At 35.4% G+C, this 50,094-nt stretch carries 48 protein-coding genes and 1 tRNA gene; 5 read left to right on the top strand and 44 right to left on the bottom strand.

Features of this window, described 5'->3' with window-relative positions; genetic code table 11:
- Positions 1–442: 442 nt before the first annotated feature.
- The 17 genes from lysS to QQS35_RS08565 form a co-directional block, all read right to left on the bottom strand.
- Positions 443–1,927 carry a lysine--tRNA ligase gene (lysS, locus tag QQS35_RS08645; RefSeq protein ID WP_285931573.1) on the bottom strand — a complete coding sequence of 495 codons (1,485 nt, stop codon included), beginning with the start codon at positions 1,925–1,927 and terminating at the stop codon, positions 443–445.
- A gap of 639 nt (positions 1,928–2,566) precedes the next feature.
- Complete coding sequence (locus QQS35_RS08640) at positions 2,567–2,773, bottom strand: helix-turn-helix domain-containing protein (protein ID WP_285931571.1); 207 nt, start codon at positions 2,771–2,773, stop codon at positions 2,567–2,569.
- On the bottom strand, positions 2,743–3,255 hold the full coding sequence (folK, locus tag QQS35_RS08635) for a 2-amino-4-hydroxy-6-hydroxymethyldihydropteridine diphosphokinase (protein ID WP_285931569.1): 513 nt from the start codon (positions 3,253–3,255) through the stop codon (positions 2,743–2,745). Before folK ends, QQS35_RS08640 begins: the two co-directional genes overlap by 31 nt.
- On the bottom strand, positions 3,252–3,617 hold the full coding sequence (gene folB, locus QQS35_RS08630; RefSeq protein WP_285931568.1) for a dihydroneopterin aldolase: 366 nt from the start codon (positions 3,615–3,617) through the stop codon (positions 3,252–3,254). Before folB ends, folK begins: the two co-directional genes overlap by 4 nt.
- Entirely contained in the window at positions 3,610–4,446 is an 837-nt protein-coding gene (gene folP, locus QQS35_RS08625; RefSeq protein ID WP_285931567.1) for a dihydropteroate synthase, read from the bottom strand. Before folP ends, folB begins: the two co-directional genes overlap by 8 nt.
- Positions 4,447–4,881: 435 nt before the next feature.
- On the bottom strand, positions 4,882–5,811 hold the full coding sequence (gene cysK / locus QQS35_RS08620) for a cysteine synthase A (protein ID WP_285931566.1): 930 nt from the start codon (positions 5,809–5,811) through the stop codon (positions 4,882–4,884).
- Between the two features lie 109 nt (positions 5,812–5,920).
- Entirely contained in the window at positions 5,921–6,820 is a 900-nt protein-coding gene (locus QQS35_RS08615) for a peptidylprolyl isomerase (RefSeq protein ID WP_285931565.1), read from the bottom strand.
- A 14-nt stretch (positions 6,821–6,834) separates the two neighbouring features.
- On the bottom strand, positions 6,835–7,707 hold the full coding sequence (hslO, locus tag QQS35_RS08610; RefSeq protein WP_285931564.1) for an Hsp33 family molecular chaperone HslO: 873 nt from the start codon (positions 7,705–7,707) through the stop codon (positions 6,835–6,837).
- A 15-nt stretch (positions 7,708–7,722) separates the two neighbouring features.
- Positions 7,723–8,505 (bottom strand): type III pantothenate kinase, encoded by a 783-nt coding sequence (locus QQS35_RS08605; RefSeq protein WP_285931563.1) that lies wholly within the window; start codon positions 8,503–8,505, stop codon positions 7,723–7,725.
- A gap of 449 nt (positions 8,506–8,954) precedes the next feature.
- On the bottom strand, positions 8,955–10,937 hold the full coding sequence (ftsH, locus tag QQS35_RS08600) for an ATP-dependent zinc metalloprotease FtsH (protein WP_285931562.1): 1,983 nt from the start codon (positions 10,935–10,937) through the stop codon (positions 8,955–8,957).
- 130 nt (positions 10,938–11,067) lie between these two features.
- Positions 11,068–11,610 carry a hypoxanthine phosphoribosyltransferase gene (hpt, locus tag QQS35_RS08595; protein WP_285931560.1) on the bottom strand — a complete coding sequence of 181 codons (543 nt, stop codon included), beginning with the start codon at positions 11,608–11,610 and terminating at the stop codon, positions 11,068–11,070.
- A 12-nt stretch (positions 11,611–11,622) separates the two neighbouring features.
- Positions 11,623–13,011, bottom strand: a complete 1,389-nt coding sequence (gene tilS, locus QQS35_RS08590) for a tRNA lysidine(34) synthetase TilS (RefSeq protein ID WP_285931559.1) — start codon at positions 13,009–13,011, stop codon at positions 11,623–11,625.
- Positions 13,012–13,148: 137 nt separating this feature from the next.
- Positions 13,149–14,132 carry a serine/threonine-protein kinase gene (locus QQS35_RS08585; RefSeq protein WP_285931558.1) on the bottom strand — a complete coding sequence of 328 codons (984 nt, stop codon included), beginning with the start codon at positions 14,130–14,132 and terminating at the stop codon, positions 13,149–13,151.
- On the bottom strand, positions 14,101–14,841 hold the full coding sequence (locus QQS35_RS08580) for a VWA domain-containing protein (RefSeq protein ID WP_285931557.1): 741 nt from the start codon (positions 14,839–14,841) through the stop codon (positions 14,101–14,103). The genes QQS35_RS08585 and QQS35_RS08580 overlap by 32 nt, the downstream gene beginning before the upstream one ends.
- A gap of 125 nt (positions 14,842–14,966) precedes the next feature.
- Positions 14,967–17,417 carry a stage II sporulation protein E gene (gene spoIIE / locus QQS35_RS08575; RefSeq protein ID WP_285931555.1) on the bottom strand — a complete coding sequence of 817 codons (2,451 nt, stop codon included), beginning with the start codon at positions 17,415–17,417 and terminating at the stop codon, positions 14,967–14,969.
- A gap of 436 nt (positions 17,418–17,853) precedes the next feature.
- The gene (locus tag QQS35_RS08570; protein ID WP_285931553.1) at positions 17,854–18,468 is read right to left on the bottom strand and encodes an NUDIX hydrolase; all 615 of its coding nucleotides are present in this window, start codon (positions 18,466–18,468) and stop codon (positions 17,854–17,856) included.
- A gap of 15 nt (positions 18,469–18,483) precedes the next feature.
- Positions 18,484–19,053, bottom strand: coding sequence for a histidine phosphatase family protein (locus QQS35_RS08565; RefSeq protein ID WP_285931552.1), 570 nt, complete (start codon positions 19,051–19,053; stop codon positions 18,484–18,486).
- A 126-nt stretch (positions 19,054–19,179) separates the two neighbouring features.
- Between QQS35_RS08565 and QQS35_RS08560 the strand changes: the two genes are divergently transcribed.
- Positions 19,180–19,253, top strand: a tRNA-Met gene (locus QQS35_RS08560).
- 59 nt (positions 19,254–19,312) lie between these two features.
- On the opposite strand, the gene QQS35_RS08555 is transcribed toward QQS35_RS08560, so the two are convergent.
- From QQS35_RS08555 to QQS35_RS08535, 5 genes are read right to left on the bottom strand one after another with little or no spacing between them, the layout of a single operon-like run.
- Entirely contained in the window at positions 19,313–20,122 is an 810-nt protein-coding gene (locus tag QQS35_RS08555) for an energy-coupling factor transporter transmembrane component T family protein (RefSeq protein ID WP_285931551.1), read from the bottom strand.
- Entirely contained in the window at positions 20,119–20,976 is an 858-nt protein-coding gene (locus QQS35_RS08550; RefSeq protein WP_285931577.1) for an energy-coupling factor transporter ATPase, read from the bottom strand. Before QQS35_RS08550 ends, QQS35_RS08555 begins: the two co-directional genes overlap by 4 nt.
- The gene (locus QQS35_RS08545; RefSeq protein ID WP_285931549.1) at positions 20,952–21,779 is read right to left on the bottom strand and encodes an energy-coupling factor transporter ATPase; all 828 of its coding nucleotides are present in this window, start codon (positions 21,777–21,779) and stop codon (positions 20,952–20,954) included. Before QQS35_RS08545 ends, QQS35_RS08550 begins: the two co-directional genes overlap by 25 nt.
- A gap of 17 nt (positions 21,780–21,796) precedes the next feature.
- On the bottom strand, positions 21,797–22,735 hold the full coding sequence (gene menA, locus QQS35_RS08540; RefSeq protein ID WP_285931548.1) for a 1,4-dihydroxy-2-naphthoate polyprenyltransferase: 939 nt from the start codon (positions 22,733–22,735) through the stop codon (positions 21,797–21,799).
- 25 nt (positions 22,736–22,760) lie between these two features.
- The gene (locus tag QQS35_RS08535) at positions 22,761–23,810 is read right to left on the bottom strand and encodes an FAD:protein FMN transferase (protein ID WP_285931575.1); all 1,050 of its coding nucleotides are present in this window, start codon (positions 23,808–23,810) and stop codon (positions 22,761–22,763) included.
- A gap of 517 nt (positions 23,811–24,327) precedes the next feature.
- Between QQS35_RS08535 and QQS35_RS08530 the strand changes: the two genes are divergently transcribed.
- The 4 genes from QQS35_RS08530 (at position 24,328) to QQS35_RS08515 (ending at position 28,337) form a co-directional block, all read left to right on the top strand.
- Positions 24,328–26,256, top strand: coding sequence for an FAD-dependent oxidoreductase (locus QQS35_RS08530; RefSeq protein ID WP_285931547.1), 1,929 nt, complete (start codon positions 24,328–24,330; stop codon positions 26,254–26,256).
- Positions 26,257–26,346: 90 nt separating this feature from the next.
- Complete coding sequence (locus QQS35_RS08525; RefSeq protein ID WP_285931546.1) at positions 26,347–26,763, top strand: NusG domain II-containing protein; 417 nt, start codon at positions 26,347–26,349, stop codon at positions 26,761–26,763.
- Between the two features lie 37 nt (positions 26,764–26,800).
- Complete coding sequence (locus QQS35_RS08520; RefSeq protein WP_285931545.1) at positions 26,801–27,334, top strand: Gx transporter family protein; 534 nt, start codon at positions 26,801–26,803, stop codon at positions 27,332–27,334.
- Positions 27,335–27,356: 22 nt separating this feature from the next.
- Complete coding sequence (locus QQS35_RS08515) at positions 27,357–28,337, top strand: polyprenyl synthetase family protein (RefSeq protein WP_285931544.1); 981 nt, start codon at positions 27,357–27,359, stop codon at positions 28,335–28,337.
- A 98-nt stretch (positions 28,338–28,435) separates the two neighbouring features.
- Here the strand turns inward: QQS35_RS08515 and QQS35_RS08510 are convergent, their stop codons facing one another.
- The 22 genes from QQS35_RS08510 to QQS35_RS08405 all read right to left on the bottom strand — a co-directional run.
- On the bottom strand, positions 28,436–28,843 hold the full coding sequence (locus QQS35_RS08510) for a S1 domain-containing RNA-binding protein (protein ID WP_285931543.1): 408 nt from the start codon (positions 28,841–28,843) through the stop codon (positions 28,436–28,438).
- Between the two features lie 77 nt (positions 28,844–28,920).
- Positions 28,921–29,301 carry an FtsB family cell division protein gene (locus QQS35_RS08505; RefSeq protein WP_285931542.1) on the bottom strand — a complete coding sequence of 127 codons (381 nt, stop codon included), beginning with the start codon at positions 29,299–29,301 and terminating at the stop codon, positions 28,921–28,923.
- A 17-nt stretch (positions 29,302–29,318) separates the two neighbouring features.
- Positions 29,319–29,909 carry a spore cortex biosynthesis protein YabQ gene (gene yabQ, locus QQS35_RS08500; protein WP_285931540.1) on the bottom strand — a complete coding sequence of 197 codons (591 nt, stop codon included), beginning with the start codon at positions 29,907–29,909 and terminating at the stop codon, positions 29,319–29,321.
- A complete protein-coding gene (gene yabP / locus QQS35_RS08495; RefSeq protein WP_285931539.1) occupies positions 29,906–30,205 on the bottom strand; it encodes a sporulation protein YabP in 300 nt (99 codons plus the stop codon). Before yabP ends, yabQ begins: the two co-directional genes overlap by 4 nt.
- 74 nt (positions 30,206–30,279) lie before the next feature.
- Positions 30,280–30,537: an RNA-binding S4 domain-containing protein gene (locus QQS35_RS08490; RefSeq protein ID WP_285931537.1), complete on the bottom strand. Its 258-nt coding sequence runs from the start codon at positions 30,535–30,537 to the stop codon at positions 30,280–30,282.
- Between the two features lie 22 nt (positions 30,538–30,559).
- Complete coding sequence (gene yabN / locus QQS35_RS08485; RefSeq protein ID WP_285931536.1) at positions 30,560–32,020, bottom strand: bifunctional methyltransferase/pyrophosphohydrolase YabN; 1,461 nt, start codon at positions 32,018–32,020, stop codon at positions 30,560–30,562.
- 4 nt (positions 32,021–32,024) lie between these two features.
- Positions 32,025–33,608, bottom strand: a complete 1,584-nt coding sequence (locus tag QQS35_RS08480) for a putative polysaccharide biosynthesis protein (RefSeq protein ID WP_285931535.1) — start codon at positions 33,606–33,608, stop codon at positions 32,025–32,027.
- Between the two features lie 862 nt (positions 33,609–34,470).
- Positions 34,471–36,411 carry a glucose-specific PTS transporter subunit IIBC gene (ptsG, locus tag QQS35_RS08475; protein WP_285931534.1) on the bottom strand — a complete coding sequence of 647 codons (1,941 nt, stop codon included), beginning with the start codon at positions 36,409–36,411 and terminating at the stop codon, positions 34,471–34,473.
- Positions 36,412–36,582: 171 nt separating this feature from the next.
- A complete protein-coding gene (gene glcT / locus QQS35_RS08470) occupies positions 36,583–37,425 on the bottom strand; it encodes a glucose PTS transporter transcription antiterminator GlcT (protein WP_285931533.1) in 843 nt (280 codons plus the stop codon).
- A 156-nt stretch (positions 37,426–37,581) separates the two neighbouring features.
- The gene (spoVT, locus tag QQS35_RS08465) at positions 37,582–38,118 is read right to left on the bottom strand and encodes a stage V sporulation protein T (protein ID WP_285931532.1); all 537 of its coding nucleotides are present in this window, start codon (positions 38,116–38,118) and stop codon (positions 37,582–37,584) included.
- Positions 38,119–38,266: 148 nt separating this feature from the next.
- A complete protein-coding gene (gene mfd / locus QQS35_RS08460) occupies positions 38,267–41,788 on the bottom strand; it encodes a transcription-repair coupling factor (RefSeq protein ID WP_285931531.1) in 3,522 nt (1,173 codons plus the stop codon).
- Positions 41,789–41,849: 61 nt separating this feature from the next.
- Positions 41,850–42,080 carry an anti-sigma-F factor Fin family protein gene (locus tag QQS35_RS08455; protein WP_285931530.1) on the bottom strand — a complete coding sequence of 77 codons (231 nt, stop codon included), beginning with the start codon at positions 42,078–42,080 and terminating at the stop codon, positions 41,850–41,852.
- 159 nt (positions 42,081–42,239) lie between these two features.
- The gene (pth, locus tag QQS35_RS08450) at positions 42,240–42,800 is read right to left on the bottom strand and encodes an aminoacyl-tRNA hydrolase (protein ID WP_285931529.1); all 561 of its coding nucleotides are present in this window, start codon (positions 42,798–42,800) and stop codon (positions 42,240–42,242) included.
- A 175-nt stretch (positions 42,801–42,975) separates the two neighbouring features.
- The gene (locus QQS35_RS08445) at positions 42,976–43,614 is read right to left on the bottom strand and encodes a 50S ribosomal protein L25/general stress protein Ctc (protein WP_285931527.1); all 639 of its coding nucleotides are present in this window, start codon (positions 43,612–43,614) and stop codon (positions 42,976–42,978) included.
- A 79-nt stretch (positions 43,615–43,693) separates the two neighbouring features.
- Entirely contained in the window at positions 43,694–44,647 is a 954-nt protein-coding gene (locus tag QQS35_RS08440; protein ID WP_285931526.1) for a ribose-phosphate diphosphokinase, read from the bottom strand.
- Positions 44,648–44,662: 15 nt separating this feature from the next.
- A complete protein-coding gene (glmU, locus tag QQS35_RS08435) occupies positions 44,663–46,045 on the bottom strand; it encodes a bifunctional UDP-N-acetylglucosamine diphosphorylase/glucosamine-1-phosphate N-acetyltransferase GlmU (protein WP_285931525.1) in 1,383 nt (460 codons plus the stop codon).
- A 411-nt stretch (positions 46,046–46,456) separates the two neighbouring features.
- A complete protein-coding gene (spoVG, locus tag QQS35_RS08430; RefSeq protein ID WP_285931522.1) occupies positions 46,457–46,747 on the bottom strand; it encodes a septation regulator SpoVG in 291 nt (96 codons plus the stop codon).
- Positions 46,748–46,901: 154 nt separating this feature from the next.
- Positions 46,902–47,726: a pur operon repressor gene (gene purR / locus QQS35_RS08425; protein WP_285931520.1), complete on the bottom strand. Its 825-nt coding sequence runs from the start codon at positions 47,724–47,726 to the stop codon at positions 46,902–46,904.
- A 55-nt stretch (positions 47,727–47,781) separates the two neighbouring features.
- On the bottom strand, positions 47,782–48,651 hold the full coding sequence (gene ispE, locus QQS35_RS08420) for a 4-(cytidine 5'-diphospho)-2-C-methyl-D-erythritol kinase (RefSeq protein WP_285931518.1): 870 nt from the start codon (positions 48,649–48,651) through the stop codon (positions 47,782–47,784).
- 276 nt (positions 48,652–48,927) lie between these two features.
- On the bottom strand, positions 48,928–49,107 hold the full coding sequence (locus QQS35_RS08415; protein ID WP_285931517.1) for a small, acid-soluble spore protein, alpha/beta type: 180 nt from the start codon (positions 49,105–49,107) through the stop codon (positions 48,928–48,930).
- A gap of 204 nt (positions 49,108–49,311) precedes the next feature.
- Complete coding sequence (veg, locus tag QQS35_RS08410) at positions 49,312–49,578, bottom strand: biofilm formation stimulator Veg (RefSeq protein WP_285931516.1); 267 nt, start codon at positions 49,576–49,578, stop codon at positions 49,312–49,314.
- 270 nt (positions 49,579–49,848) lie between these two features.
- Positions 49,849–50,094, bottom strand: a 246-nt coding sequence (locus tag QQS35_RS08405) for a hypothetical protein (protein ID WP_285931515.1), incomplete at its 5' end; no start/stop codon positions are given.

The following is a 50,094-nucleotide window of genomic DNA, read 5'->3' as shown; positions in this document are numbered from 1 at the left end:
TCTCCATAAAATGTGAGCTTGGTTGCTCATTACTTAACTAGCTTTTTTCTTACTTAACATACTGATTGTTTTGTTCAGTTTTCAAAGATCAATGTTGCGGTGTTTTTTTTGCGACAACTTTTATATTGTATCAAGTCACAATGAGTTTGTCAATAACTTTTTAAAATGTTTTAAAAACAATTCATTTATCAATCAAAATTTGCGACCTCATTAATATAACATCTTATTAAAATCTAGTCAACATATTATTAGATTGTGCTTCAGTTGCGTTGTGCAACGTTTAATAATTTACCATGATTATCTCACTAAAGCAATAGTCTAATACATAGTAAAACTTGGAATTTATTAAAAACCGTTCGTTAACAATAGAAATTATTTAAAACATAACCTATTTATTATATAAGAACTCGTGACAACAGTAGACACGAGTTCTTATATAATATTAGTCTCGATTTCTCATTTGTGGAAATAGCAATACATCACGAATTGATGGAGCATTCGTTAAAAGCATTACAAGTCTGTCAATTCCTATACCTAACCCACCGGTCGGTGGCATACCATATTCTAAGGCCTCTAGGAAATCTTCATCCATTTCATGCGCTTCATCATTACCTTCTTCTTTTTCCTTCACTTGAGCTTCAAAACGTTTACGTTGATCAATAGGATCATTTAGCTCAGAGAAAGCATTCGCGTGTTCACGACCAACTATAAATAGTTCAAATCGATCTGTAAACCTATCATCTTCTGCATTTTTCTTAGCAAGTGGCGATATCTCCAAAGGGTGTCCATAAACAAATGTAGGTTGTATAAGCTTTTCCTCTACCCTTTGCTCAAAAAATTCATTTACAATATGTCCAAATGTCATTGTATCTTTGATTTGGATTCCATGTTCTTTAGCTAGTTCTTTAGCTTCGTCATCGCTCATGTGCTTCCAGAAGTCGACTCCTGTATGTTGTTTTACTGCATCCACCATGTGAAGTCTTGTCCATTGTGGTTCAAGATTTACTTCATAATCACCATAAGTAACTATTGTCTGACCTGTTACTTCCTTTGCAATATGAGCAACCATGTTCTCAACTAAGGCCATAACATCATGATAATCTGCGTAGGCCTCGTATAACTCTAACATCGTAAATTCTGGATTATGTCTAGTTGACACTCCTTCATTTCTAAAAACACGACCTATTTCATAGACCTTTTCCATCCCACCAACAATTAGTCGCTTTAAGTGTAACTCAATAGCAATTCTCATATATAATGGTATATCTAATGCGTTATGGTGTGTTGTGAAAGGTCTCGCAGATGCCCCACCTGCAATACCATGCATCATTGGAGTTTCAACTTCCAAAAAACCATCTCCGTCTAAGTATCTACGCATCGCCTGTATTATTTTACTTCTTGTCACAAACGTTTCTTTGCTTTGCGGATTTGTAATAAGATCAAGATAACGTTGACGATAGCGTTGTTCAACATCCTTTAAACCATGGAATTTCTCAGGAAGTGGACGGAGAGACTTTGTTAACAGTTGAAATTTCACTACTTTAACAGATAACTCACCAACATTAGTTTTAAATACTTTACCCGTCACACCAACAATATCTCCTAAATCAACTGTGTTAAATATTCCATACGCTTCATCACCAACCATGTCTTTGCGAACGTATAACTGTATTTGACCACTTAAATCTTGAATATGTGAAAAACCAGCTTTTCCTTTTCCACGTTTCGTCATGACTCGTCCTGCTATAGTTACCTCTATTGCTTTTTCTTCTAATTCTTCTTTAGAATATTGCTCATAAGCATCTTGTAATTGCTCGGCTAGGTGTGTACGTTCGTATTTATCACCAAACGGATCAATTCCTTGTTCTTTATAAGACTGTAATTTTTCTCTGCGAACCTGCATCTGTTCATTAAATTCTTCAGCCATTATCAAATTCACTCCATTTATTAAATTTATACTTATGTATGTATTAGCGTTTTAACTGGCAAAAACCAAGTATAGTAATTAATTTTTTAAATAGAAATATATATACTATTCTAAATAAAAAACTGCCAGTTTGGCACTGGCAGCATTTCTCTTAAGGTTTAGTATAGAAAACGAATAGCAAAGTGTCAACGTTAAACTAAATAGGATACTCTACCAGCTTTTCTAACCAATCTCAAAACTATAAAGAGTATCCTCTAATTTTTCACATCTCTCTAACTTTACTTTACCATTATCTTTTTGTCCTTTAAGATAAACCACGTGCTTTCTCATTTCCATGTAGCTAACTTTACTGGGCAATAATAAATAATATCTGCGTTTGTATTTCAGAAGCATCTATCAAAGTATGCCCAAAAATCTACATGTTTGTTGTTTCTTTCTTCTATTATAAAGCATTCGAATCGATTTTAAACTTCACACTTAAACTAGCAATTGGAACAAAATTAATTCGTTCCTAATAATGACAAGCTCGGGGCGCCTTTGCAACAATAAATAACCTTGTTTCGAAAGGTGATTTTATTTAAAGTAACCTTTAAATACAGAAAGTCACCTTATCTTTAAAACAGTAATTTATTATAACATTTATTCTGGAGGATACAATTCCTCTATTGTAATATCTAGAACGTCCGTTATCCGGTTCAGTAAATTGGAGTTAGGAATCCTGGTCCCTCTTTCAACTTCTCCAATTACTGATACTGATACACCCAGTTTCCTAGCAAATTGAATTTGCGTGTACCCTTTTAATTTACGATAAGCCTTTATTCGTTTTCCCCATTGGATGGATACCATTTATATACTCCCTTTTTCTCTTGTGTTGTAACCTCATCTAGAACAGATGCAACACTTTTGTTTAAAGAGGGGATGTTTAAGCTTGGGTTCACATCTTTTAAAGGTATTAATACAAAAGCTCTTTCGTGCATTCTAGGATGAGGAACGATTAGTTGCTCCGTTCTAATATTCTCTTGATTATATAATAAAATGTCAAGGTCTATTACTCTTGGACCCCACCTAACTCCCCTTTTTCTTCCTATTTTTTTCTCGATACCTTTGCAGTAATTAAGTAAATCCAAGGGTTCTAAACTTGTTTCAATTTCAATTACCATATTCAGAAAATTCTCTTGCTCTAAATACCCAACAGGTTCCGTTTCATAAATTGGTGAGTAACTTATAACAAAAATATGTTCACTTAGCCTTAGGTTATCTATCGCCTGGTTCAGATAGGCTGAACGCGGGTTAATATTAGACCCTAATGCTATATATACTGTATTCATCTTACTCGCTCCCGCCGAATTTCAATAGCAACGGACTCATAATGACCCGGTATAGGAGGATCTGGCTTATAAACCTTAACTGTACACGCAGATAATTTCGCAAACGTAGAAAATAATTTATCCGCAATATCATTTGCCACAGCTTCCACTAAATTACGAGACTTGCCTTCTACAACTTCTTGCGTCACTTGAAAAATAGTTCCATAATTTATGGAATCATTCATGTCATCAGACTCACCAGCTTTTTGTAAATCGACCTCTAAAACCAAATCAACAATAAAACGTTGTCCTAGTTTATTCTCTTCAGGGAATAAACCATGGTAGCCATAAAAACTCATTTTATTAAGATATATTTTATCCAATTAAATTCCCACCTTTTCCCATCAGGACATCCATCATTTTTGTCATTCGAAAACACATTTCCACATTATGAACTCTAACAATATCGGTTCCTTTTGTTATTCCATAACAAACCGTTGCCCCAGTACCTTCATCCCTTTGATTCGCTGGCAAGTTCAACACATTTCCAATCATTGATTTTCGCGATGTACCAAGCAATAACGGATATCCTAAATCTTTCAATTCATCTAGTCTCTTCAGAACGTTCAAGTTATCTTCCACAGTCTTAGCGAAGCCAATACCCGGATCTAAGATAATATTACCTTTCTCAACACCAGCACGGCGTACAATTTCAATACTTTGTCGAAGATCATCTTTTATATCTTCAATAAGCGAATTATAATTCATATTAGTTCTATTATGCATCAATACGATTGGAACATTATACGTAGCAGCTACTTCTGCAATTTCTGGTTGCTTTTTTGCACCCCATACGTCGTTAATGATTGATGCTCCGGCTTCTACAGCTCTTTTAGCTGTTTCTGCCTTATATGTATCTATAGATATCGGAATGTTAATCGCTTTTTTCACGCTTCTTATAATTGGAAGAACACGTTCAAGCTCTTCTTCTTCTGTAACAGGTTGGTGTCCAGGTCTTGTAGATTCCCCACCAATATCAATTATATCTGCACCTGCTTTTTCCATGTCCATCGCTTGCTTCACGGCTGTTTCCTGATTATTAAATTTACCACCATCGGAAAAAGAATCAGGAGTTATATTTAATATACCCATAATCAGCGTTTTTTCATTTAAATTATACTTTTTTTCCTTAGTCATTAGCCATCTTTGCATATATACTTTCATCCTTATTAAAACGATTTACTTCTCATTCTACAACAAATATACAATTTGTTGTAGAATATGAGTATTTTAATACATACTGTAATCCCAGTAGAGTGTTCACCTTAGAGTATTGGTAATCTAGATAGAATAAATGTAGTAATTTATCCAGAGAGGTTGGACTCAAGTTTTAATAAGTTATGAATTGAATTCCCAAAAATTTCCGATTTAAGAATAGCGTGGGACGTCTTCAAAACAAGAAAAAAACCTTGTTTCTGGGATGTCTTTCTATGTAGCATTCCTTTGTGCTCACCAAGGAAAATATCAGTGTGGCGCTCATTACCACAAAGATGTTTGACTCAGGTAGGCGCTGGAGCTAGACATCTTTAATTTCTTATACTTTCTTAGCTTAAAAAAGCGACCTCCTAGGAGATCGCTTCAAAATAGTTACTCTTGTTCTTCAAACTGATAAAGAGGTGTTGATAAATATCTTTCTCCATTACTTGGTATTACAGCTAAAACCTTTTTACCTTTACCAAGTTGTTTAGCAACTTGCTTTGCTGCGTAAATCGCTGCACCGGAGGAAACGCCTCCTAATAAACCGTCTTTACGAGCAGCCTCTCTAGCAGTTTCATATGCTTCATCATTACTTACAGTGATAACCTCATCATAAACTTCGGTGTTCAGTACTCCAGGTACAAATCCTGCCCCGATTCCTTGAATTTTATGAGGTCCTGGTTTGCCACCAGATAAAATTGCCGATCCCTCTGGTTCTACAGCATAAATTTTAATGTCTTTATATTTTTCTTTTAACACTTTACCAGCACCTGTAATAGTTCCACCAGTTCCAATTCCAGATACAAAGGCATCTAACTGATCACCCATTTGTTCAACTATTTCATTACCTGTTGTACGAGCATGAACCTCTGGGTTAGCTTGATTATTAAATTGTTGTGGCATAAAGTAACCATTCTCTTTTTGCAATTCTTCCGCTTTTTTAATTGCACCCTTCATTCCATCGGCACCAGGTGTAAGTACTAATTCTGACCCGTAGGCACGAAGTAAGTTACGACGTTCCAAACTCATAGTATCAGGCATCACAAGGATTGCTTTGTACCCTTTGATAGCAGCTACTAACGCAATACCAATACCAGTATTACCACTTGTCGGTTCAATAATCGTGTCGCCTTCTTTTAAATCTCCTGATTTTTCTGCAGCCTCAATCATTGCTAATGCAATACGATCCTTTACAGAGCTACCAGGGTTCATAAACTCTAGTTTTAGGTAAATTTCTGCTCCTTCTGGGTCTGCTGTGCGGTTAAGTTTTACTATCGGTGTATTACCTATTAATTCTGCTATTGACTGTGCTACTTTCATTTTATCACTCCTAATTCCAAGTATTTTTATTGGATTTAATATCAATGTACGATATCTAGACTATAAAAGTCAACTAATTAGCTGGAAAATTTATAATTTTTTAATTATTTCATTCATAGATCCATTCGATTGATAATTCTTCCCAAAGTGAGCTTGCAGAAATATTAGCTTCTATTTGCTCGAGTGCTAGTTCACGCTTAATTTGGACTTTCAACTCATCATATGTAAATGAAACATCTGGTAACATACGATGGAGATAAATAATTGCAACCTCATTTCCTACTAGGAATGGATCACTATAGGAATGTTCCTTCATTTCCATTGCTTTGTCATAATAACCCGAGGGAAGATAATCACTATCAGCTGTAAAGAAGCCTAAGTATCCACCAGCATTTCTAGAATCTTCATCGACAGAATATTCTCTTGCTAAAGAAGCAAATGTTGCACCATCTTCTAGTTCACTTATGAATCTATCAGCAGTCGCTTTATCATTTACCAAAACGTGGGAAAGTTGAATTGATTCTACAAATTCATATTGGTTTTGGTTGTCTTCATAATAATCATCTATAAGAATTTCGGGGACCTCTACCGCCTCCGTCAATAAAGCTTCTAAATATAATCGATACGTAATCTCCTCGGTCCACTCTGCTTTTCGTTTTTCAATTTCATCTTTACTCATTACTCCGTGCATGGTATATAACAATGATAATTCTCTTTCAATTAACTTGTTACTTATTTCAATATTCTTTTCTTCAGCTAGTTGATAAACTACTTCCTTGTTAATCATTGTTGTTAAGATTTCTTTTCCGTATTCTGACTCTAGAGCATTCGTCCATTCCCTGTATTTAATTTCTTGATTTCCAACTGTTGCAACAGGATTCTTTTTATCAACCTCGATACTAAAATCCTCGTTGGTTCCTCCTGCCCTATCATTAATCCAAACAGCTACTGTAGTTAAATTTGTAACCAATAGAAGAATAACCATCCCCAAGAGTAACTTCCTTGTCATGCCACAATCTCTCCTTAATCCGCTTTTAATGCATGTAAATCATCTGCACTAAAAACATATTGCTCATTACAGAAATGACAAGTAGCCTCTGCTCCATTGTCCTCTTTAATCATTAGGTTTATTTCCTCATCTCCAAGACTTTTGATTCCACGTTCTATTCTTTCTCTAGAACAGTGACAACTATATTTAACTGGAAGGCTTTCATGTATTTTGATATTTTCTTCTCCAAGTAACTTTTTCAAAATATCTTCTGGAGAATTACCGTCCCTTACTAAACTAGATATAGACGGAATAGACTTAATACGATCTTCCATTAAGCCAATCGTATCCTCACTAGCTCCAGGAAGCACCTGTAGTATAAATCCACCTGCAGCTAGTATAGAGTGATCTGGATTAACAAGAACCCCAGCACCTACTGCGGATGGTACTTGTTCTGAGTTTGCAAAATAGTACGTGAAATCTTCACTTATTTCCCCGGATACAATTGGTACTTGACCAGTAAAATGTTCTTTTAACCCTAAATCTTTTACTACGCTAAGGTTTCCTTCTGTTCCCACAGCTCGAGCAACATCTAGTTTTCCATTACTATTCAAGTCAAAATCAACATGTGGATTTGTGATATACCCTCTTACCTCACCTTGGGAATTAGTATCGACAATAATCGGTCCAGTAGGGCCATTTCCCTCTAATTTAATTGTTAATTTGTCTTTACCTTTTAACATAGCACCCATCATTGCTGTAATTGTAATAGTTCGACCTAGGGCCGCAGACGCAGTTGCCCAGCTATCTTGTCTTACTCTTGCTTCTTCCACTGTATCTGTTGATTGTATCGCGTATGCTCTAATTGTGCCTTCAAATGCTGTCGCTTTTATTAAATGGTCTCCCATCTTGTATCATACTCCTTATTCTTGTATTGATTTTTCATTTTTTTTATAAATATAATATAAACCTTTTAGTGTCAATGCTGGGTCCACTAAATCAATTGTACTCGAGTCTGTTTCTATCAACTTCGCTAAGCCACCTGTTGCAATTACTTTCGGTGGTTTATTCGCCTGTTTTTTTATTCGCCTTACAACTTCATCTACTTGACCGACATATCCAAAGTATACCCCAGATTGCATAGCCTCAACAGTAGATGAACCAACAACTTCTCCAGGATTTTTGATTTCAACTTTAGGTAGTTTTGCAGCCTTTGCATACAGAGCTTCTAACGATATATTTATACCTGGAGCAATCGCACCCCCTACATATTCACTATGTTCATTCACATAACAGTAGGTGGTAGCTGTACCAAAATCAATGATTATTAATGGTGATCCGTGCTCTTGTATTGCTCCAACCGCATTTACAATTCTATCCGCACCAATTTCTTTAGGATTTGGATATTTCATTTTTAAATGAGGATTAATTACTTCATCTCCAATCACCATTGGCTTTTTGTGGAAATACTTTTGTGACATACGATCAAGAGCAAACATAATTGGTGGTACAACAGAAGAGATGATAATTCCAGATATATCCGAAAAAGTTAAACCTTCATGTTCTAACAATGTTTTTATTAACATCGCATATTCATCTTCTGTTTTGTATCGATCTGTCTTAATTCGCCATTGATACTTCAATTGCTCATTTTCAAATACACCAAGTACCGTATTGGTATTACCTACATCTAATACAAAAATCATTTTGCTTTTCCACCAATCTATCACTATTTCTTTTATGATTAATCATATCATTTATAATATAGCTTATCTATCTTGCTTATTTTAAACATTTTTCACCTAAAGTACATCTGAAATGCTTAACACTTTAGCGTTTTTCTTTGTTAATAACTAAATAGTCTATAGAACCTCCGTAACTGCTATGTTAATTTCCTTCCGTTCTTTATAAGATGAGTGATAATAAAGGGATCAAATTTCACTTATGTTGTTTGGCAAAACCCTGGTTTTTTGATCAACTACGATAATTAAATAGTGATAAAACTTACTAAAAATTATTTCCTAACCTTTTTATCATTTGCTAACTGTACCGCAGAAAAATGATCTCCCCTTGAAAGAGAATAGAAAATGAAGTATATCGTATATTGATTCTAAAAAAAATAGCCTCCTATAAAAGGAGGCAATTTTTTATTTTACTATTCTTTTTTATTTTCATCATCGTTATTATCATCGTTTTGTTCGGTAACACTATCTGCATCTTCAGACTTAGATTGAATATTTACACGAACATCTTTTTGATCGGATGATTTTTCAGAAGTTACATCTTTCTTATTATCACCATCTTGATCCGATACAACCGGGTCAGGCATCTTACCATCTTCAAATAATGATTTTATTTGTGAAGCATCAAGCGTCTCTACTTCAAGTAGTGATTGTGCAATTAATTCTAACTTATCTTTGTTCTCGGTTAAAATTTGTTTCGCACGTACATAACACTGATTAATAAAGTTTTGCATTTCTTGATCTATTTCATAGGCAATTGCATCACTATAGTTCTGTTCGTTTTGCATGTCTCTACCTAAGAATACTTGACCACCTGAGCTACCAAACTGTAATGGGCCAATTTTATCACTCATACCATATTCAGTAATCATTTTCCGAGCAATACTTGTAGCACGTTGGAAGTCGTTATGTGCACCTGTGCTAACTTCACCGAATATTACTTCTTCAGCTACGCGGCCACCCAACAACCCTGTTATTTTATCAAACAATTCTGGTTTAGTCATGAAATAACGATCTTCTTTTGGAAGCATAACTGCATATCCACCAGCTTGACCCCTCGGTACGATAGTAACCTTATGTACCATATCAGCATCATCTAGTACCATTCCAATAATGGTATGCCCACTCTCGTGATAAGCAACGATGTTCCGTTCTTTCTTAGAAATCACCCTGCTCTTTTTGGCTGGACCTGCAATGACGCGGTCAATCGCTTCATCAACGTCTTCCATTTCGATTTTCGTTTTATCAGTTCTAGCAGCAACAAGAGCTGCTTCATTTAATAAATTTTCTAAATCCGCACCAGAAAATCCTGGTGTTCTAGCTGCAATTGTTTTAAGTTCTACATCGTCTGCTAGAGGTTTATCTCTCGCATGGACTTTAAGAACATCTTCACGTCCTCGTAAGTCTGGACGATCTACTGTAATTTGACGGTCAAAACGACCTGGACGTAACAACGCTGGGTCTAATATGTCAGGACGGTTCGTTGCGGCAATGATAATAATACCTTCATTTTCGCCAAATCCATCCATTTCAACTAGCAGTTGGTTTAAGGTTTGCTCGCGTTCATCGTGCCCACCACCAACACCTGCTCCACGTTGTCTACCAACAGCATCAATCTCATCAATAAAGATAATACAAGGCGCATTTTTCTTTGCATTTTCAAATAAGTCACGTACACGAGAGGCACCAACACCAACAAACATCTCTACGAAGTCTGAACCACTTATAGAGAAAAATGGTGTACCCGCTTCACCCGCTACAGCACGTGCTAGAAGCGTTTTACCTGTACCTGGAGGCCCTACTAATAAAACCCCTTTAGGTATTTTCGCCCCAATTGCAGTAAACTTACGAGGGTCTTTTAAGAAATCAACCACTTCGACAAGTTCTTGTTTCTCCTCATCGGCCCCTGCAACATCTTTAAAACGCACTTTCTTTTTCTCTTCACTATACATCTTCGCCTTACTCTTACCAAAGTTCATAACACGACTTCCGCCGCCCTGAGCTTGGTTAAGTAGGAAAAAGAATAAGATGAATATGATAACAAACGGTATCATGGTAGTTAAAAATGTTACCCACCCGCTTGGTTGTTCTTCTTCTTGAACACTTAATATATTCTGTTCTCTTCCAACTTCTATAATACGTGAGACAATATCTGGATTATCAGGAACATTTGTAACAAATGTTGTTTCATCTGATAACTCTCCAGAAATTTGATAGACACCATTTGATGGACGCATCTCCATGTTTGTGATACCACCATCTTGAAGGGCCTGCATAAACTGATTTACATTATATTCTTCTTGTTGATTGTTTTGTCCATTAAATACTCCAACTACTCCAATTACTACTAGGAATATTAGGAAGTAAAAAATTACGTTCCGAAATATTCGATTCATTGCCTACCTCCTCCCAAGCGAGAAAACTATAGTAAATAGTATCATATAAAAAAGGGCGAATACAACTATTTACAATCACCTTTTTATGATATGTTACATTTCTACGACTCATTCCTGATTATTATTGGTTTTATTCTCCACCATACACTCTAGGTTTTAGTACACCTATATATGGAAGGTTACGAAATTTTTCTTGATAATCAAGACCGTATCCAACCACGAATTCATTTGGCACTTGAAACCCTACTACATCCGCAGTTATATCAGCAGTACGTCCCTCGGGTTTATCTAACAATGTTACGATTTTGATTGAATTTGCTTTTCGATATTTAAATAAATCAACTAAATAGCTTAAAGTCAAACCACTATCAATAATATCTTCAATTATTAGAAGATCTCTTCCCTCTACTTTTGTATCTAAATCCTTAACGATCTTCACTTCCCCAGTTGAGCGCATCTCACCGCCATAACTAGATACGTCCATAAAGTCCATTTCTAAGTGAACTTCAGTATGGCGAAGGACATCTGCCATAAAGGGTAGTGCTCCTTTAAGAACGCCAATAGCTAATGGGAATTTACCTTCATACTCTTGTGTTAATTGTGCTCCGAGTTCTTTACACTTTTCCTCAATTTCTTCCTTAGATATTAATATTTTCTCTATATCATTATGCATTTCATGATCCTCCTACATGTTGCCTTTTGTGTACTGCAATTGAAGAAAGCTTTCAGACTCTTTGTTACCATTCGTAGTTCCTTTTTTCAGTCCTACCAACCACACTAACTTACCATCCTGATCAATTACAATTGGCCACGAATTCCTAAGATGAATGGGAATCTTTTCATCAATAAAGATATCCTTTACCTTTTTAGTTCCGCTTAATCCTTTAATCTTTATTCTATCTCCAGGTCTTCTGTTGCGGATCATTAAAGGTAACCGGAACTCATCTATATTACAAGTCATAATATATTTGGAATTTTGATACGACCTGCTAATTATAGACGCAGTTATCACCGCCCCATCTGAAAGAACGACTCTTCCTGGGACATCTAGATATTCTACATAATCAGTTGAAATTGATTCTTGGAAGCTAAATCCAATTGTCTGATACACTTTACTCATTTTTAAACTCTTAGGTAATTCAATTGTAATATTTGCCTTATTACTATGTAATAAACTGAAAAATTGATCTTCATGAACAAAAGTCAAGCCATCGGGCAAAGTATGGTATAGATAATTCAATATTAGATGAAAGGCACGCCTTTGTAAAGCATATGGATATTGCAAAAAATCATTAAGTTGAAAACTTGCTTCTCTAGGTTCCTTATGAAATTTGATTAGCTTATTTATGAGTTGTTCAGCTTGATCTTTTAAAAATTCTTCATCATTCATAATGGATTCGCTGAGCCTTTGCAAATTCCTATGTAAGTTAGGATTTTGTTTTTGAAGTAAAGGAAGAACATGTATCCTAAAATAATTTCTTGTGTACACATCATCATCATTTGAACTGTCTCTTCTTGGCTTAATCCCATTTTCCCTACAATAAGATTCAATCATTTCCTTTGATAAGCATAAAAAAGGTCGAATAAGATATCCTTTACCTAATTGTCTTTTCATCGGAATCCCAATTAAAGAAGAAGGGTTTGTGCCTCTTACTAAACGCATGATTATTGTCTCGGCTTGGTCATCACCATGGTGTCCCAAAGCTAGATAATCAGCGTTATGGTGTTTCATCTGTTCCTCAAAAAAACGATACCTAAGTTCCCTAGCAGCAAGTTGTGTTCCCTTACCCTCATCTCGCTTATACGATTTAACATCCAGATTAGTTTCATAAAAATCAATATTCCAATTTTCACAAACTTTTTTTACATACTGAACATCTTGTTTAGATTGCTCGCCTCTTAATCCGTGATCGATAGATAAAGCGATAATTCGTAAGCTCCACTCCTCTTTAATAGAGAACATATAATGGAGAAGCGCCATCGAATCAGGTCCCCCTGAGACACCAACAAGTACAGTGGCATTCCTGTGTAACAATCTATTTTTTCTAATAAATTCATTTACTTGCTTCTCCATGCAAAGACCACTCCATTAAGTTGCCATAGCGTTCTTTTAACTTGTCTATCCTATCATTTTCTTAATAAAAATGAAATGAAAGATTATTGATGTGATTGGTGAGTATTGAAGTTCTTGGCCATCTATCAAAAATTCAGTTACCTAAGTAATAGGTAGAACAAGTAAAAAAGGAACACTACTACAATGATACCAAAAGATTCTAGCATTGGGTGATTATTTGTTTCTTTTGATTTATTTGTCGGTGTGGGATTTGGCCTTCTAGTTTGATTTGTCGCTCTAGTTGTTGATTTAGTGTGATTCGCTCTTGTAGATTCTCGCTTCATTAAAAGCTTAGATAAATCTTGTTTCATTTGCTCACTAGAAGTATATTCACCCGTTAATGCCTTATATAAGCAAGGTTCATATAACTTCAATTGACTGGTATGTTGTAATTTCTTAAGCAGTGTTTTCTTTGGGGTATGACCTCGTTCAAAACGGTTAGGATGATAGCTTTGTATCATTATCATTGCTAAAGCGAATAAATCATAACTAGGTTCTGCCTTTCTTGAACCCATATTCCAATAACCTCGATCGAAAAATTCAGTATATTCCTTTATAGATCTTCCTATTTGTGTGGTTCCACCAACGTCTATCCACCGCAATCTCGGTGGGGGGTATGTGACAATTAAATTTTCTGTTTTAAGATCTCCAAACACCCACCCTTCTTTATGTAAACTAGTTAAATCATCTAATAATTGTAACATTAGAATTCCTAACCATTCTTGCCCACTGTTACGAATGAAGGTAGATAATTCGGTACCTCTTAAATACTCCATCACATAAAAAGCATATGGCTTACCATTAGGATTAACCCAATCATCAACATCTAACAAAGAAGGTCCAAGGCGATTCCCCTGGACCTTTTGAAATGTTTTTAGTACATTTACTTCCATTGTAACAGATGAGCCTTTATCGCTAATCTTCAAAGCTACTTTTTTTCCATTGTTATCACATAGATATACCGAACCAATTGCTCCTTGGCCTAACTGCTTTAAAATGACATAACGTTGATGATGCCATTTTCCATTTATAATATCTCCAGATTTAAAACTAATACCCTGCTTCTTCGATGTTTGGTTCATCTTTTCTCATAAAGCTCCTTCGTAAGCTTTTCTTTCCAAATTGGTACATCGCTTCTTTTAGCGCTGGTCCCGTTGGCGTGATTCCACCACTTGTTAATTTAGGAAACACCGAAGAGATTGAATCCAATTTCGGAGACCAATCTAACACTTTATCAATATCTTTCTTTTTACCCGGGAAAGAGTATATCGAAAACCTGTTACGACCAATCCTTGCATTCATACTAACTGATAAATCTATTAATGCCTCTAGGACAGTAGGTAATTTATTATGCATACTTGCACTCGTATCTACTAAAACAAGCACTTCCAAGTCACAAGTCTCACCTAAATCCTCTACAACTTCCATAATCTCCCCACGTTGTTCCGGAGGAAGTTCCTCTAAACTATCATTAGGACCAAGAATTTGTTTTAATTCTTGATTAACAACACCTTGCAAAGTTTGAGTCATTGCTTGTTTAGTCACTGTTTGAACCGTTTGTGATAAAGCTTGTTTATAAACTATTTGACTAACACCACCACCAGACATGGCAATATCCTCTACTTCTTGCAAACCTGTAGGGTCTTCACTTTGATCATCCTCTAACACACCAATTACATTTACTGTTATTCCTTGTTGAGAAGCTAATGCAGCAACTGCGGATGGATCTTCACCCTTATTTGAGCACCCATCTGTTATTAAAAGTATTTGTTTCAGCGTTCCTTTTTTCATTTGTGTAACTCCTCCTCCTTTTAACCAAAAATGAATAAGCTCCAACATGTTAAAGCTTTAATTATCATCATTGTCGCCAATATAGAAGGAAGTTATACCTTTAACATAATTTAATAGATATGCCTCTAATTTGCTTCACTATGATAAGCAGGAAACGCTGCCCATTTAGGATTATTTTTATCGATTCTTGCTACAAGCACCGTCATATCATCTTCAATATGGCCTGACCTAGTTCTTACTACTTCTTCTAAAATTAAATCAGCCATCTCTTGAGGATCATCGGTTTCCATCTCTTTTATTTTTCTTTTTAACCACATATCTACATTTTCAATATCTTTTGGTCCTTCAAATATGCCATCACTCATCATAATGAGTAAATCACCTGCTTTTAACTGATCGCTAACAACTTCTACATCAAATTCTTGTATAATACCAATTGGAAGATTACTAGCTTCTACCTTGTGTATTTTACTCCCTCTTTTAATAAAGCTTGGTGTGGAACCAATTTTCAAAAAACGAATAGCGGCGTTGTGTAAATCAATCATTGCTAAATCCAATGTAGAGAATATCTCATCACTTGTACGCAATGATAGGATAGAATTTATCGATTTAATTGCCACCTGTTCCTGTATACCTGACTGTAAAATTTGTTGAAGCAGTCTTAATGTTTCTGTGCTTTCTTCATGGGCGCGCTCTCCATTACCCATACCATCACTAATTGCCATCGCATATTTACCCGCACCTATTTCTATTGTTGAATAACTATCTCCAGATACTAAACCTCCTCCTTTAGCCGCATGAGAAACCCCCGTCTCTATAACATATTTCTTTGCCGATCCAAAAGAAAAATAACAGTACCCATTTGGAAGAGGTGAAACTTCTTCGTCCTTAACAACGATTGTTTCCTTTAAAATATCAGATAACATTGGCGCTATTAATTTCGGACCCTCCCCATGGTAATGATAAAAAGATAAATTCATTTCAATATCAACATTACCTTTTTCCAAGCTATAAATATCCAGCTTATCTATTTCAATTCCCATGTGTTTTAATGCTGCAACAATTTCTACCTCTTGTTGTTCATGATTCTCTCTTTCTTTTAATATCTCTTTTGCAAAGTTATCCATTACTTCCGATACCCCTAGTAGTTGATCAGCTACAAACCGTCTACTTTCACTCACTTGTTTTTTTAACTTTTGATTTGCTTCATAAAAAGATAACTCTTGTTTCATGGTATCAATTACCTTTTTTGATTTTATACAATGGTTTTCAAAATTAGTTTGTAGCACTTTATTTGGATGATTTCCATCCTCAAGTTCGCCTTTCAAGTCCGTCATTAGTCCATATGTTTTATCAAACTGTTGCGCCCAACACCATTCTTTTTTGAAACAAGTTTGACATGTTTTTTCTGTTACATTACTAAGGAAATAATCCGTTTCTTTTGTATCTTCTTCTTCTAATACCGTTTTTTGCTCCAAAGTGAAGCTCTTAGATAGTGCTTGAAAGACATTTGAAAACTGCTCAACCCGATTGGCTGTTACGTCACGAACTTTTTGTAAGTATTGCTCCTGTTCTTTTGAATGTTCTACTGTACCTGGTATATATCTAGATAACTTTTTAATCCAACTTTCAGGTGTACAGAAAAATAGGATAATAGCAATCCCTGATTCCATAAGTGATGGTAAGAGCGCATTTACTCCTTCGCCGTATATGCCTATTAACATTGTACCAACGAGTAAACCTATCCCAACCCCTACTTTTTTCCCGTCTTTCAGGAGGCCCCCTAGCAAACCAGAAAATGCGAGTAAACTCATTTGATAGAGACTAGCGACATTAGCTAAGCTTAAGATCAATCCTGCTACTACACCAACCGTCGAACCTATTGCCGCTCCTCCCACATAAGATAACCATAAGACAAGATAACGTGATGTGATTTGCTCTATCGATGCTCCTTGAATATCCCAACCAATCGTTCCTGTTAAGACTGACGCTAGTAAAATAATCATACAAACAATTTCTTCATTTTTTAAAGTTGGTTTGTACCTTTTTGGTGATAAAAGTGGAATGCTTTGCATAAAAATAAGTACTAAGACAGAACTTAACACCGCTTCTACACCAGCCAACATCCATTCATACGAAGTAACTTGTTCAAATAATGAATAATGAAAGATACGGGCTAATATACTAGAAAAAAAGACAACGATTGGTATTATTTTTTGTTGATGTTCCATATGTTTAAAAAAAGAAACCAAAAAAATAAAAACTACCATTGTCGTTCCTATATATAGTCCATGTTCCCAACCCAAAGTGATACTTCCTGCTATCGTTGCAAGCATTAATTTAAAGGATTTTTCCTTCCTCATAAACCATACAGAAGCGAGAAAGGCAAGGGCAAAAGGCGACAAGGAAGAGAGCACAATTGCTCGTCCTAATAGGAAACCGACAATAAATAACAGCCAACCTTTTTCAAGGAAAAATAATTTCGTCTTCTCCCCAAACCTTCGCTTCCATAAGTCTATATTTTTATTATGAACAACTATTTGCTTGGATTCGTTACCGGTTGCTGAATCCATCATTATGCACCACTCCTTCTTGTTGTCCATTAAATCACACTACTTTTTATTTTTTTGTCAAAACTTAAGAAATGCCGTACAAAAATGTTCGACTCCTTTCTAGACATCTGAACCCGTTTCAACATAAAAATCAAGACAACCTTCCTCTTTATGTCGATTGCTACTCTTTAAAATAAATTCTTAAACATTGCAATATCGTGTGTATCATAGAGGTATAAGCGGGATAAGCATCCTTACATTGTTTTTATTTTTTGACGAAAGATAGAGGTGAAAATGCAGAAAATATATCATTGACGGTATTTGATTTCCTATTTTTTACAGCATTGCAGGATAATACAAACATGTAGTGGAGCTGAACGTTTACTTCTGCATGTTATCCACTTTAGAAAACTTTATAATTTTCTAGACAATAAAAGGACACGCATTGCGTGTCCTTTTGTTAGCTTATTTCATTCGCAGCTCTACACACCTTATCGTAGTAGGCATCATGGTGAGGTACAAATGCTGCTTTATTTATCTGGAATGTAACTGCATATTTTTCATGATTTACTACCTTAAATCCTTTAGCAAAAATCTGTTTAACATTTCCTTTGATGAGGTTAGAAAAGTCAGCTACGTTTATTTCTACTAAACCAGCTAATTCATCGACTTGTATGACGAAATCATTTAACAACTCATTTCTTAAACCAATAAAAACATGACAATGCTCATAGTCTAAAAAATTTTCACCTATTAACTTTTCTTTAATTATTCCTATTTCAGTTAAATCCTCTAAAAGAACATCAATACCCAGTTCCTCTTTGACCTCTCTTATACCATCTTTTTTTGATTCATCTTTTAAAAGGTGACCAGCTGCTGATATATCTAGTAGATTTGGAAAAGTGTCCTTATCCGCGCTCCTTAATTGAAAGAGGATAAACCTTTCATTATCATGTTCTAAAATTATCCAACAGTGAAAGGTTTGATGCCACAGACCCTTTTTATGAACTTCCCCGCGAGGTGCAGACCCAAAATGATTCATTGATTCATCAAAAATATCCAGCTGCTCTTTCAAATAATCTCCCCCTAATTAAAGGTTTCCTAAGTGTTCTGTTTGATTATAGTTATGTATTTTCCATTTGTTTTCAATAAATTGAACATTACTTATACATGCATTTAAAAGGGTTGTCTTACTCGTTCCAATCTCACCATCTGACATTACCGATAAAATTTCATTAATTACAGCTCCGTGAGCCACAAGCAGTATTTTTTGATTTGGGTAAGTAGCTATAACTTCCTCCATTCCATTCATTACTCGGTCCGTGAGAGATACCTTTGATTCCATACCTGGGTATTCACCATTAGGATATAACTCCTGTCTCACTTGTAACGTTAACCCTTCCGCATCACCAAATGATCTTTCCTGGAATATTTCCATCTCAATTAAAGGTAAGTTAAGTTTTTCATTAATAATTTCTGCAGTTTGTTTTGCTCTTTGCAGTGGGCTTGATATTATTAAATCCCAGTCCGAACCTTCAAGATGATCTCTACATGCTTTTGCTTGCTTCTTTCCTGTTTCATTTAAAGGTATATCCGTTTTACCTTGAATTTTACCCAAATGATTCCATTCCGTTTCTCCATGCCTAATTAAACATATCATCTCATTCACTCCCATCCATTTCATTATCGAGCTAACATGATAAAATTTCAATATTTCTGACATTATTTAAATCAGTTGACACATTATATATGCTATTGTATTATATCAGTTGTGACTCTTATTCATGGCGGCGTAGCTCAGCTGGCGAGAGCGTACGGTTCATACCCGTGAGGTCGTGGGTTCGATCCCCTCCGCCGCTATCTTTCTTTTAAAAACGATTTCTCTTTATTGAGAAATCGTTTTTTTATATCTTTTATTCTTAATGTCCAAATCCATTTGATCGTAATACCAGCAGTGCTACTGTTAACATTGCCATTACCAGCAGACTAATTGTGTCTTTTTGCTGCCAACTTAATTGTCTAAACGTGGACCTCTTGACATCGGATTGATATCCACGCACCTCCATAACATTAGCCATGTCCTCTGCACGATTTAGTGAACTAACAAATAACGGCAAAAAAATTGGAACTAATGTTTTCATTTGTTTAACTAGTGACCCTTCACCAAACTCAGTTCCTCTTGCTCGTTGTGCATCCATGACTTTTTGTGTTTCATCTAATAAATTCGGAATAAAACGTAAAGAAATCGACAGCATTAATGATAACTCATCAACAGGTACTTTCAGTTTCCTTAATGGCCGTAATAAAGCATTCATACCATCTGTTAAATCAATTGGTTTCGTAGTTAAGGTGACAACTGTAGAAATAAATATAATCATGATGAATCGGCAAAATATATAAAAACCATTTATTAATCCAAATTTTGATATCGTAATTGGTCCCAAATCCACATATATTTCTCCTCCAGCAGTAAATAAAACTTGTAAAAAGACTGTAAATAAAATCAACCAAATTAATGGTCTTACACCTCTTAAATACGTTCGAATCGAAATATTTGATAAAAGGATAACGGCTGTAGTAAATAACCATAGAAATACATAGGTTTGCCAATTGTTTGCTAGAAACAACACAAAAATAAAATATATTGCTGCTACCAACTTTGCACGGGGATCCAAACGATGAATCCAAGAATCACCAGGAAAATATCTTCCTAAAATTAGTTTATTCATACAATCCCCACCTCTATTAATGCATCTGCTAATTCCGGCAAAGTCAAACAAACTCCAGGTAACTTTATCCCTGTTTCCTGCTCAATTTGTAATTGTAACGACCTAGCCTGGGGTACATCCACATGCCATTCATTTAATTGATTGACGTCAGTAAAGAAGGATCTAACCTTATCATGTTTAACAACCTGTCCGTGTTCCATCACAACCACATCATCTGCATAGAGTGCAACATCATCCATATCATGTGTTACGATTACTGTAGTTAATTTTTTCTCTTTATGCCAGGCTGTTATCATTTGAAGTATTTCTCTCTTTCCAATTGGATCAAGACCTGCACCTGGTTCATCCAAAACTAATATATCAGGTTGCATCGCTAATATACCTGCAATGGCCACGCGCCTTTTTTGTCCTCCGGATAAAGATAAAGGCGATTTAGAAAGTATACTGGGTTCTAATCCAACTTGTTTTAACACAACACGCGCTATCGACTTTGCCTCTACTAATGAAACACCAAAGTTAAGTGGACCAAAGCAAATATCCTTCTCGACAGTTTCCGCAAATAATTGTGACTCAGGAAATTGAAAAACCATACCTACTTTCTGACGTATAGCTCTTAATGCTTTTTTATTTTTCCCCGCTTTAATTGTAGTTTGACCAATAGTTACTTTTCCATCATAAGGAATAATAAGACCATTCATTGCTTTTAATAAGCTTGATTTACCAGAACCTGTATGTCCAATAACGGCTGTAAAAGATCCAGCCGGCAACAAAAGATCAATGGAATCTAAAACACGCGGACTGCGAATAGGGCCTATTTGATAATCTGCAGTTACACTGTCAAACGAGATTTGCATAGCCAATTCACCATCTCTTCTTCAGTCATATACTCATTTGGAATATTTCGATTTCTTTTTAAAAGTTCACGTCTTAGTAGCTCCGGGAAGGGCGGTTCCAAATCGGGTTCTGCAACGAATAATTGCTCTGACGTACCACAATTTTTAACCTTACCCGACTCTAACAAAATAATTCGATCCGCTAGTGCCGCCTCATTCATATCATGTGTAATCGATAGGATAGAGATATTTTCTTTTCTTTTTAAATTCTGTAATACAGTAAGTAACTCACGCCGACTTTTGGGATCCAGCATTACCAAAGCTTCATCGAGCACGAGTATAGATGGCTTTAATGCTAATATGCCTGCAATTGCCACTCTTTGTTTTTGACCACCGGATAATTGAGATGGGTCATGATGACGTAATGAAGACATACCAACCAAATCTAATGCTTGATCTACCCTAAACTTCATCTCATCGTAAGGCATATTTAAATTTTCCAGTGAAAAAGCAACATCATCTTGAACAGTTGTTCCAATAAATTGATTCTCTGGATTTTGAAATACAATACCAATGTGACGTCTAACCTTCCATTTAGATGTATCATCCATTACAGTGTTTTTAATACGTATCTTTCCAGAGTCAGCTTCTATTAACCCTACAAGTAATTGAGCTAAAGTGGATTTCCCTGATCCGTTAGGTCCAATTACCGCTAGCCATTCACCTTGGTCTACAGTCATAGAAATGTTAGATAATATATTTTCTTTTAACCGTTTATCATACCTAAAGGAAAGGTTTTCTACTTCCACTACTGTTGTCGACATCATGTTGCCCTCCCCACCTATATTAAGAATGAAATTGCCAACGTCAAAACGATTGAACCATTAACCAATACTAAATTTTTGACTGCTACAACGAACGTCTCTGCCTTCACTTGCTTTCTATTAAACTTGCGTACATGTTTATATACAGGAATAGCTACAAATAATGAAAGCAACATAACCATCGGTAATAGCTGCAACCAGATAGCTACAACTATTGCAATGAATGATGCTACATAGAGGCTATCGAATAATATAACAGCATAGCGTCTACCTAAATAAAAGGGCAAGGTATAACGGTGATTAGCGATATCATCATCTAGATCACAAATATTATTTGCTAACATTAAATTAGCAATTGTGAAAACACACGGCAAAGAAATTAATAGAATCTCAAGTAGTAACATAACATCGGCTTGAAAACTTATCATTCTTCCATCCAAGGTGAATTGAGCAATCCCTTGATCGAACCCATTGACATAAACCATTAAGAATATGATACCAAAACCCATTGTTGCCCCAGAAAATACTTCACCGAGAGGCATACGCGATAAAGGGATTGGACCAAAGGTATAAAATATACCAATACCAAAACAAACCATACCAATCAAGAGAACCAGAAGGTCAGTTAAGAATACCAGCCAAATACCCAGCCCTGTTGCAACTACTAGCAAAGATAAAATAGTCACCACAACCAAACGCTCTGGTATCTGTTCTTGACCAATTACATTTCTTTCTTTACGATATTCCTGACTCTTCGCCTTGTTAAAATCCATATAGTTATTTATTGCCGTTGTAGTCAAATCAAATAATAGCATCGAAAAAAAGAATATTAACGTATGAATTGGTTTAAACGTGTCATACCGAAAATAAACAAATAATCCACCAATTAAAAATGGAAACACACTTGCTATCTTCGTCTGAATTTCAACTAATTTTAAAAATGCACGAAAAGACATTGCCCCCTACCTCCTTTAGAAAATATTACTCTCCCATTTCAAATGCTTCATTCGTTAATTCAAAATCTTGTAATCCTGATGTGGTATATACTTTTTTATCTGTACTGATAAAAATAGCTTCCACACCGCTTATATTTTCAAGATATTCTAATCCATCTACAAGCCCTTTCGAAAAAACAGTTGTTGATAGAGCATCTCCATCAATAGATTGTTCACTAATGATAGATACACCAGCAAGATCATTCATAAATGGGTATCCATCACCCGGATTTAAAAGATGATGGTACTTGATACCATCTACTTCTAAAAAACGTTCATAGATTCCAGAAGTGACAACTGATCTATTAGACTGTCTGACCTTACCAACAATTTCTCCTCGTGCAGAGAATGGATCTTGTATACCAACATTCCAGGCTTCTCCAGATGGATTATTTCCCATCACATAAATATTTCCGCCTAAATCAATAATTGCTGTTGTCACGCCATTTTCTTTTAAAACTTCTACAACTTCATCAGCTATAAATCCTTTTGCGATTGCTCCTAAATCTAATCTCATCCCTTTTTCTTTTAAAAATACTGTTTGTTCCTGATCAATTAATTCAACTTTCTCATAATCTATTAGAGGTAGAACGTCATCAATTTCTGATTGCTCTGGCTTACGCGCATCCTCATACCCTATGTGCCATAGTGACGTTAATGGACCAATAGTTATATCAAAAGACCCATTAGATTTTGTACTATGCTGTTTTCCTGCCTTCACAAGATTATATATATCGCTTGATACTTCCACGGGTTCAACCCCTGCTTTTTCGTTCACCTTATCAATCTCAGATTCACTTTCTTCCGCATTTATCTGATTAGCTAAGTCATGTATTCGCTTAAAGACAGGTTTTAAAACAGATTCTTTTTCTTTATCGTAAATCTTTACTGTAACAACTGTCCCCATTAAAAACGCAGTTTCTTTAAAAGGCGTTTTTAACACCTTTTCTTCTTTCCCTTGTAGCGTATTCCCACAACCCGATACCAAGAGGATTCCAACCACGCACCATATCCATATAAGTCTTTTTTTCTTCATTTCATCCATAACCTTTCTCTTAGGAAATTTTTTTATGACTGAGTCATTTTCACAATTACCTTATTAAGTCACCTTCGGCAATATATAGTTTGGAAGTGGTTTTATCCAACATATTGTTGTAGGTGATGACAAAATTGATATTATGAAATTTGATTAGATTAAATTTGTTTCTATATTTATTTATATTGTGAATGTTTTCACATAATTTAATCACCGTCAGTATAACATTGTGCTTATTTTCTGTCTATGCACTTTTCCATCACATTCTCAACTTTTTAAACCTATTGTATTAACAATCCTTCATAAATACTGCGTTCTATAGTTGTCCTATAACTTGTGAATAGTTTTTGAACTTTATAGTCTTATATAGTTTGTTAATATTTCGTGAACACTTTCACTAATTATTTATATATAATCTTTGAAAACTCTAGACACGTTTTTAAACGCACGTTACAATAACATTGTTCAATACTTCACAATTTAAGCAACTTTTGAAACTAAAAAGGAGTGAAAGAAAATGACAAATAAAAATATTGTCATTATAGGTGCTGGATATGCTGGAGTTCACGCAGCTAAAAAACTTGCAAAAAAGTATAAAAAAGATTCATCTGTTTCCATTACCTTAATTGATCGTCATTCTTATCACACAATGATGACAGAGCTACATGAAGTGGCTGCACACCGTGTAGAACCTGATGCAATACAATTTGACTTACGTCGCCTTTTCAATCGCACAAAGGTAAACCTAGTAACCGATAATGTGAAACACGTAGATCATACTAAAAAGTGTGTCACAACAGAACATGGTTCCTTTCCCTATGATTACCTAATTTTAGGTATGGGTGGAGAGCCAAATGACTTCGGAACACCAGGTGTTGGTGAGCACGCCTTTACATTATGGTCATGGGAAGATGCAGTAAAGTTACGTGAACACATTGAGAAAACCGTTCAACTTGCTGCTAACGTTCACGATGAGGCTACACGTCGCGCAATGCTTACATTTACTGTTTGTGGTTCTGGATTTACCGGCATTGAAATGGTCGGTGAACTTATGGAATGGAAAAATCGTTTAGCTAAGGACAATAAGCTAGATAGCGAAGAAATTTCATTATATGTAGTTGAAGCTGCACCAACAATTTTAAACATGCTTGACAGAAAAGATGCGGACAAAGCGGAAGCATATATGGTGAGAAAAGGTATAAAAATTCTTAAAAACGCACCAATTGTTGAAGTGAAATCCGACTCTGTCCTATTAAAATCTGGTGAAGAAATACCAACACATACATTAATTTGGACAGCTGGTGTTAAAGCAAACTCAGATACAAAAGACTATGGAATGTCTGCAGGTCGATCTGGTCGTTTAAACGTTAATGAATATATGGAATCCGCAGACTTTGAAGATGTATATGTCATTGGTGATTTAGCTTATTACGAAGAAGAACCAGGAAAACCAACGCCACAAATTGTCGAGGCTGCAGAACAAACTGGTATGACAGCTGCAAAGAGTATTATAGCGGATATCAGCGGCGGGGAGAAAGAAGCGTATAACGGAAAATACCACGGTGTGATGGTTTCTATTGGTGCTAGGTATGGTGTAGCAAATTTAAGTGGAATTCATTTAAGTGGATGGTTCGCTAACTTTATGAAACACATGGTTAACTTGTATTATTTCTTCGGTATTCGAAGTGGCTATTATATGTTCCAATATGTGATGCATGAATTTTTCCATACAAAAGACAAACGAAATATTTTCCGTAATTTTTCAACACGTTATGGTAACGTACTTTGGAGTTTACCACTTCGCATTTTCGTAGGGGGTTTCTGGTTAGTAGAAGCTGGCACGAAAATTTGGGGTAAATCTACTTGGGATGAAGCAACTTCAAGTTTCTCAAATGTAAAGTTATTATTTAAGGGTCTGGGTGAAGATTCTTGGTTAGTCGGATCGACGGTAAGAATGCCGTTTGAATGGCTACAAGAAACAACAAGTGGAGCTAGTGAGGCAGCGACAGAAGGTGCTTCTGAGTGGGCAACACCCATTCTAAGTAAAATGCCTGGTATATTCCAATGGTTTATGGAGATTGTACTTCCAACGCCTGAAATGGCAGTGTTTATGCAAAAATTTATGGTATTTGTAGAATTAGGAATTGGTTTGGCTATCTTAGGTGGTTTATTTACTTGGCTTGCAAGTGCTGCAAGTGCAGGATTCCTAGCGATGTTTACTCTATCAGCAATGCTTGGATGGGATAAAGTTTGGGCATTACCAGCATCCATAGCACTCATGAATGGTTCTGGAAGATCTATTGGTTTGGATTACTGGGTTGTTCCTTATTTACAACAAAAAGCAGGGGATTTTTGGTACGGCAAAGAACGCGCCATTTACAGAGATAACGAAAAGCTTTCACCAACCATTCGTTCACAAAAATCTCAAACGAAGGATTTCGATTAAGTAATACTTGAGGCATACGCGAGAGGCTTAACACCTTTCGCATATCCTCGAATTACTTATCTACTTAAAGTAGTGAAGGGGAGCAAAGACATGAGAACTTACTTTCGTATAATTAAACGTTGGGATGTAATTCTAATTATCTCACTCATTCTTCTTTCTTTTTTGCCCTTAGCTATTTTCAGCTATCAACACGTTGGTGAAACTTCAACTAATACAAAATCGGTTGCTGTTATTTCCGTTGATAATAAAGAAGTTAAACGAGTAGAACTAACAGGTAATCAACAGCATGATATTTTTGATATTACCCAACCAAATGGTGATACAAACACAATTGAAGTTAGTGGTAATCGAATTCGTATTAAAGCAGCAGATTGCCCAGATCAAGTTTGTGTATTAACTAGTTTTATATCTAAACCTGGTAAAACTATCGTTTGCTTACCACATAAGCTAGTAATTGAAATACAAACTGTTGATGGAAAATCAGATGATTTAATTATTAGTTCTTAAGAGAGAATTCTACTTCGGGGATTGGAAGTTGAAGCGTATGACAAAAAATCAACGTCTTGTATATATTGCATTATTAGCTTCTCAAGCAGTGATTATAAGTTTATTAGAACGTGCCATACCTTTTCCCTTTGCCATTGCACCTGGAGCGAAATTAGGATTGGCAAACATTATGACTATTATGGCACTATATACACTTTCAACAAAAGACACATTGAAAGTAATTGCAATCCGTCTTCTACTAGCAACCTTGTTAGGCGGTACAATATCATCATTTATGTACAGTACTTCTGGTGCAATAGTAAGTTTTTTTGGGATGTGGACCGTGAAGAAATTAGGGCCAAAAAGAGTTAGTTTAATCGGCGTTAGTACAACTGGAGCAATCCTGCACAATGTTGGCCAACTGGCTATAGCAAGTTGGATCGCGCAAACGTGGACGGTGCTTCTCTATTTACCAGTTCTCTCATTTGTTGGGATATTATCTGGAATAGCGATTGGAATTGTTGCTAATTACTTACTTATACATGTAGAAAAACTACATTACTATAAAGATTTACGTGAATTGGAAAAATAAAAGAAAGAAAGAGGTTTTGACTATGCGTGTACATCAAATGTGGAATGCCTATCCTGAGTTGAAAACTGATTTAACAAGTGTACTTAGTTTAATAGAATCACATATTAGAGTTCGCGATAAGACAGTCGAATTGACAATAAAAGAATTGGTTCATTCTGGAGGAAAGCTACTCAGGCCTGCCTATTCACTATTATGCTCTCAAATTGGTCCAAAAAAAGATAAAGAAAAATCAATTGCTGTCGCAGCTGCTATCGAAACACTGCATATGGCAACATTGGTTCATGATGATGTCATTGATGAAGCTAACATACGTCATGGTATCCCCACTATTCATACGAAAAAAGATAATAAGTTTGCCATTTATTCAGGTGACTATCTCTTTTGTGTTTGTTTTACAATACTTTCACGTCATGCTACTTCTTTAGCGCATTTAGAGTTTAATGCTAGAGGAATGGAAAAAATATTAAGTGGGGAGCTGGATCAATTAAATTCACGTTATAAATCTAACGTTTCCGTGAAAAACTATTTATCTCGTGTTTCAGGTAAGACAGCACAATTGTTTGCCGTTAGTTGTTACTCAGGTGCAATTGAGAGTGAGGCACCTCGACGTTTAGCAATGAATGCATGGAACATGGGGCACCACATCGGGATGGCGTTTCAAATCATGGATGATATATTAGATTATAGAGGGAATAGCCAAGCATTAGGCAAACCGATCATGGCCGATATTAGACAAGGTATTTATAATTTACCACTTATTTATGCAATGCAAGAAAACCCAAAAGCATTTCAACCTCTACTAGAAAAAAAAGATGCACTAACAGAAAGTGACATGCAAACCCTAATGGAACTTATTAATACTTATAAAGGCGTAGAAAAAGCACAGGATTTAGCTAGAAAGTACACAAAAAAAGCCATCGTGCAAATTAACAGAATGCCAAAAGGCACATATCGGGAATCATTAAAAGAATTAACTATGAAGTTACTAGAGAGAATTAATTAAGATTAGAATAGAAAACTGATACCATTATAAGTATCAGTTTTCTTGTTTTATATAAATTTGGACATTTACTTTTTATTAATCTCTCGCTAGACAGCAAATTATCCCTTCTTAGCACCTCGACCTCCACGTTTGGATTCCGTATTCTTCTTTAATGAAGCTAGTCGATCTTCAGAATCTTTTAAAAACCGATTCATTTTAGCTTCAAACGTTTCTGTTCGATCGCGGGATACTTTGGGATTGTTATTACTTTTACGACGCCCGGAATTTGGATTATCTTTTGCCTTCTTAATAGACAATCCAATCTTTCCATCTTTCTCAACATTAATTACTTTAACAGTAATCTCATCGCCTACTGTTAAATGTTCATTAATGTCTTTAACATAGTTATCAGCAACTTCACTAATATGAACCAACCCTGTTGAACCACCTGGTAACTCAACAAATGCGCCGAAATTAGTAATACCGGTTACCTTACCCTGCAACTTGCTGCCTGCTTCGATTGACATAAAAAAAATGCTCCTCCTTAGAATTTTGAAAAAAAGATCTCCTTTTTATATAGTATATAGAAGTATTAAAAAGTGTGTCAATAAGACAAGTCTTCTTCAGGAAGTTTAAATATTACTTCTCCTTCTTTTGAGAAAAAGTAATTTGTTTTTGCGATTTGTAGCACATATTCCTCATCATTCAAGAGTTCGACTTCCTGCGATAAATCTTTTTCTTCTTTCTTAAGGGAAGCCAGCTTTTCTTCTAACTGTACCTGTTGTTCTTCTTTCTGTGCATGAAGCATTCGTTGTTTTAAATGATAGGTGGTTATTGTGCCCAAGGTTATCATTACTACGATTGAAAATAGCACAAGACGGCGGTGTAAACGCTTTTTCTTCTTTTTTTGTCTCTCTACATGCGCATCATATTGCTTCATATAGGTTGAATCAATTTTTGCGATTTTTCGTTGTTTTCGCGTCACCGGCCTACTACCTCCTTCTATTTTTGATGTTTTTTCCACCACTTACTTATAATATTCTTTATTTTTAGAAATAATCCTGCTAATTGACTTAAGTATTTTTTAACTTTTTGCGGAATTAAGCGCCATAACAGTACTAAGATGAGTTTTATTGGATAGCCTATTATTTTAAAAAGCAATATAACTATCCAAAGTACAATTCCCCAAATCCAAAGCAATACAGCAATAGCAAACATGATCAAGCCTTTTATTGGACGCACAATTAAAGCATGTACTAAACGATAAAAAAAGTAATAAATAGAAATACTTATTTTGATAACTCTTTCTAATAAACGCTTATAGATGTTTTCAAATACACTTTTATACATTGCGTAGCCGCATAGCATAGCGAGCAAAATATAAAATCTGAGTTCTCCTTGATTAACTACATACAATAAATAAAATAAAATTAATGTTTGTAAAAGCCAGAATCCGATTTCAATCGAATAAGCATAAATCTTATGTTGTTTCCAATGCACTTCAAACCTACGAAATGTTTCAATTGCAGCCCCCAAATATACCCCGCCTGCAATCATTACAAGAATCGTCAGGAATTGGGTTGTTAATGTCATTTAAACAGCTTGCTAAAGAAACCTTTAGCTTTCTCCCCATGTTGTTCATCTAAGTAAGAAAGCTCGTAAATTTTACCTTTTATCGTGACGTTTCCTTCTTCTACATCGAGGTTCTTCATTTGAAGGTTTTCTCCTCTGACAATTAAATATCCCATAACCGTTTGTAATAAGAATTCTTCGTTATCAAAACTATCTACTTCTTTAACTCCACTTATTTCTAAGTTGCGTCTATTGTTCATTCTTATATGGTGATCCACCTGTGGACTTGGTGCAGTATTTCTTTCATAATAATTCATTGTACAGCCCTCCCTTTATCGTTACCAATTTATGAAGGAAGGGACAAGTTTAGAACAAGAACATAACTTTAACGTTATTTTACTTCTTCTTCTTTTTTCACACTATACAAGTTTGCTGCTTCATCTTTTTTTACTGTTTCTCGTAAGGATTCTACTTGTATAGTTAATAGTTTTTGACCAAATTGAATGCTTAATGTGTCACCAACAGCAACATTCGTTGATGCTTTAGCCTGATTGCCATTAATAGTGATTCTTCCTTGATCTGCTACCTCTTTAGCTAGTGTACGCCTTTTGATTAATCTAGAAATCTTCAAAAATTTATCTAGTCGCATAGGTTTTGATTCTCTCCTTTTCCTATTCTTTTTCTTTGGCTTCATTCCAATAAATATCTAATTGATTAAGTGTTTGATCAGCCATCGTTAAACCTTGTTCTTTTATTTTATTCTCAATATATTGAAATCTTGATTTGAATTTTTGATTTGTAGACAATAATGCAAGTTCTGGATTGACTTTATAATATCTTGATAGGTTTACAATAGCAAATAGTAAATCTCCAAGCTCTCGTTCTATTTCTTTATCAGCACCCAGTTCTACGGCGTGTTTTACCTCATTGATTTCCTCAAACACTTTTTCCCACATCGGTTGAGAATCATCCCAATCGAAGCCAACTTTAGCAGCTTTTTTCTGTAGTTCTTCTGCAATTAATAATTGAGGAAGTTCTGCAGGAATATTGTCTAAGAGTGATTGTTCTTTATTTCCTTTTTCCTCGCGTTTAATCTGATCCCAATTCGCAACTACCTCTTCAGCATCATCTACATGTGTATTGTCACTAAAGACATGAGGATGTCTGCGAATCATTTTATTCGTAATTGTTACTATTACGTCATCAATGGTAAAAAAACCTTCATCTTCTCCTATTTGACTATGTAGCATAACCTGTAAGAGAACATCACCAATTTCCTCAATCATTCCCTCATCATCTTCTTGATTAACAGCTTCAATAAATTCATATGCTTCTTCAATAAGATATGTACGTAATGATTCATGGGTCTGTTCTTTATCCCATGGACAACCATTTGGACCACGCAATTGACTAATTACTTCTTGTAAACGGAAAAATTGATGATTTAACTTATTAGCAGGTACTGGCGGAACATACACACTTGTAAGATTACTTAGTTTTGCCGATTGATCTAGCTCTACTAAAGGAATTGTAGTAACCGCCGATTGATTACTCCCAACAGCCTCTACAATTGTTATTGGGTGTTCTGGGGGTAAATCCTCTAACAATGCTAATTTCACCTCCGAAGCAACAAATCCATCATAGACCTGGCAAAAAATAATATGTTGTCTATATTCTAATTGGTTTCTTTTAAATGAAGTTGCATCTATAAATTGAAAACCTTCGATTGGATCAATTTTCAATGCGGTAAATAAATCATCTAAATAGCTCTGTCCGCCGATTATTTCAACATCCAATTCCTCTTGTTCTAATAATAGTTGAACTGTTTTTTCTGCTAGCATCGGATGGCCTGGTACCGCATAAATTATTGAGCCTTTTTCTTTGGCCCTATCAATTACCTGCTCAACGATTTCTTTATATACTTGTTCAAACTGATCATTCTGTTCATAAACGGAATCATAGCTAGTGAAATGGACATTTTCCATTTGGAGAGAACGTATCACAGGGTGATCCATCGTCCGCACATGGATTTCTCCTTGATATTGGATTAATTTGCGGTAAATTCCTACTGATAATTGATTAATATCACCCGCTCCTAATCCTAAGACTTCTATTTTGGTGTTCGTATTCATTTGTTTATTTCCTCCTTTGCATAGCTTCAATAAGTAATTCTCCAAAAGGGAGACCTTGTAACTCCTCGTTAGTAAACCCCTTAAGTTTAACAAGAATAATAATATAACTTAGGGCCCCTAAAATGGATACAAGTAGAACATAACCTAAATAATCCAGTCGGGAGGTTATTTGAAATATTTCAAAAAAGAACTGGTTCATTATTATTAAAAAGATAACCATAAAGCTAAGGGCGGTACTGAATGCTCGCCATGGTATAATCAATAATCTAGTATTGGGAAGAATTTTTTTTAATTGAGATATGTTTAGAAAAAGTACGAATAAAACGCTCATCAGTGTAGCGAGCGCACTACCTTCAATTCCGTAAAGAGGAATTAGCATATAGTTAAGTATGCTTTTTGCACAAACTCCTAAAAGAATAAACACTGCAGTACGATATACATATCCTAGTCCTTGCAGAACCGATGCTATAGTAATGACTAGGGAAGTAAAAATAATTGTACAGGCCAATAAACGAAGTGCAAAACTACCGTTATCATCCCGAAACAACAAGATGTTAACATATGGAAAAATAATCACAAGTCCTACTGTTGCCGCAATCGATAAATAGAAACTAATCTTAAAAGCACTTTGAATATGAGCTTTAAAAACTTCTGGATAAAGCTTTAATCTATTTTTTGTTACCTGTGGAATCAATGCTAACGCTAGGGATGAACCCAGCACTGTACCAAGTTGTATCAAAGGTTGTCCTCTATCTAGGATACCTTTCCATTGCTTTGCCTCAGCTAAAGTCGCACCAGCGTTAACTAAATTAGGTACTAGTGTAAATGCATCGGAAAATTGCATGAGTAGTAACAGCATGTGATTAACGCTAATACAAATTCCATAAATAATAACTACACGAAAATAGGTTAGCCATTTGAATGGATAAGACCTACTTCCAATTGGCTTACTTTTTATCCAAAAAAACAATAATGAAATAAATGTAATAACTGCACCAAAAATCGACCCTAAAGCAGCCCCAGACCCTATTTCATATAGGTTTTCCCCTTGTTGAATAAGTAAAATTGCTGTGAATAGAATAATACTTACTCTTACTACTTGTTCTATTACTTGTGAAATTGCAGTTGGTACCATATTATTATTGCCTTGAAATACCCCTCTTATAATCGACGTAAAGGGGATGATTAAAAAGATATATGCGGACATTCGTATTGATTTAGATAAATGAATATCACCCATCCATCCCGCAATTTTATCAGAATAAATGAATAAACCTACAAACAGTATTGTGTTTATAGAAATTAGCAAACAAAAAATAGGTAAGTAAAAGGAAGGAAGAGATGGTTCGTTTCCTTCTTCTTTGTGCTCAGCTACCAATTTAGAAATAGCAGTAGGAAATCCATATAAAGATAACATCATCGCTATTCCTAAAACCGGATAAATTTGTTGATAAATATAAAAACCAATATCACCTGTTATATTTTGAAGTGGAATCCGATATCCCGCACTAAGTACTTTACTTAATAATCCAGTTAAAGTTAATAATAAAGCACCTTTATAAATCTGTTTTGTTTGCCCATTTTCCATAATGTAACGCCTTTCTAGTAACTTTCTACAATCTTTAAAATTATATCATAAATATGGAAGTACTTGCCTGCAAGCTTTTTTATAGGCTTTTTTTAACATTGTTACTTTACACCCGTCGAACTTGATGTAAAGTGCGCACTAAGTATTCTTTACATTTGTAAAATTCTGTTGCAATGGTGACCCGAGTTGTAATACTTCGTTCCGGCAGAATACTCCGCTTTCCACGGGCACGGCTTCAGCTAACTCAGAAGAAAATCGCTTCTGAGTGGATCTTCAGCTCGCGCTGTTCCCGTAGGAGTCTATGTATTCTGTCTTCACTAATTGTGATAATAAATTTTACATTAGTGATTTAAATGTTTTTATAGCTTTTCGAGCATTAAACTTCATGAAATGCATAATTGAATTCTATGAACAACACTATCCTAACGTAGAAAATACACGGAGACTCCTTGAAAATACAAACCGATTTTCTGCGTGCGATGTTGTTCTAAGAAACTTTCCTTATCCTGTGGGAAAGTGATGATGCTGAGACTCCACAGAGTAAGGAAGTGTTCTTTGGGCCTGCGATTACTCGGCCCACCATAAAACACTTGCTATCGAGGAGGCTCAGCTCGAGCCCACGGAAAGCGTAGTGTATTTCCGAAGTGTTGGACGAATCACTAATCTAACGAACTATGGAGGAAATCAACATAACAGTTAGTGCGCACTTTATATTTTATCTGTCATAAACAACATAATTTTAGAGTATAGCTTTTTTTAATGAATCGGTTTCAGACTTGATTAACATCTGAGGTAACTATCGCACTGGAATCAGATGTTAAAAAAACCGCTAATGCAGCAATCTGCACTAGCGGTTTTTTCATTACTTAATTTCTATTATATTTTTATCATTTTCATTTACTTTACTTGTTGCTTTTACTTCTACAGTTTGCCCTTCACGTAAATTAGTAAAAATGACCGGAGTCACTGTTGAAGGTGCGTTCGCTGAAATATAATCTAGATCTACTTCCATTAATACCTGACCTTGTTTAATTTCATCGCCTTCCTCAACCTTCGCAGTAAATCCTTCACCCTTTAGCTTGACTGTATCGATACCAATATGAATTAGAATCTCCATTCCATCTTCAGCTTGGATACCAATTGCGTGCATGGTAGGGAATATATTTAAGATTTTACCATTAACAGGTGACACAACATTTCCACCATCTGGTTTAATCGCAAAACCATCACCCATCATTTTTTGTGAAAAGACTTGGTCTGGAACTTCTTCGATTGATACAACTTCACCTTTCATTGGACTAGTAAAGTCAACTGGACCATTAAAAATTGGTGCTTCTGCATCATTTGCATCTTTACTTTTTTCTTCTGCTTTACGTGGTGCTTTACCATCAATAATATCTCTGATTTGTCCTTTTAACGTATCAGATTTCGGACCGAAGATTGCTTGAATGTTGTTACCAACTTCCATTACACCTGAAGCACCTAATTTCTTAAGGCGTTTCTTATCTACAGAGCCTTTGTCATTTACAGAGACACGTAGTCTTGTAATACAAGCGTCAAGATGTGTAATATTTTCTTGTCCACCTAAACTTTCTAATACTTCATAAGGAAGATCACCTTTTATTTCTGATCCGCCCTCTTCGTCTTCTTCATCTTCTTCACGACCTGGTGTCATTAAGTTCCATCTTCTAATTGCAAACCGGAAACCGAAGTAATAAAGAAATGCGAATACGATACCAACTGGAATAACCATCCATGCATTAGTTGATAATCCCCAATATAAAATATAGTCAATGAAACCACCTGAGAATGTGAAACCTGCTTTAACATTTAACAAGTCCATTGCTACGAATGATAGACCTGCAAAGAAACAGTGAATTATGAATAGTGCTGGCGCTACAAATAGAAACGCAAATTCAATAGGTTCTGTAATACCAGTTAAAAAAGATGTAAGTGCAGCTGAAGCCATGATACCTGCAACTTTTGCTTTATTTTTAGGTTTTGCTTCATGATAAATAGCAAGTGCTGCTGCTGGTAAACCGAATAACATGAATGGGAATAAACCAGCCATAAATGTACCAGCTTCAGGGTCCCCTTCAAAGTAACGCGTCATATCACCACGTACGGTTTCACCTGCATCGTTAACAAATGTACCAAACTCATACCAGAATGGTTGATAAAAAATGTGGTGCAATCCAAACGGAATCAACGCACGTTGTACAAAACCGAAAATAAATGCCGCTACTGTTGAACCTGTTTCTGTAGCTAGTACAGAGAACCAATCAATTACATTTTGAATTGGTGGCCAAACAAAAACGAAAATCATACCTAGTAGCACACCAGTTGCCGCTGTAATAATTGGAACGAACCGTTTTCCGGCAAAGAATCCTAAAAATTGTGGTAACTCAATGTTATAAAACCGTTTATACAAGACGGATGCAACAATACCCATAATGATACCGCCAAACACACCCATTTGTAAGGTGGTTATACCTAACATTTCAACCGTGTCTGCCCCAAATGTTTCCGCCATAATACCAAGCGTTACATTCATTGTTAGGAAACCGATAACAGATGCTAAACCGGCTACACCATCTCCATCAGATAAACCAATTGCAACACCAATTGCAAACAGCAATGGTAAATTATCAAATATAATTCCACCAGCTTGCGCCATTACAGCAATATCAAAAACATTTTCATGTCCTAGACCGAGTAATAGTCCGGCTGCTGGTAATACGGATACTGGTAGCATTAATGCGCGACCAATACGTTGCAGTAAACCGAATAAATTCTTAAACATATTATTTCCTCCTAAATATTATTTAAGTGATTAAGTGAATGTCTTATGCAATCAAAAAAACCAAAAAAAGACATGAGTATAAAAAGATTTCTAAGTAACATATGGTACTTACCCATATGCTAACCTAAAAAGCTTTTTTTACTCATGCCTGATCGAGTCAGTAACACGTAATTAAATTTTATTGGTTAATCGCTGCAAATGAATGGTTAAATAGAGCGCTTCCGTTTCATCTACAGGCTTATTTAATTGCTTTTGCATCACTTTAATCAACTTCCATGAAAGATTGTAACATAAAGGATATGTTAATTTCAACATGTCTGCTAAACTTTTTTGTTCTCCTAATTTCTCACCGTGGTGGGCCCGATCAATTGCACGATGTAGGTGCTGAATTAATCTATTATAATTTACATCATTTTTTTTAATATCTACTTTTAAATTTTCTTCAATAACGTTTACCATTTTAGAAATTAACTTATGATGACGATTAATATCGTTAATTGATTTATCTGTCACAGCACTATGAATATGTAAAGCAATAAAACCTATCTCACCTTCCGGGAAATCCAGACCAGTTTTTGCCTTAACTTTTTCAACTACTTCTTTTGCTATTTGGTATTCTTTAGGGTATAAAGATTCAATTTCAAATAAAAAGGGATTTGAGAACTGAACCTTTTTAGTCACCCTATTAATTGCGAATGATAAATGATCTGTTAAAGCGACGTGTATATGTTCATTTAGTGATTGTTCCATTCGATCTTCAATGAAAATTAAAATATCATTTAAAAAGTCAATTAAATCTTTATCTATATAAGACATCAAATTAACATACTGCTCTTTTTCTTGTTTATCTTTTAATAAAAATGTTTTATCTGCTTTATCAAAGGTGACTTTGTCCCCGAATTTACGATTAAATCCGATACCCTTTCCAATTAATACAACTTCTTTATAAATTGGATGCTCTGCAATAATAACATTATTATTAAGTGCTTTTTGCACGATGAGCTCTTGTTCCATAACAATCCTCCAGCCTATACGCTTGTGAAACCTATATTATAACAACAATCGTATATGGAAACGTTCAATTTTACAAGAATAAAAAATAATAAGCTGGTTTAAAAGGCTATAACCTCTGCAAACCAGCTTATACATTGATGTAGATTCCTTTACTTGTTATTCCATTTGTCTAGCTAAAAAGCTTGCTGCTGTTTCAACAGCCTTTTGTTCAACTATCCCAATGTTATTATTTTCTTTTGACATAATCATTACACACCCTATTGGATCTCCATTTGCGATAATTGGGCTAAGTACATAAGACGAAATTTTTTCTTCATTATTTTCAATAATTTCAATATCGGATTCTTCCGCAGCAGAAATTGGCGAGCGGTCTTCCATAGCTTTTTCTATCTGCTTACCAATATTTTTACCTAAATACTCTTTTTTGGATTCGCCTGACACTGCGATAAATTCATCGCGATCACATATAAGTACCGGAGAACCTATGGAATCAAACAACGCATCTGCATATTCTTTCGCGAAATCGCCTAACTCGCTAATTGGCGAATACTTTTTTAAGATGACTTCTCCTTCACGGTCTACAAAAATCTCTAAAGGATCTCCCTCACGGATACGCAATGTTCTTCTAATTTCCTTTGGAATCACTACTCTTCCCAAATCATCAATTCGACGTACTATTCCTGTTGCTTTCATATAATGTGTAGCCTCTCTTTCTTTGATGATCTTTCTGTTATCATTTCCACATTTCCTATTTTAGAAGCAGAAATAACCAGCTGTGAGTTTAGTATGGAATTAGACTGTCATATCTATACATTTAATCAAATAAATTTTTCTATATTTACTAACGTTTCATATCCTTTAATGCAGCCACAAATTGTTCTACTAACTCGTACCTTCTTGCATGCGTTGTTTTACCCCAGTGGAATACGACTTTAAGCTTACGGTTTTCCGTACCTAACTGAACCATTCTTCCATACTGATTGGTATACTCAAACAACTTAGCCCCATCTATTTGTTGACTAGCCTCATCCTCTACTAATAACTCCATTGTTTGTTTCTTTTCACTAATTGATTCTACACGTTCTTTGAGGGCATATATTTTCAAGGAAGATACATGGAATAAATTTTCCACCTCTTCTGGATAATCACCAAACCTGTCTATAATCTCTTCTCTTAAATCGTGGATATCTTCTTGACTGGATATTGCTTGAAAACGTTTATAGATATCAATTTTTTGTTTGCCATCTTTAATATAATTTTCAGGTATATATGCATCAAGATTAAGATCTAATTGCACTTCGAACGGTTTCATTTCTTCCGTTTTTTTTCCTTCTTTACGTGCATTTATTGCTTCTGTTAACATTTGGGAATACATATCAAAACCAACAGAATCAATAAAACCATGTTGCTGAGCCCCTAATAAATTTCCTGCACCTCGTATTGATAAATCTCTCATTGCAATTTTAAAACCAGATCCTAACTCCGTAAATTCCTTAATGGCTTGCAACCTTTTTTCTGCAACTTCCGTTAACACTTTATCCTTTTGATAGGTGAAATAAGCATAAGCAATACGATTAGACCTTCCTACCCGACCACGCAATTGGTATAACTGACTAAGTCCCATCCGATCGGCATCATATACGATTAGTGTATTAACATTTGGAATATCTACGCCCGTTTCAATAATTGTTGTACTAACCAAAACATCAAACTCACCCTCTAGGAAAGAAAACATAACGTTTTCTAACTCGGATTCATTCATTTGTCCATGTGCAAATGCTACTCGAGCATCATCGACTAATGCACTTATTTCTTGAGCCATCCGTTCAATGTTATTGACTCTGTTATATAAGAAAAATACTTGTCCACCACGTGCCATTTCTCTTTCAATTGCTTCTCTTAAAAATACAGGATTATATTCTAAAACATAGGTCTGGATAGGAAACCTATTTTCAGGTGGTGTTTCGATAACAGATAAATCTCTTACACCTAGCATTGACATATGAAGCGTCCTTGGAATCGGAGTTGCTGTTAACGTTAAAACATCCACATTTGTTTTTAGTTGCTTAATTTTCTCTTTATGTTTAACTCCAAATCTTTGTTCCTCATCAACAATTAGTAGACCTATACTTTTAAACTTAACATCTTTTGATAACACTCGGTGTGTTCCTATTACAATATCAACTAAACCTTTTTCTAATCCAGCAATCGTTTCATTTTGTTGCTTCCTTGTACGAAAACGGCTAAGCAAACCGATGTTTATAGGGTAATCCTGGAATCTTTCCATTATTGTCTCATAGTGCTGTTGAGCAAGGATTGTTGTCGGGACTAAAATTGCAACCTGTTTACCTTCAGCGATTGCCTTAAAGGCAGCACGAATGGCAACTTCTGTTTTCCCATAACCAACATCCCCACAAAGAAGGCGATCCATTGGACGTATTCTTTGCATATCTTGTTTAATCTCTTCGATACATCTCAGTTGGTCTTCCGTCTCTTGATATGGAAAAGCTTCTTCAAATTCACTTTGCATTACTGTATCTTCAGAAAAAGCATGTCCTCGTGTTGCTTCTCTCTCTGCGTATAGTTCAATGAGATCATCTGCAATATCTTCAACAGTAGATTGAACTTTACTTTTAACTTTTCTCCATTCACTACCACCTAATTTATATAACTTTGGCTCTTTACCCTCTGAGCCTACATATTTTTGCACTAAGTCAATTTGATCAATAGGTACAAATAACTTATCATCACCAGAATACTTTAATAACATGAAGTCTTTATGTAGTCCGTTTACTTGTAATGTCTCTATTCCTATATACTTACCAATACCATGATTTGCATGAACAACAAAATCACCAATTTTTAATTCTTGGTAACTTTTAATTCTCTCTGCATTTGATATCTTCTGCTTACGCTTTGGTCGTGCTGTTTTCTTTTTAAATAGTTCGTTCTCCGTTAAGATAGCTAATTTGTGCATTGGTAATTCAAATCCACTGCTAATATTACCAATTAAGATCGTTGGCTTAGAAAATGGTAGCTCTGCATCACTTTCAGCTATAACAGATTCCATATCATAATCTTCTAATACCGATTGTATTTTCATTGCTCTCTTTTTATTTGGTGCAAAAACAATGACAGAATAGTCACCTTTAATCCATCTTGCCACTTCATTTTGTAGTAAATGCATTTGTCCGTGGAATTGTTGCATCGACCTACATGATAAATTCACAATGTTTTGTGGATTCGTATTAGGAATATGCCTTAAAAATACAGACAAATAGAGACGTGTTTGCTTCATTCTAGCCCACACATCATGCCAATCATATGAAATAGCTATATTCCGGACCATTTGGTTAGAAGAAAGCACGCTACTATGCCAATCTGCCTCTTCTTCATCTAATCGTCCAGCGGTTTCCTGAATTCTACTCATTTCATCTAAGATTATTAATCCATCATCAGGTAAATAATCTAATAAACTAGCAGGTTTATCATAAAAGAATAAACCATACTTATACATTTCTTGAAAACGTTCTTGTTGCTTTAACCGTTCAATATCATGCCCTATTGTTTCGGCAAGTTTTTCTTTGTCACTTGGCTTGTTGATTTTTTTTAATGAAGACGCTAGTTCTTCTTCTAAGCGCTGAGCTCCTGCTACCATATCGCTTGGTGTTAACAATAGCTCCGTTGCAGGACCCACTATAACCTGTTTCACTTTCTTAAGTGATCGTTGTGATTCAGCATCGAAGTAACGGATGGAGTCTACTTCATTATCAAACAATTCGATTCGAATTGGGTTATTTTCTGTAATAGGATATATATCAATTATTCCACCACGTAAACAAAATTCTCCTGGGTTTGATGCCATTTCTACACGTTCATAACCCATATCAATTAAAGAAGCTAGGTAATTATCTATCGATATTTCTGCACCAATCTTAAATTCTAGTTGATACATTTTCCAATAGTCGGCAGGTGGTAAAATCCGCTTGAGAGCAGAAACAGGGGCAATTAAAATACCCTTTTTTTGATCCATCCATTTCATTAATGAATCAATTCTTTGACTTCTTAATTCTGGACTTGCTATAGCCACTTCCGTTGCTACTAGTTCATTAACTGGATATAAATGAACCTCTTTTTTGTCTGAAATTTCCAATAAGTCTTCGTACAGTTGTTGTGCTTGCATTAATTGATGCGTTACTAGAAGTATTCGTTTATTTGATGATTCACTTATTAAAGATGCGAGAACACTTCTTGCAGACCCAGATAGACCAGCTACCAGTTGCTCCTTTAAACCCGAAGATACCCCACTTACAATCGAATAAATGTCATCCTGCTCTTTTAAATATTCTTTAATTCCTTGCATAATGCCTCCCCCTATACAAAAATGCCTTGGTTCAATGACCAAAGCTTTTTGTACACTCTTCTTACTGTATGAAAAAATCTAATTCATGATAATGTGGATTCTTATCTAAAGATTCCTGACAATCCTCGCAAATTACTTTAATTTGTATATCACCTTTACTATCATACTGAATCATTTCTTGCCTATCTTCATTTGATAGCTGATTCCATCCTAGTGCTTGTGTATCTATGACTTCTTGGTCTAACTGACCAACTTTATTACCACAGTGTTTACAATTGTAAACAATGGCCATTAAGAAAACCTCCTATAGAAACAAACATTTTTATTAGTTTGTACCATATAGAAGTTTTTATACTAGAAAAATTCTAGAAAATTTTCAAAATTAGAATAGCTGATAACATCTACCATTTACCTTATGTATCCATTTATAAATACTATTATTATTATATGCTTATTGGTTAAAATCATTCATGACTTCTTGGAAGGGCTTACTAAACCACGTTTCACAAGCTTCTGCAGCTCGAATAATACTTTCATTAATACTATCTTGATCTTCACTGCTAAATCTTCCTAAAACGTAATCTGAGACAGGCATTGGAATGGTAGGACGCCCGATACCTACTCTAATACGCTTAAACTCTTTAGTTCCTAAGTGTTCAATCATCGATCTAATACCGTTATGACCACCGTGCCCACCCTTTTGTCTAAGTCTAATCTTTCCTGGTGGTAAATCTAAATCGTCGTATATTACTACAACATCTTCAGCACTAATATTATAAAAATCCATAAGCGGCCGCACAGATTCCCCTGATAAGTTCATGTACGTTTGGGGTTCTAATAGAACAACTTTTTCTTGGCCAATAGTTTCTACGACAAACTTTCCATTATACTTTTTTTTATTTAATTTCACATTATTTCGTTTAGCAATTTCTTCTATTATCATGAAACCAACATTGTGTCGCGTTTTTTCATATTTCTTTCCAGGGTTGCCAAGTCCTACAATACACTTCATAATAATCTCGACTTCCTTTTCAATTTCAACTTAACTTTCATTGTACCTTAGTATCACATTAAAAATAAAGTACATGTACTAATTTATAGAGTATCTATTCTGATTTATTTTACCTAATTAAAATAAATCAGAAAAAAAGGGCATCAACGAGAGTTAACTCGGGATACCCTTTTCCCTACTTCTCTTCTTCGGATTTCTCTTCACCGACTAATTCTGGTTCTGCTTGTTCTTCATCTGCCTCTTCGTCATCTTCTTCTGTAGTACCCTTATCAGGTGTCAGAATTGTAACAATTGTTGTTTCTTCATCTTCTAGTATTTCGTAGTTTTTGCCTTCTTTTAAGTCAGCTACAGTGATACTATCTCCAATTTCTAGCTTCGAAACATCTACCTTTATTTCTTCTGGAATATCACGTGGTTTCGCTCTTACAGCAAGGTCATGTAGTGGTTGCTGCATAACGCCACCATCTTTTACTCCCTGTGCTTCTCCATCAAGGTGAATAACAACTTCTACATCCATTTCTTGTGACATGTTTACAATATAAAAGTCAGCATGCACAAGCTCGTCCTTTAATGGTTCTATTTGGTAATCATGTAGCATAACATCTACAGATTCTCCATCCAATTCTAAAGAAATAATTGCGTTTTTCCCTTCATCTCTTACAGTTTTAAGAAGTTCTAAACTATTTATAGAAATCGCTCTTGCTTCTTTTTTACTTCCATAAACAATTGCCGGTATATCTCCTGCTTGCCTTATCTTTTTCGTATATGACTTTTTTAAATCTGGTCTTTTATCTGCTTTTAATTTTACAGCCAAATTAATCACCCTCCACTTGGAATTAAACAATCTAATAATTGTTATATTTCCCGATTGTTGGTAAGTCTAAACATTAAATTTAATCAAACAAGATACTTACAGATTGTAGTTCATGTACTCTTATAATAGCTTCACTAATTAATGGTGCAACAGACAACTGAGTTATTTTATCTATTTGTTTGTCTTCTACTAGCGGAATACTATTCGTTACCACTAGTTCCTTAATTGGTGAATTATTAATTCTTTCTATAGCCGGTCCTGATAGAACTGGATGTGTACAACAAGCATACACTTCTTTTGCACCATTTTCAATTAATGCACTAGCTCCTAATGTTATTGTACCTGCCGTATCAATGATATCATCAATTAATATTGCTGTTTTTCCTTCTATCTTCCCTACAATATTCATCACTTCAGCGACATTTGGACGTGGTCTCCGCTTATCTATAATCGCAATCGGTGCTTTTAGCCGATCGGCCAATTGGCGTGCTCTTGTCACCCCACCGTGATCTGGTGAGACTACGACAATATCTTCTAGACCTTTTTGGCGCCAATACTCTGATAGGATTGGCACACCAACAAGTTGATCTACTGGGATGTCAAAAAAACCTTGAATCTGAGGAGCATGCAAGTCAAGAGAAATGACACGAGTAGCACCGGCAGTCTGTAATAAATCGGCTACAAGCTTTGCTGTAATAGGCTCACGCGCTCTTGCTTTACGATCTTGACGTGCATAACCATAATAAGGCATAACTATGTTTATTGATTTTGCAGATGCTCGTTTTAAAGCATCAATCATAATCAACAATTCCATGATATGTTGATTTACTGGGCCACACGTTGATTGGACGACATACACATCGCAACCTCGGATACTTTCTTCAATGTTTATTTGAATTTCCCCATCGCTAAAAGCAGTGACAGAGCTCTTCCCTAACTCTGTTCCTATATGTGAAGCTATTTCTTCAGCAAGATGTGGGTTCGAGTTTAGCGTAAAAACTTTCAAAGATGAATCTTTATATGCCGTTGACATCAGGTTGACCCTCCATTAATCTTTATTAATTTGACTTTTAATTTTTGAAACATACTCTTCTTTATTTTCTTGTCTAGCTCGAGCAATGGAAAGTGCATCATTTGGTACATTTTTGTTTATTGTCGAACCGGCTGCTACATAAGCCCCTTTGCCCACAGTCACTGGAGCAATTAGATTCGAATTACATCCAATAAATGCATCGTCCTCAATTTTTGTTAAGTGTTTTTTCTTACCATCATAATTCACTGTAATTGTTCCACAACCAATATTAACATTTTTTCCTACTTCTGCATCACCTATGTAACTTAAATGCGACACTTTACTGTTTGATTGTAATTTTGATTTTTTAATTTCCACAAAATTACCGATTTTCACTTCATCACCAATAGTTGCTTCTGGTCTGATATGCGCATAAGGTCCAATTTGTACCCTATCCCCAATTTCACTATTTATTGCTACACTCTGCCGTATTACAGTAGCAGTACCTATCTTGCAATCTGTGATTTCCGTGTGAGGCCCAATAACCGAGTCTGGTTTTATCATTGTATCTCCGTTAATCACACAACCTGGATGTATAACTACATCCTGTTCAATCGTAACATCAGGACCAATATAAGTATAATCAGGATCTATAATGGTAACACCGTTTTTCATATGCATTTCGTTAATTCTTTTTTTCATGTACTTTTCAGCTTGAGATAAAGCTACTCGATCATTGACACCTAATGTCTCGTCAAAGTTCTCCGTTTGAAAAGCACTTATTTTTTGATTTGATTGTTTTAATATCTCAATTACATCAGGTAAATAATATTCACCTTGCGAATTGTTATTAGATACTTGTGAAAGTGCATGAAATAATTGCTGATTATCGAAGCAGTAGGTTCCGGTATTTATTTCACTAATTAACAATTCCGCTGGATTTGCATCTTTATGTTCTACTATTCGTTCTACATCACCTTTATCATTTCTAATTACTCGACCGTAACCACTAGGATTCGGAGCATTTGCAGTAAGCACGGTTACTTTTGCTTCCTCCTTATCATGGTGATCTAATAAAGCTTCTAAAGTTTCCTTAGTTAATAAAGGAGTGTCTCCACAAACTACGATAGTAGTTCCTTCTTTACCTTGAAGGTATTCTTTAGTCTGGACAACAGCATGGCCAGTACCCAATTGTTGTTCTTGAATGACGTAGTTTGAATCATTTCCTAATTGTTCTTGCACCTTTTCCGCACCAAATCCAACAACAGTTACGATGCTTTCCAAACGTAATTCTTTTAATTGATTAACTACATGTTGTACCATTGGACGGCCCATTACTGGATGTAACACCTTATATAATTTAGATTTCATCCTTGTTCCTTGACCAGCCGCTAATACAACCGCATATCTCTTAGTCATGAATTACCCTCCGTTCGAATATATAAATAATAAAAGCATTAAAATTCATTTATTTTCTCACAATTGTACATGTACGAATATATCCTAAACACAAAGGTATTTCAACAAGGAGCACCATTACAGATTAAATTAAACCTTGATTATGTTATTGAAATATTGGGTTATTCATTAGAGTGTGTAATATATAAAAATGTAATTGTTGTACCAGAATCAAAGCAAAACCACCTCGCTCACCTTAGAGAGACAATCTTTTGAATGGCGTGCTTTGCTACACAAGAGATGATTCAAGTTGTAGGAATCGGATGTGGCTATTTCAGCAACGGCAACATGAACAGTTTAAAAAAATATATTTTTCTGTACAACAAAAAAGAAGCCTAATCATGGAAGATTAGACCTCTGCTGTCGATTTGTTTATGAAGCACCTGCTTCTTCATATTCTACTTCCATTTCTCCAGCACGATGATACTCTTCTAATACTGCATCTTGTATCTTCGATCGCGTATTAGAATTAATTGGATGTGCTATGTCTCTAAATTCCCCATCAGGGGTTCTTTTAGAAGGCATGGCAACAAATAAGCCGTTGTTACCGTCAATTACACGTATATCATGGACAACGAACTCCTGATCCAACGTAATAGAAGCAATTGCTCGCATTCTTCCTTCGGTATTAACGCGGCGTAATCTCACGTCTGTTACTTCCATTATGTCTCACCACCTTTTCCCATTTAGAACTTATTACCATAAATTCAACAAAATTATGAGAATTCCTGCTTAATTTCAAATTTTTTTTAAAAACTTGAGTTAATTAGTTGAAAAATGATCAAAAATGGTTTAATACCTTAAAAAATGGAATAAACTACATTCCTTTATTATGTATAAAGTTGCCTTTATGAACTTCAATTTGATTATTTTTAACATCTACATTTGTAATCTGAACGAGTGAAGTGTAATTATCGACAACTCGTTCTTCATCCTCATCCTCTGCCTCAGCCAATACTCCGATAGCAGCCACGTGTGCATTAAATTCCGTCAAAAGGTTTTTCATCCCATTGATAGTTCCGCCAGCTTTCATGAAGTCATCAATAATGCAGACCTTGGCACCCTCGCTTAAACTACGTTTGGATAATACCATTGTTTGTATTTTTCTTGATGATCCAGATACATAGTTAATACTAACTGTAGACCCTTCAGTTACTTTAGGATCCCTACGCACGATTACAACCGGGACATTTAGAAAAGAAGCAACCGCATAAGCTATCGGAATCCCCTTTGTCGCAACAGTCACAACTGCATCAATCTCCAAATCTGAAAATTCCGTTGCAAATATTCTACCAATATTCCGAACAGTACTTGGGTCACCTAAAATATCGCTCATAAATAAATATCCTCCAGGAAGTAACCTTGAAGGGTCTTCTAATCGTTCACATAGCTCATCTACAAATATTTCACTATTATTGCTTGAAAATTGAGGAATATACCTTACGCCACCCGCTGCACCTGATATAGACTGTAAATAACCTATACCTTCTTGTTGAAACCTTTTGTTAACAATTGCTAAATCCTCACTAACAGAAGATTTAGCGGCTTTATATTCATTTGAAAAAAAAGGCAAGGACACTAATTCCATTGGGTGTTCAACCAAATAATGAGTCATTGCTACTAACCGATCGCTTCTTTTCATCTCAACACCCCAAAAAACCGAATAATTTTAATTAAACATAACATTTTATACGTGTTTAATCAAGGGATTGGTGGTATCCTAACATTCTCACAACATATACCTCGTCACAAAACCCTCTTAAACTGTTGTATATTCGATCAGCCCGACTTTCCTGTTTCACTAATGAAAAAACAGTAGGACCACTACCACTCATTAAAACAGCGTCTGCACCTGATAGAGACATCTGTGTTTTTATTTGCTGTACTTCAGGATAGCTTGGTAATGTTACATCTTCTAAAACATTACCTAATCTATTACACATCCCATCATAATCTCCTAACATTACCGACCGAACCATGCCTTCGGTATCTGGATGTGCGATACTATCGAGATTTAACTGCTGATAAACACTTTTAGTAGAAACACCCATCGTGGGTTTCGCTAATACAACCCAACACGCCGGTGGTGCAGGCAGTTCTGTTATCACTTCTCCTCGCCCACGGGCAATTGCTGTTGTATTATGGACACAAAAGGATACATCAGAACCTATTTTAGCTCCTAGTTTGGCCAATTCCCTCGTTGATAAACCTAAAGACCATAATCTATTCAAACCTCTTAACGTTGCCGCTGCATCGCTACTTCCACCAGCTAAGCCAGCCGCTACTGGGATTAACTTTTCAATTTTAATATTTACCCCTCTTCGTATTCCGTAACTATCTTTAAGTAATTTTGCTGCACGATAAGCTAAATTTCGCTCATCATTAGGAACGAAACGGTTTTCTGACTCAATCTTTATTCTGTTTTCGTTAATTTCTGTAATTTCCAAACGATCTGCTAAATCAACTGTAGTCATAACCATTTCAATTTCGTGAAAATTATCCGCCCGTTTATATAATACATCTAAAGATAAATTTATTTTTGCTGGTGCTTTTTCTAACACATACATTCCTAAGTCCACCTACTCTATTGTTATTCATTTAATTTTTACCTTATCATAAAACAGGAAATCCGCAACTACATAATCAAACAACTAGAAATATACGTAAGACACCTTTTCTTTTGAAATTATTTTATCTTATTTTAAGAACTCAGACGGGTTAGACGGATTAGATTATAAGAAAAGCTCGGGCACCTTGCTCACCCCCGACACGCTTTAGAGCTCGAGGACATAGTCACTGGAGGTTAAATATCTAATTTTTTTAAACAAAGGGACAAATCCTAATTAGGATTTGTCCCCCTTCATTTGTAGTTCTGCTATCTCGATTGCACGCTTAACCATGTTTCCTGCATCACGTGCTCTAATGCCGCCCCATCCCTCTTGTTGCACAGTGTCGTAAAAGCCTAACTCTTTCGCTATTTCTTCTTTCAATTGATCCGACATAATCCCGCGTCGTCTACTCATGAAAGTAACAGCTCCTTTCTAATAAAAGCTATCTACGACATTTTTATTCTCAACACATTTAGCATTTTTTACCCTTATTAAAACTTACCATTTATGGTATTCTACTTCACGCGCGGTAGGCAGCTGGATCAGCTATTTCCGCATGTTATCCACAATGTAGCAAATATTAATTTTCTAGACAACAAAAAAAGCAGCAAACTAAGTTTACTGCTCTCCAAGAATTACTGCGCTCATATCATCAATGAAGTTTAACTCAACAGTCTCTGTCAAAACATCCGCATAACTATAAGAAACACGTTCAAACGCATTTTCTTGTTGATCCAACTCTACAATAAAAACAGAAGGATACGTTTCAGCTAAAGTTCCATAACGCTCAACAGTCTTTCGTCTTCCGCCATTGGCTCTCAGCTTCAAGCGTTTGCCGATCTGTCCATCAAGACCTTGTTTGATTTCAACTAATGTTTTTGCCAATACACTCCACCTCACTCTATATTCACTATACCATAAGCTTGTTTTAGAGTCAAACAAAATATTATATTATAACAGTATAGCATTTTTGATGTCAACAAAAAAAAGCGATTTGAACTTCATTAATGATTATTTTCTCTAAAATAAATGAAATTATGTACACTTTTTGAATTATTAGAAAAAAATTACTCTATTTGCTTCTTAACTCATATAGTTTTCGCCTGACTTTTTTGTTACTGTCATGTCGCATTTGATATAAAGTCCGCAATAACTTTATCGTAACCTCCTTGCATTCTTTTTAAGATGAGTGGTTAATCTAGCGCTACGGAAAAATACTCCCTTTCCGGGGGGCAGCACCTTAGCCTCCTCGGTCACACACAACGTTCCCTGTGGGGTCTTCGGAAGCTGCTCTTCCCCCAGGAGTGTCGCATTTTTCCTTCGCTCGGTGAATTTTTCTTTCTTTCGAGTGAAAATAGTCCAATAAATATAAATAACATCTATCTCTAGATTAAGAGAACT

It is taken from the genome of Aquibacillus rhizosphaerae, assembly GCF_030282825.1.
Lineage (GTDB): Bacteria > Bacillota > Bacilli > Bacillales > Amphibacillaceae > Aquibacillus_C > Aquibacillus_C rhizosphaerae.
This window is presented reverse-complemented; position numbering and strand designations above follow the sequence as displayed.

What these genes read in the sequence shown, in the direction of transcription:
- lysS (WP_285931573.1), bottom strand. Translation starts at nt 1,927, where the DNA reads ATGGCTGAAGAATTTAATGAACAGATGCAGGTTCGCAGAGAAAAATTA.
- QQS35_RS08640 (WP_285931571.1), bottom strand. Translation starts at nt 2,773, where the DNA reads ATGGTATCCATCCAATGGGGAAAACGAATAAAGGCTTATCGTAAATTA.
- folK (WP_285931569.1), bottom strand. Translation starts at nt 3,255, where the DNA reads ATGAATACAGTATATATAGCATTAGGGTCTAATATTAACCCGCGTTCA.
- folP (WP_285931567.1), bottom strand. Translation starts at nt 4,446, where the DNA reads ATGCAAAGATGGCTAATGACTAAGGAAAAAAAGTATAATTTAAATGAA.
- cysK (WP_285931566.1), bottom strand. Translation starts at nt 5,811, where the DNA reads ATGAAAGTAGCACAGTCAATAGCAGAATTAATAGGTAATACACCGATA.
- QQS35_RS08615 (WP_285931565.1), bottom strand. Translation starts at nt 6,820, where the DNA reads ATGACAAGGAAGTTACTCTTGGGGATGGTTATTCTTCTATTGGTTACA.
- hslO (WP_285931564.1), bottom strand. Translation starts at nt 7,707, where the DNA reads ATGGGAGACCATTTAATAAAAGCGACAGCATTTGAAGGCACAATTAGA.
- QQS35_RS08605 (WP_285931563.1), bottom strand. Translation starts at nt 8,505, where the DNA reads ATGATTTTTGTATTAGATGTAGGTAATACCAATACGGTACTTGGTGTA.
- ftsH (WP_285931562.1), bottom strand. Translation starts at nt 10,937, where the DNA reads ATGAATCGAATATTTCGGAACGTAATTTTTTACTTCCTAATATTCCTA.
- hpt (WP_285931560.1), bottom strand. Translation starts at nt 11,610, where the DNA reads ATGCATAATGATATAGAGAAAATATTAATATCTAAGGAAGAAATTGAG.
- tilS (WP_285931559.1), bottom strand. Translation starts at nt 13,011, where the DNA reads ATGGAGAAGCAAGTAAATGAATTTATTAGAAAAAATAGATTGTTACAC.
- QQS35_RS08585 (WP_285931558.1), bottom strand. Translation starts at nt 14,132, where the DNA reads ATGAACCAAACATCGAAGAAGCAGGGTATTAGTTTTAAATCTGGAGAT.
- QQS35_RS08580 (WP_285931557.1), bottom strand. Translation starts at nt 14,841, where the DNA reads ATGAAAAAAGGAACGCTGAAACAAATACTTTTAATAACAGATGGGTGC.
- spoIIE (WP_285931555.1), bottom strand. Translation starts at nt 17,417, where the DNA reads ATGATGGATTCAGCAACCGGTAACGAATCCAAGCAAATAGTTGTTCAT.
- QQS35_RS08565 (WP_285931552.1), bottom strand. Translation starts at nt 19,053, where the DNA reads ATGATATGTTTAATTAGGCATGGAGAAACGGAATGGAATCATTTGGGT.
- QQS35_RS08555 (WP_285931551.1), bottom strand. Translation starts at nt 20,122, where the DNA reads ATGAATAAACTAATTTTAGGAAGATATTTTCCTGGTGATTCTTGGATT.
- QQS35_RS08550 (WP_285931577.1), bottom strand. Translation starts at nt 20,976, where the DNA reads ATGCAAATCTCGTTTGACAGTGTAACTGCAGATTATCAAATAGGCCCT.
- QQS35_RS08545 (WP_285931549.1), bottom strand. Translation starts at nt 21,779, where the DNA reads ATGTCGACAACAGTAGTGGAAGTAGAAAACCTTTCCTTTAGGTATGAT.
- menA (WP_285931548.1), bottom strand. Translation starts at nt 22,735, where the DNA reads ATGTCTTTTCGTGCATTTTTAAAATTAGTTGAAATTCAGACGAAGATA.
- QQS35_RS08535 (WP_285931575.1), bottom strand. Translation starts at nt 23,810, where the DNA reads ATGAAGAAAAAAAGACTTATATGGATATGGTGCGTGGTTGGAATCCTC.
- QQS35_RS08530 (WP_285931547.1), top strand. Translation starts at nt 24,328, where the DNA reads ATGACAAATAAAAATATTGTCATTATAGGTGCTGGATATGCTGGAGTT.
- QQS35_RS08525 (WP_285931546.1), top strand. Translation starts at nt 26,347, where the DNA reads ATGAGAACTTACTTTCGTATAATTAAACGTTGGGATGTAATTCTAATT.
- QQS35_RS08520 (WP_285931545.1), top strand. Translation starts at nt 26,801, where the DNA reads ATGACAAAAAATCAACGTCTTGTATATATTGCATTATTAGCTTCTCAA.
- QQS35_RS08515 (WP_285931544.1), top strand. Translation starts at nt 27,357, where the DNA reads ATGCGTGTACATCAAATGTGGAATGCCTATCCTGAGTTGAAAACTGAT.
- QQS35_RS08510 (WP_285931543.1), bottom strand. Translation starts at nt 28,843, where the DNA reads ATGTCAATCGAAGCAGGCAGCAAGTTGCAGGGTAAGGTAACCGGTATT.
- yabQ (WP_285931540.1), bottom strand. Translation starts at nt 29,909, where the DNA reads ATGACATTAACAACCCAATTCCTGACGATTCTTGTAATGATTGCAGGC.
- yabP (WP_285931539.1), bottom strand. Translation starts at nt 30,205, where the DNA reads ATGAATTATTATGAAAGAAATACTGCACCAAGTCCACAGGTGGATCAC.
- QQS35_RS08490 (WP_285931537.1), bottom strand. Translation starts at nt 30,537, where the DNA reads ATGCGACTAGATAAATTTTTGAAGATTTCTAGATTAATCAAAAGGCGT.
- yabN (WP_285931536.1), bottom strand. Translation starts at nt 32,020, where the DNA reads ATGAATACGAACACCAAAATAGAAGTCTTAGGATTAGGAGCGGGTGAT.
- QQS35_RS08480 (WP_285931535.1), bottom strand. Translation starts at nt 33,608, where the DNA reads ATGGAAAATGGGCAAACAAAACAGATTTATAAAGGTGCTTTATTATTA.
- ptsG (WP_285931534.1), bottom strand. Translation starts at nt 36,411, where the DNA reads ATGTTTAAGAATTTATTCGGTTTACTGCAACGTATTGGTCGCGCATTA.
- glcT (WP_285931533.1), bottom strand. Translation starts at nt 37,425, where the DNA reads ATGGAACAAGAGCTCATCGTGCAAAAAGCACTTAATAATAATGTTATT.
- spoVT (WP_285931532.1), bottom strand. Translation starts at nt 38,118, where the DNA reads ATGAAAGCAACAGGAATAGTACGTCGAATTGATGATTTGGGAAGAGTA.
- mfd (WP_285931531.1), bottom strand. Translation starts at nt 41,788, where the DNA reads ATGCAAGGAATTAAAGAATATTTAAAAGAGCAGGATGACATTTATTCG.
- QQS35_RS08455 (WP_285931530.1), bottom strand. Translation starts at nt 42,080, where the DNA reads ATGGCCATTGTTTACAATTGTAAACACTGTGGTAATAAAGTTGGTCAG.
- pth (WP_285931529.1), bottom strand. Translation starts at nt 42,800, where the DNA reads ATGAAGTGTATTGTAGGACTTGGCAACCCTGGAAAGAAATATGAAAAA.
- QQS35_RS08440 (WP_285931526.1), bottom strand. Translation starts at nt 44,647, where the DNA reads ATGTCAACGGCATATAAAGATTCATCTTTGAAAGTTTTTACGCTAAAC.
- glmU (WP_285931525.1), bottom strand. Translation starts at nt 46,045, where the DNA reads ATGACTAAGAGATATGCGGTTGTATTAGCGGCTGGTCAAGGAACAAGG.
- spoVG (WP_285931522.1), bottom strand. Translation starts at nt 46,747, where the DNA reads ATGGAAGTAACAGACGTGAGATTACGCCGCGTTAATACCGAAGGAAGA.
- purR (WP_285931520.1), bottom strand. Translation starts at nt 47,726, where the DNA reads ATGAAAAGAAGCGATCGGTTAGTAGCAATGACTCATTATTTGGTTGAA.
- ispE (WP_285931518.1), bottom strand. Translation starts at nt 48,651, where the DNA reads ATGTATGTGTTAGAAAAAGCACCAGCAAAAATAAATTTATCTTTAGAT.
- QQS35_RS08415 (WP_285931517.1), bottom strand. Translation starts at nt 49,107, where the DNA reads ATGAGTAGACGACGCGGGATTATGTCGGATCAATTGAAAGAAGAAATA.